Here is a 56,628-nt window from a genome sequence, read left to right as displayed (position 1 = left end):
GAGCCGTGGGGCCGGTTCCGGCCCGTGTTTCTCGTGCCGCACGAGTGAGGCGAGTGATACAGGGTGGCAGTCAGGATGTGTTCAGGTTCCCGGTGGCACAGTCGGGCGGTATGACTCATGAAACGTCCGGCCGAGTCGGGCCCCCACCGCCTCTCTCCGGCACTGCATGGGGGAGTGACGGGAGAGCCTCTGTCCGGCGGGGAGGGAAAGCCGCACGAGAGAGCGGCCGAGCCGAATTCACGCGCTCCGCAGGTTGAATTCCGGGACGAAGTTCCCTGAATTCCGGCCGACTCCGCCGGCCGGCGCTCGAATCGGCTCCGCGAATTCCTCAGGAGAGTCTCTCCTGCTCGGCGGCTCCCATGAGAGGCACCAGTGCCTTCCCGCCGCCTCCCTGCCGGGCTGAGCAGGCAGTAAGGCGTGTCCTGCAGCACGCAGGAACATCTCAAGATCCCGCCTGACAAGGGCTGCTGCCCCAGGGTCATCACAGGTCTACGCAATTCGTGGACAGGTACCGTTCCGCAGACGTGAGGGACGCCCCTCCGTACTGCCGCCCGTTCTATGCGAGGGTTACATGACAACTGCGACGACGCCTGAAAGTCTTCGGGCGCCTGCCAGGCACATGCTGAACAAGGTTCCCGAGGTCACGATCTGGTTCTGGATCATCAAGATCCTGTGCACCACGGTCGGTGAGAGCTTCGCCGACTGGATCAACATGAACCTCGGCGTCGGCCTGATCAACACCGCATTGATCTTCACCGTCGTTCTGGCGGGCGTCCTGGGCTGGCAGCTCAGCGCCAAGCGCTACATCCCGTTCGTGTACTGGCTCACCGTCGTGGTGGTGAGTGTGACCGGTACCCTCTACACCGACATCCTCACCGACAGCCAGGGCGTTCCCCTCGCGCTGAGCAGCAGTGTGTTCGCCGTCGTCCTGGCCGTTGTCTTCGGGATCTGGTACGCCCGCGAGCGGACCCTGTCGGTCCACACCATCACCACCCGTCCGCGTGAACTGTTCTACTGGCTCGCGGTCCTGGTCACGTTCGCCCTCGGCACCGCGACCGGCGACTGGACCCTGGACCTGACCGGCTGGACCCCGGGCGTCTCCGTGCTCCTGCCGCTCGGGCTGATCGTCTCGATCGTCCTGGCCTGGCGCGTCGGCGCCAACGCGGTGCTCTCCTTCTGGCTGGCCTACATCCTCACCCGCCCGCTCGGCGCCAACCTCGGCGACTGGCTCGGCTCGCCCAGCGGCGACGGCGGCCTGGGCCTCGGCACCGCGATGACCAGCGTGATCTTCCTGGCCGCGATCCTCGCAACGGTCGTGTACCTCACGCTCAGCCGCAGCGATGTCATCGAGACCCATGACCTGACCCACACCCCGCGGACGCCGAACCCGGCGCGCGAGCGGATCATGCTCGGTTACTACGCCGTCGTAGCGGTCGCCACCGCGGCGCTTCTCGTCTGGGCACACCACCAGCCCCACGCGGCCGCGGCCAGCGAGTCCGACACCCCCGCACCTGTGACCGCGCACCTCACCCCGAAGCAGGCGACGTCGCCGTTCCCTCCGGCTGAGATCGCGAAGTTCCGCACGATCGCGGCCGACACCCTCGCAAAGGTCAACTCGGGCAAGCAGTCCGCCGCGACCACCCGCGTGACCGACCTCGAGACCGCTTGGGACGACGACCAGACCACCCTTGAGCCCAAGAGTGAGCAGTCCTGGCACTTCCTCGACAACGAGATCGACCACGTCCTGAAGGCGCTGCGCGCCCCGAGCCCCGACAAGGCCACCGAGGTCAAGGCACTCAACACCCTCCTCACCTCGCTCGGCTGACCCATCACGCCGACGGACTGCCCCGACGCACCTCCTGCGCCGGGGCAGTCGGCGTGCCTAGGGCCGAGGCGGCCCTGGCCGCCGGGCCGAGTCCTTGGCGAGCGCGGAGGCGGGTGCGGGTCGGCTAGGGTCGCCTCGTGACGGGCGAAGAGGCTCCGTCGCCGTGAAATTGATCGGCCTGCGGTGCATCGCGGCTGTAGAGCAGTCGATCGGTGTCTCCACAGTGTTCCCCGATGTGCCCTCGTGAGGGATGATCGGGGTAAAGGTGCAGGTCGGAGCGATGCCATGGGGGCATAGTGCGATTGAGAGTGGAGTTCACGACCGAGCCCTTCGACCTGGACGAGGCGCCCGCGCACGCGCTGGCGGCCCGCGAGGTGATCGAGGCCGCGGAGCTGGACGCGGTGGACGTCGGTCCGTTCGGCAACACGGCGGAGGGTGGCGCCGGCGCGGTGCTGTCCGCCGTGGACGCGCTGCTGCGCAAGTCCCTGGAAGCCGGTGCCACCCGGATCTCGCTGCAGGTCAACGTGATCGGAGCGGGGGAATGACCGGCGCCGGCGACGAGCCCTTCATCACGGCCGTGAAACCGCTGGTCGACGCCATGGGCGGGGAGATGATCCCGCCCGACGAGGCCGGCCCCGAGGACGTCGTCCTCGCCTGGGAGGGCGTCGACGTCGTCGCCGTGCGCCTGCCCCAGCTCGCGGACTCCCTGGACCACATCCTGGCCGCCATGGAGCGCAAGGAGGGCCGCCCGCTGGCCGACCTGGACCGCAAGGCGAAACAGGAGGTCGTCCGGATACTGGAGGCGCGCGGCGCCTTCGCCGTCCGGCACGGCGTGGAAACCGTGGCCGGAGCGCTCGGGGTGAGCCGCTTCACGGTCTACAACTACCTCAACCGGGAGAAGGGTGCCTGAGCCGGCGCCACGGGTTCCGTGGCGTTGCGGCCGAATTTTCAACAAAGTGTTGACGTCGTGTTTCGGAGGGCGTTAGCTGTTCGCAGCCCGTTCAGCACGAAGGCCGAATCCGGCCACGGAGGCTCCCGTGACTTCGACTTCCACGCCCCCGGGCCTGGCCCGGTTCAACGACCTGGAGGAGCGCGCGGCCCTCGCCGCCCTCCACGAGGCGTGTGCCTCCACCGCGTGGGCCCGGCGACTGCTCGCCGCCCGCCCCTACGCCACCCCCGAGGCGCTCTACGCCGCCAGTGACGCCGCCATGGCCGAGCTCGGCACCGCGGACCTGGAGGAGGCGATGGCCGGGCACCCGCCCATCGGGCGCCCCAGGCCCGGGGACCCGACCTCCGCACGGGAACAGGCCGGCATGGCCGGCGCCGCCGAGGAGCTCAGGGCGGAGATGCTCGAACTCAACCTGGCCTACCAGGAGAAGTTCGGCCATGTGTTCCTGATCTGCGCCACCGGCCGCACCGGTGAGCAGATGCGCGACGCGGTCAAGGAGCGGATCGGGAACTCGCCGGAGCAGGAGCGGGAGATCGTCCGCACCGAGCTGGGCAAGATCAACCGCATCCGACTGGCCCGACTCGTCGAAGAGGACGCCTGACACCATGAGCACCAGCACCACCGCCTCCGTGTCCACCCACATCCTGGACACCTCGATCGGCCGCCCCGCCGAGGGCGTCGCCGTCCGGCTCTCCGCCCGCTCCGGGCAGGGAGGGGACTGGCAGGCGCTCGGCGGCAGCGCGACCGATGCCGACGGCCGGTGCAAGGACCTGCCGGCACTGCCGGAGGGGACCACCCACGTACGGCTCGACTTCGCCGTCGAACCGTATTTCGAGAAAAAGCAAGCCGATGCGCAGCAGGACGCCCCCGCGAATCGGGACAGCGGTGTCGTGTTCTTCCCCGAGGTGGCGATCACTTTCGCCGTGAAGCCCGGGGAGCACTACCACGTACCGCTGCTGCTCAACCCGTTCGGCTACTCCGTTTACCGAGGGAGCTAGCAGAAACATGCCCACGATCCTGGGACAGAACCAGTACGGCAAGGCCGAGAACCGAGTCGTAAAGATCACGCGGGACGGCGCCACCCACCACATCAAGGACCTCAACGTCTCCGTCGCGCTGAGCGGCGACATGGACGAGGTCCACTACTCCGGCTCCAACGCCAACGTCCTGCCGACCGACACCACCAAGAACACGGTGTACGCGAAGGCCAAGGAGCACGGCATCGAGTCCGCCGAGCAGTTCGGCATCCACCTCGCCCGCCACTTCGTCACCTCGCAGGAGCCGATCCACCGCGCCCGGATCCGGATCGAGGAGTACGCCTGGGAGCGGATCGAGACCTCCGACGCCAACTCCAGGTTCATCGGCGCGGACGAGGTCAAGCACTCCTTCGTCCGCAAGGGCCAGGAGATCCGCGTCACCCAGGTCACCTACGACGGTGAGAAGTGGGAGGTCGTCTCCGGCCTGAAGGACCTGGTCGTGATGAACTCGACGAACTCGGAGTTCTGGGGTTACGTCAAGGACAAGTACACCACCCTGCAGGAGGCGTACGACCGCATCCTGGCGACCCAGGTCTCCGGCCGCTGGCGGTTCAACTGGACCGACGACGAGCAGAAGATGCCCAACTGGGAGAAGTCCTACGAGCAGGTCAAGAAGCACATGCTCCAGGCCTTCGCCGAGACCTACTCCCTCTCCCTGCAGCAGACGCTGTACCAGATGGGTGCGCGCATCATCAACAACCGCAGCGAGATCGACGAGGTCCGCTTCTCGCTGCCGAACAAGCACCACTTCCTGGTCGACCTGGAGCCCTTCGGGCTCAAGAACGACAACGAGGTCTACTTCGCCGCCGACCGGCCCTACGGCCTGATCGAGGCGACCATCCTCCGGGACGGCTGTGAGCCGCGGATCCCGGTGGACCTCACCAACCTCTGACGCGGGACGCGTGTCCCCGGACCCGCCCACCGGGCCGGGGGCACGCCACACCGGAGGGAACACCATGGCACAGCCTGCGAAGGGGTCGGCCCACACCCCTTGTTCCACCCCGCCGGTGCACACCGAGGACACCGCCACGTCCGTGCACCCGGTGGACGAGAAGCTCCGCCCCGCGCGGCTCGTCCCCGCCGCGCTCCAGCACATCGCCGCCATGTACGCAGGCGTCGTCACTCCTCCGCTCATCATCGGCCAGGCCTGCGGACTCGACATGGCGGCCCGCACCCGGCTGATCGCCGCGAGCCTGATCGTCGCGGGCGTCGCCACCCTCCTGCAGACCATCGGCGTCAGGGGTCTCGTCGGCAACCGGCTGCCCTTCGTCAACGCCGCCTCCTCCACCGGCATCGCCCCGATCCTCGCGATCGCCGAGACCAACGGCAGGGGCCACCAACTCCCCGCGATCTACGGCGCGGTGCTGGTCGCCGGCATCATCCCGCTGGCCGCGCCGGCCTTCTACGCCGGCTTCCCCGCCTGGGCGCGGACCGTGCTCGGCTCCGGGATCAGCGCCGGCGCGCTCGTCGCGGTCCTGCTCAACCTGTTCTTCCATCACCTCGGCACCCGGAGCCGCCTACCGGCTCCGGCACTCAAATCCTCCTAGGGTCCTGCCGTGCCCTCCCGTGGACACTCCCCCTCCACGGGCCGCCACCGATAGACAAGGAAGCACGATGGCACCATCGGCAGCCCAGCGCATCGTCATCGAGAACTGCGCGATCGCGACCGTGGACGCGGGCGACACCGAGTACGCCTCCGGACACCTCGTCCTCGCCGGCAACCGCATCGAGTCCGTCGGCGCGGGCCGGGCCCCCGAGGGCCTTCAGAACGTGGTGCGCCGGATCGACGCGAGCGGCCATCTGGCCACGCCCGGTCTGGTCAACACCCACCACCACTTCTACCAGTGGATCACCCGGGGCCTGGCCACCGACCACAACCTGTTCAACTGGCTCGTCGCGCTCTACCCCACCTGGGCGCGCATCGACGAAGAGATGACCTACACGGCCGCGCAGGGCTCCCTCGCCATGATGGCCCGCGGCGGTGTCACCACCGCCATGGACCACCACTACGTCTTCCCGCACGGCTCCGGCGACCTGTCCGGCTCGATCATCCGGGCCGCCGCCGAGATGGGCGTCCGCTTCACGCTGGCCCGTGGCTCGATGGACCGCAGCGAGAAGGACGGCGGCCTGCCGCCGGACTTCGCCGTGGAGACGCTGGAGGGCGCGCTCGCGGCGACCGAGGAGACGGTGCGGAAGCATCACGACACCTCCTTCGACGCCATGACCCAGGTGGCCGTGGCCCCCTGCTCCCCGTTCTCGGTGTCGACCGAACTGCTCAAGCAGGGAGCGCAGTTGGCGCGCCGGCTGGGCGTACGGCTGCACACCCACGGCTCGGAGACCGTGGAGGAGGAGAAGTTCTGCCACGAGCTGTTCGGCATGGGCCCGACCGACTACTTCGAGTCGACCGGCTGGCTCGGCGAGGACGTGTGGATGGCGCACTGCGTCCACATGAACGACTCCGACATCGCCGCGTTCGCCCGGACGAGGACCGGTGTGGCCCACTGCCCGTCCTCCAACGCGCGCCTCGCCGCCGGTATCGCCCGCGTCCCCGACATGCTGAAGGCCGGCGTCCCGGTCGGCCTCGGCGTCGACGGCACCGCCTCCAACGAGTCCGGCGAACTCCACACCGAGCTGCGCAACGCCCTGCTGATCAACCGGCTCGGCGCCCACCGCGAGGCCGCGCTGAACGCCCGTCAGGCGCTGCGGCTCGGCACCTACGGCGGCGCGCAGGTCCTCGGCCGGGACGGCCAGATCGGCTCGCTGGAGCCGGGCAAGCTGGCCGACGTGGTGCTGTGGAGGATGGACACCCTCGCCCACGCCTCCATCGCCGACCCGGTGACCGCGCTGGTCTTCGGCGCGGCGGCCCCGGTCACCGCGTCCTTCGTCAACGGCGAGCAGATCGTCGACAACGGCCGCCTGACCACCGTCGACGAGGACGCCATCGCCCGCACCACCCGCGAGGAGGCCCAGCGCCTCGCCCGGATCAGCGCCCAGGCCTGATCCCCACGCATACGCCGGTGGGCCGGCCCTGCCTGCGCCCGGCCCACCGGACACTTCGGCGAAGCCGCGGGACACGCCGAAGCGTCCGGCGACCGCCACCAGCGGCCGGCCGGCAAACCTGGCGGTCGCCCCGCACGGGCGGTTCGCCGGAGACCTCGGCAAGTGGCCCTGTGGCCCGCTTGCCAGGAGCCTCGGTGGTCGCCCCACAAGGGTCCGTCGCCGGAGCATCGGGCGAGCCGGATCACGCGGCCGGCCTGCCGGACAACTCGGCGGTCACCTCGCGGGTGGCGCGCCGGAAGGTGTGGCGGTCGCCTTGTGCGGGCGTTCGCCGGAGGAGTTGGCAAGTGGCCCTGTGGCCCGCTTGCCAGGAGCCTCGGTGGTCGCCCCACAAGGGTCCGTCGCCGGAGCATCGGGCGAGCCGGATCACGCGGCCGGCCTGCCGGACAACTCGGCGGTCACCTCGCGGGTGGCGCGCCGGAAGGTGTGGCGGTCGCCTTGTGCGGGCGTTCGCCGGAGGAGTTGGCAAGTGGCCCTGTGGCCCGCTTGCCAGGAGCCTCGGTGGTCGCCCCACAAGGGTCCGTCGCCGGAGCATCGGGCGAGCCGGGCCACGCGGCCGGTCTGCCGGACAACTCGGCGGTCGTCCCTCGCGGGTGGCGGGCCGCAGGACTTGGCGGTCGTCCCGTAAGGGTGCCCGTCGGAGGTTTTGGCAGGCCGGATCATGCGGCCGGCTTGCCGGAGGACGTGGCGGTCGCCCCTCGTGGGTGACTCGTCAGGAGACTTGGCAGGCCGCCCCGTACGGGCGGCGTGCCGCAGGACGCGGTGGTCGCCCGGTGCGGGCGTTCGCCGGAGGTCTCGGCAGGATGGCCCGGACGGGCCGCCTGCCGGAACGCTCCGGCCGGGAGGGACGGCTCCCGGCCGGGGTCCGTGGACCCGAGCGGGGTCCACGGCAGCCGTCTCCGGGGCGCGTGTGCACGCACGCGCCCCGGAACGGTCACCGCTCGACCCGCTCGAGCAGCGCCCCCGTCCCGGTCCCGCACGACCACACGCACCACCTCCATGAAACCCACGTCGACCCACGTCGACGGCGACGTGTCACCCGACCGGAGGAGCCGCCGTGGCCGCCCACCCTGTTGACGAAAAACTCCCCGCCCTCAAAATGGCGACCAGCGGCCTGCAGCACGTGGCCGCCATGTACGCGGGAGTCGTCGCCCCGCCCCTGATCGTCGGCGCGGCCGTAGGCCTGTCCGGCAAAGAGCTCACCTTCCTCACCGGAGCCTGTCTGTTCACCGCCGGGCTCGCCACCTTCCTGCAGACCCTCGGCTTCTGGAAGATCGGCGCCCGCCTGCCCTTCGTCAACGGCGTGACCTTCGCCGGAGTCGCCCCCATGACGGCGATCGCGGCGTCCGCCAAGGACAAGTCCGACGCCCTGCCGATGATCTTCGGCGCGGTCATCGTCGCCGGCCTCCTCGGCTTCATAGCGGCCCCCTTCTTCAGCAGGGCGGTCCGCTTCTTCCCGCCGGTCGTCACCGGCTCGGTCATCACCCTGATCGGTGTCTCCCTGCTCCCGGTCGCCTTCGGCTGGGCCCAGGGACCGAACCCCGCCGCGCACGACTACGGCTCGACGACCAACCTCACCCTGGCCGCCGTCACCCTCCTGATCGTCCTGCTGCTGCGCCGGTTCACCCGCGGCTTCGTCAAGCAGATCGCGGTCCTGCTCGGCCTGGTCATCGGCACGCTCCTCGCGATCCCCTTCGGCGTCACCGACTTCAGCCCCGTCGCGCACTCCGCCGTCGTCGGCTTCCCGACCCCCTTCCACTTCGGCGCCCCCACCTTCCACATCGCGGCGATCCTGTCGATGTGCGTGGTGATGGTCGTCTCCATGACGGAGTCCACCGCCGACATGCTGGCGCTCGGCGAGATCGTCGAACGCCCCGCGGACGAGAGGACCATCGCGGCCGGCCTGCGCGCCGACACCCTCGGCTCCGCCCTCAGCCCGCTGTTCAACGGCTTCATGTGCAGCGCCTTCGCCCAGAACATCGGCCTCGTCGCCATGACGAGGATCCGCAGCCGCTTCGTCGTCGCGGTCGGCGGCGGCTTCCTCGTGCTGATGGGCCTGTGCCCGATGGCCGCCTCCCTCATCGCGGTCGTCCCGCGCCCGGTCCTCGGCGGCGCCGGTGTCGTCCTGTTCGGCTCGGTCGCCGCGAGCGGCATCCAGACCCTGGTCCGGGCCGGCCTGGAGAAGGACAACAACGTCCTGATCGTCGCCGTCTCCCTCGCGGTCGGCATCATCCCGATCACCGTGCCGGGCTTCTACCACGCCTTCCCCGAGACGGCGAGGATCGTCCTGGACTCCGGCATCTCCACCGGCTGTGTCGCGGCCGTCGTCCTCAACCTCCTCTTCAACCACATCGGCAGGGGCAGGGAGGCCGAGGACGTCACGCACCCGATGGAGGCGGGGCAGGAACTCACACCCGCCCACTGAACACCCGCTGAACACCCGCGCGGGGCACGGCGATCGCCGTGCCCCGCGCGGGCGCGTACGGCAGTCTTGGGCCATGAACGAGTCCGGCCGTGTCGAGGCCTTCAGCGACGGGGTGTTCGCCATCGCCATCACCCTGCTCGTCCTGGACATCAAGGTGCCGAGGACGGGTGACCACGGCGGCCTGTGGCACGCGATCGGCGCGCAGTGGCCGTCGTACGCCGCCTATGTGGTCAGCTTCCTGGTCATCGGCATCATGTGGGTCAACCATCACCAGCTGTTCAGCTATGTCGCCCGCGTCGACCGGCCGCTGATGTTCCTGAACCTGCTGGTGCTGATGGTCGTGGCCGCCGTGCCCTGGCCGACCGCCATGCTCGCCGAGTACCTGCGCGAGGGCGCCGCCTCGCACGTGGCGGCCGCGGTCTACAGCCTGGTCATGGTCGCCATGGCCCTCACCTTCCAGGCCCTGTGGTGGCACCTCACCCGCACCGGCCACCTCTTCGACGCGCGCGTGGACACCGCGGCGGCCCGGGCGACCCGGGCCCGCTTCGCCCTGGGTTCCCTCGGCTATCCGGTCACGGTGGGCCTGGCCTTCGTCTCGGCCCCGCTCACCCTGGCCGCGCACGGCCTGCTCGCCCTCTACTATGGCTTCAACCAGGTACCGGTGCCGCTCCGCCGGGACCGGGCAACGCCATGAGGTTCGCCAGCAGCTCCGCCTGCTCGATGGCGTCGTCCAGGGCGTGGTGCGTGTGCCGGCGCCGGGAGAGGAGGTGCCGGGGCATCGTGCCCTTGGCCACCGCCCGCAGCGGCAGCCCGGCCTTGGTGGCGTACAGCGTCTTCATGTCCAGGCAGCCGGAGTGCCCGAAGGGACTCTCTCCGGTGAACCTGATCAGATACCAGTACAGGAACGTCCAGTCGTACGACGCCGGATATCCGCACATCACCGGCTGCGCGCCCGCGCTCACCTCCCGCACCCAGGCGCCGAACTCTGCCAGCGCGACGGCCGGTTCGGCGCCCTCCACCGCGAGCCGCTGCCGGTCCAGGCCGCTGACCGCCAGCGCCTCGGGGACGAACTCCTCGGAGATCGGCCGCAGTTCGCGGTAGAAGGTCTGCTCCTCCGGGTCCGCCGGGGTGAAGCCGTCGGCGTCCTGCGTGCCGGCCACGGCCGCGCCGATGCTCAGCATGGAGTACGGCCCCGGGATCGGCCCGTCGGCCTCGATGTCGACGGAGATGCAGCGGCTGGGCCTGACGCGTCGTGCGGGCATGGGTCCGCAGCATGGCAGCGACATGCGGTGCCGCGCATCCGAATTCCGTTCAGGCGCGTGGGCCCGCCTGGCAGGGCGTGACCGCGGGCAGCCGGCCGGTGAGGTACGACCTGGGCGGGACGCCCATCAGAGCGCGGAAGTCGGACGTCATGTGCGACTGGTCGAAGTAGCCGGTGGCCGCGGCGAGTTCGGACCAGCGGGCGCTTCCGGCCCGGGTGACGACCGTGCGGACGCGGTCGATGCGGGCGTAGTGCTTGGGGGAGACCCCGACGCCCTCGGCGAACAGGTTCCGCAACTGACGCTCGCTGACGGCCAGTTCCCGGGCCACCTCCCGGACCTGCGCGGGCGCCCGGTCCAGCCGTACCGACAACGCCGCCACGCCCGCCCGCAGCAGCGCCGTGCGGGCCGGATCCGCGGCGTCGGACAGCAGCCCGGGCAGCACCTCGGCGAGCCGGGGCAGCGCCTCCCCAGGATCCAGCCGGCGCAACTCGCGCGCGAGCCGGTGCGCCGCCCCGCCCGGCAGCTCGTCCAGCGACGCGACCCGGCCGACCAGCCCGGCGGCCGGAACTCCCAGCAGGGGCCGGGCCGTACCGGGTGCGAGGCGCAGCTCCACACACGAGAGGTGCGATTTCCCCTCGTGGTACGTCGCCCGCACCCGCGGCCCGACCGCGAGGACGTCCCGCCGCCCGTCCGCCGTCATCCGCAGCACCACCTTGGTCACCGCGTCGGGCAGATGGACGAACGCCTCCTCGGGCGGCTCGGCGAAGGACACGGTCCGCACCCCGGCGAGCCACGGGCGCAGAACCCCGGGCGTGCTGTGGACCTGCCAGGCGGTGGTGTGCGGCACGGCGGTGGTCTCGGGTGCGGCGGCTGTGTTCGGCACCTCTCCACCGTAAGCGCCCGGCGCCGCCGTCCGGGCGGGCCGTCCGTGCCGGAATTTCCAAGAGCCGAGCGCGCCGGCCGGTCCACGGTGGACCTCATGATTCTGGTGACGGGTGCCACGGGCACCATCGGACGTGACGTCGTACGACAGCTGGCAGCGCGCGGTGAGAAGGTGCGCGCCCTCACTCGCGACCCGGCGAAGGCACGGGTGCCCGCCGGGGTGGAGGTGGTGCGCGGGGACTTCCGCGAGCCGGCGTCCCTGGAGGCCGCGCTGGCGGGTGTGACGGCCGCCTTCCTGCTCCGTCCGCCCGGCCCCGACGAGGGCCAGGACGCGACGCTGGTCGCGGCGGCCGGAGCGGCGGGCGTACGACGGCTGGTGAAGCTCTCCGCCATCGGCACCGGCGATGCCGCGGTCGGCCCCTCCGGGGTCTGGCACCTGGACGGCGAGCGTGCCGTGCGCGACAGCGGCGCCGAGTGGACGGTGCTGCGGCCGTCGTCGTTCGCCTCCAACACGCTGAGCTGGGCGGAGCCGCTCCGGGCGGGAGAGCCGGTGCCCAACATGACCGGCGACGGGGCGTCGGGCGTCGTCGATCCGCGTGATGTGGCCGCGGTCGCGGTCGCGGCGCTGGTCGGGCCCGGGCACGGGGGGCGGACGTACACGCTGACCGGGCCCGAGGCCGTCACCGTACCCGGCCAGGCCGCCGTGCTCGCCGGGATCCTGGGCCGCCCGGTTCCGGTCCGGAACCTGTCGCCGGACCGGACCCGCGACTTCCTCCGCACCGTCTGGGGCTTCGACGGGGTCCGGGCGGACGGCGTCCTGACCGGCATCGCGTTCGTCCGTGACGGCGGCAACGCGGTGGTCACCGAGGACGTGCCGGAGGTGCTGGGCCGGCCGGCCCGGACCTTCCGGGAGTGGGCCGAGGACCACAAGGAGGCTTTCGGCGCGGGCTGATCCGCCCGGAACCGGAGCGCTGCATCGAGGGCATCAGCCGCCGGACGGTCACCCGCACCCTGCAGAGGCTGGGCCTACAGGCCGAACAGGGCCAGGTCCGTCGTCAGCTCCTTGAACACCTCGCGCGGGTCGGCGACCAGCTTGCGCTCCTTCAGATCCAGCAGGCCGCCCACCCCGCTGACCCCGGCCGCCAGGGTGCCGTCGGTCTTGCGTATCTCCTGCACGATCCGGAAGGTCTTGCCGCCGCCCCACTCGAACTCACAGGTCACATCGACCTCGTCGCCGGCGAGCAGCTCGTGCAGGAAGCGGATCGTCGTCTCCAGCGCCACCGGGCCCACGCCCCGGCCCACCAGCCGGGCCTGGCTGATGCCGGCCGCCTGGAGCAGCGACCAGCGGGCGTGCTCCGCGTAGTTGAGGTACACGGACTGGTTCAGGTGTCCCTGGGTGTCGGTCTCGTAGCCGCGGACGGTCACACGGACGGAAAACGGTTCGGCCACTGCTTGCCCCTCTCGCATGCGGATATCCGGTCGGTCGATCCTGGCACGCCGCTCACACCCGGCGCGGCGATGCCAGCAGATAGCGCGCCCTCGTGCGCGGCTCGGTGTACTCGCCCGCCTGCCAGCCCGCGCGCTCCAGCGTGGCCGCGCAGGCCGCCAGGCTCTCCGCGTCCGGCGCGTACACGGCGACCGCCTCCGGCTGCGGGGTCGCCCGCACCCGGTAACCGTCCGCGCTCCCGCTCGCCGGACGGTGCCCGGCCGCCTCCAGGGCCAGCGCCGCCGCCCGCACCAGATGCGCGCGCTCCCAGCCGCACGGCCGGTCCACCGCGCCGTCGGGGTTGGTCATCCGGCGCAGCTCCAGCAGCCCCTGCCAGGCGCCGTGCACCTCACGCAGCCGCGCCGGACCGTCCGCGGGCGGCTCCTGCTCATCCCCGGCCCGTGCCGCGAACACCCCCGCGTCCGCCGCGGGCCGGGCCGGTTCCGCCGCGGGCACCGCCTCCCGTATGCGATGTCCGGCCGGGGTCAGGAAGTGCTCGTGCGGCGGCCGCGGGTGCCGGAAGGCGAGTCCCCGCTGCACCAGTGCCGCCAGTTGCGCCTCCGTGCCGCGCAGCCGTCCGGTGACCGGATCGGCGGCCTCGATCACCCGCCGCTGCGCGGCGGTCGGCGCTCGGCTCACAGCGCGCTCCTTCCGGTGCCGTCCCCTGTCCCGGGCCGCCCGTCACACGGCCCGTTTCGCAGAGTACGACCCGGGTCCGACAACCCGCCCCGCCGCCCGCACCCAGCTCCGTGCCCGGGGCCTACTCCCGCGGCCGGATGTTCCACCCCGCGACCACCGGCCGCTCGTGCTCCGTGCCCAGCCGGCACAGGGTTCCCGTCGCCAGCTGGAACAGCGCCCCGTGCTGCGGCGGGAGGCCGAGGCGACGGGCGGTGAGGACGCGGAGGAAGTGGCCGTGGGCGATCAGGACGACCACGCCCTCGGTGTCGGCGAGGGCGGCGTCGACCTTGCCCAGCATCCGGTCGGCGCGCTCGCCGACCTGCTCCGGGCTCTCGCCCGGATGCTCCGGCGGCCCCGGCGCGACCCCGTCCGTGAACAGGAACCAGCCCGGCCGGCTCCGCTGGATCTCGACGGTGGTCACGCCCTCGTACCCGCCGTAGTCCCACTCGCGCAGGTCGGCGTCGACCCGGGCGTCCGGGATCCCGATGAGCTCGGCGGTCTCCCGGGCCCGCTGCAGGGGGCTGACGAACGCGGCCCCGATCCGGTGCGAGCGGATCAGCGGCACCAGCCGGCGCGCCTCCTCCCGCCCGTGCTCGGTGAGGGGCAGGTCGGTCCAGCCGGTGTGCCGTCCGGACCGCGACCACTCGGTCTCACCGTGCCGGACGAGAAAGAGGTCACCCACGTCAGCGCCCTTCCCGCTCGCCTGTCAGCACCGTGTCACAAAGAGGCGGCAGCCCGCAGGACGGACTCGGCCAGACGGCCGTTCTCCGGGGCGGCGCCCACTCCGGAGGGGAATCCGAAGCGGCGCCGGGTGTAGGCGTACGCGATGCCGTTCGCCGGGTCGGCGAAGCCCAGCGAGCCGGCCGCGCCGCTGTGCCCGAAGGTGCCGGCGTCGAGGAACGGGTAGAGCGCGGGAGTGTGCTCGAAGCCGCGCGCGAAGTGGTCCTCGCTGCCGGTGACCAGGTCCGGCCCGCCCGGGGTGCGCAGTTCGCCGAACAGGGCCGCCGTCGCGGGCGTGAACAGCGGCGGCCTGCCGTCCACGGTGCTGATGGCGGCCGCGTACATCCCGGCGACGCCGCGCCCGTTGCCGACCCCGCCCGAGGACGCCGGACCGAGCGCCCTGCCCCCGGGGGTGGGTGCCGAAGACCACGATGTCGGTCGGCTCCGGCGTGTGCGCGTTGAAGGCGATGGCCCGCACGCTGTCCGGGGCCGCCGCCCGCTCCTTCGGCAGGGCGGCCTCCTCCGGGGTCGGCACGAGCGGCTGCACGTCCACCCAGCGCGACTCCGCCTCCGCCGGCAGGCCCAGGGCCAACTCCTCGACGGTGAAGCCCTCTTCCGCGTCACCCACGAGTCCGGTCGCCGACTTCACGGTCCAGGTCGAGCACCCCGTCCTGCACCAGCAGGGCGACGACGAGGTGCGCGGCCCCCTTGGCGGGTCAGTGCCCCTGCGGCGCGCGCCGCGGCGGCGCCAGCGACACGGTGTCCCCGCAGGCGTCGATCGCGGTGGCCTTCCGGTGCGCGTCCGTGACCGGTACGACGGCCGCGCGGGAGTCGTGCGGTGCCCGGACCACCGCCTCGCGCTGCCGCACGCACCAGTCGCCGGCGCCGTTCGTGCCGCCGGGCGTGTACCGGAGGTCCACGGTGACCGCCGCCTTCGCGGGCAGGGCGACGGCGGCCGGGTGCCCGTGCCCGCTGCCCTCGATGCTCTCCGCCTTGCCGTTGTGGATCTCCAGCCCCGGGTAGCCGTCGAACACACAGGTTCCCGGGCCCTTGTTGACGGCGGTCAGCCGTGCCTGGGCCCGGCCGGTGCCCCGCTCCGTGCCGAGCTCCGTCAGCGTCCAGGCCAGCGAGGCGGTACGGCACGGCGGCGCGGCCGTGCCCTCGGCGGTGGTCGTGGTCGTCGTGCCGCAGGCCGCCAGGGCCAGGCCGGTGGCGAGGACGGCGAGGCCGGTGGTCAGCCGGGTCGTCGCGGGCATCGTTCCCCCTGAGTCGTCGCGCCGGTCAGGTGCCCGGCGGAACCAGCGTGTTCTCGGTGCCGAGGGCATTGGCGCCGGTGTCGGCGTACAGCGAGGTCTCGCCGTCGGACCAGCGCACGACGAGGTCGTTGCCGGTGTGGTCGGCGGTGAGGTCGCCCGAGGCCATGACCTGGGCATGCTGCCAGGTGCCGTTCGGGCCGAGCAGCCGTGAGCGGGTGCCGGGCCCGGCGGCCGAGACACCGGAGTAGCTGTCGAGCGAGCCGTCGGACCAGCGCACGAGGAGGTCCGCGCCCGCCGTCCCGCTGAGGGCACCGCCGCTCAGCAGCGTGGCCTTGGTCCAGGTGCCGTTCGCCGCGAGGATCCGCCTGCCGGTGCCGAAGGAGCCGGTGCGGATCCCGGAGTACAGGACCAGGCTGCCGTCGGACCGGCGCACCAGAAGATCGGTCGCGCCCTTCGCGCCGTGGAACTGCCCGGCGGTGAGCTGTACGGCGTTCTTCCAGTCCGACTCTGGCTTCGCCATCTGCACCTCCCGGCCCACTCCCGAGGCGTCGAGGTCCGGGTACAGGCTGACCTCGCCGTCGGACCAGCGCACCAGCAGGCCGGGCCGGGTGCCGCCGAAGGTCCCGCCGGCGATGCTCCGGGCGTGCGTCCAGGTGGAGTTGGCCGTCAGCAGCCGCTTCTCGGGCCCGAACCCGCCCTGTCCGTCCCCGGGGTACAGCGTGACCCCGCCGTCGGACCAGACGACGAGCAGGTCGCCGAGATGGTCGCCGGTGTAGTCGGCCGAGGCCATCAGCGTGGCCTTCTGCCAGCGGGCCGCACCACCGGGCAGCTGCAGCCCCGTGTAGGGCGGCAGGCCGGCGGGCGGGTCCTGGTTCGCCACCGCGTCGGCGAGGAGGTTCGCGGCGTCGTCGCCGAACGCCGGGGCGTAGCTGATGTAGTCGACGTTCGCGTCGTTGCCGCCGCCGTTGTACCCGCCGAGGTTGCCTATGACGTGCCCGGTGTGTGCGTCGTCCTGGTAGTCGGTGATCCACGGGCTGCCGGACACGCCGCCGTAGTAGCCGCCGCAGGTCATCGACATCTGCCGGTAGCCGGGGAGCTGACCGGTCGGCACGGTGCACTGGATGGCGCGCCCGGCGCTGTTGTGCCCGTAGGCGGGGTAGCCGACGACGGTCACGTTCTTGTGCGTGTAGCCGTTCGCGCGGGTGAAGGTCAGTCCGCCGCCGACCGCGTCCTGGAGGCTCTGGCCGCGCTGGTTGGCCGAGACCGTGGCGAACGCGGTGTCCAGGTCGGACGCGGGCGTCTTCGTGGTCGACGACCCCTTGTCGGGCATGTACCGGTGGTCGATGAAGGTCCGCTGGACGGGGAAGATGCCGTACGGCTGCTGGTCGGGTCCGGCGCCCTGCACGAACTTCGGGACGAAGACATAGTCGCCCTTCATGCTCAGGGCGCAGTGGGCCGCGGTGAGGACGATGTTCCGCGCCGGGGTGTCGATCACACTGCCGGTGCAGTGCCAGGTGGTACCGCCCGGCCCGTCGGACCCGAAGAAGGTTCCGATCAGCGGGTTCCCGCCGAACATCGTGGCCTGGGGCCGGCCGGCCGCCGCGACCGACTGCCCCGGCCCGCTCGGCGCCACCCGTGCCGCGTCCAGCGGGCGGGCGTCCGCCATGCGTTGCGCGGTCCAGAACCGCGCGGCCTGCCGGGCATCCTGCCCGGCGGCCGGGCCCGGCGGCGAGGGCGACGCCGCCTGCGCGGCGGGCGTCGCGAGCCCGGCCGCCGCCCCGCACATCATGGCCACGGCCACGGCCGTCCAACGTATTCGGTACCTCGACAACGCAGTTCCCCCTGGTCATCCTCATCAGGTCTGGTCACTTGGAACCGACCAGGGAGAAACAGCGGCGCGACGCCGGTCGTGGGCGCACCGACGGCCGGTGTGCCCGTCCCCCCGTGCCGGTCCCCCCTGATCATGCGGGGCGATCTTCGCACAGAGGCCACCGGACGGGCTAATGCTGCCGGTACCCGCCGAGGAACCGGCCGATGCGGCCGATCGCCGCCTCCAGGTCCTCCGCGTGCGGCAGGGTGAGGATGCGGAAGTGGTCGGGGGAGGGCCAGTTGAAGCCGGTGCCCTGGACGACCTGGATCTTCTCGCGGAGGAGGAGGTCCAGCACGAACTTCTCGTCGTCGTGGATCCGGTGCACCTTCGGGTCGATGCGCGGGAACGCGTACAGCGCGCCCTTGGGCTTCACGCAGGACACCCCGGGGATCTCGTTGAGCCGCTCCCAGGCCACGTTGCGCTGCTCGTACAACCGGCCGCCGGGCAGCGTCAGTTCGCGGATGGACTGGCGGCCGCCGAGCGCGGCCTGGATGGCGTACTGGGCGGGCGCGTTGGCGCACAGGCGCATGGAGGCCAGCATGGTCAGGCCCTCCAGATAGTCCTTGGCGTGCTGCCGGGGGCCCGTCACCACCAGCCAGCCGGAGCGGAAGCCCGCCACCCGGTAGGTCTTCGACAGGCCGCAGAAGGTGAGGACGACGAGGTCGGGGGCGAGTGCTGCGGCCGAGTGGTGGACGGCGTCGTCGTACAGGATCTGGTCGTAGATCTCGTCGGCGAACACCATCAGGCCGTGCCGGCGGGCCAGGTCCAGGATGCCCTCGACGACCTCCTTGGGATACACCGCGCCCGTGGGGTTGTTCGGGTTGATGATGACCACGGCCTTCGTGCGGTCCGTGATCTTCGACGCCATGTCGGCCAGATCCGGGTTCCAGTCGGCCTGCTCGTCGCACAGGTAGTGGACCGCCTTGCCGCCGGCGAGGGTGGTCGCGGCCGTCCACAGCGGGAAGTCCGGTGCGGGGATGAGGATTTCGTCACCGTCCTCGACCAGCGCCTGTACGGCCATGGAGACCAGCTCCGAGACGCCGTTGCCGAGGTAGACGTCGTCGACCCCGACCTCCAGGCCCAGGGTCTGATAGCGCTGGGCGACCGCGCGGCGGGCGGAGAGGACGCCCCGGGAGTCGGTGTAGCCGTGCGCCTGCGGCAGCATCCGGATCATGTCCTGGAGGATCTCCTCCGGCGCCTCGAAGCCGAAGGCCGCGGGGTTGCCGGTATTCAGGCGCAGCACGCTGTGCCCCGCCTCCTCCAGCGCGTTGGCGTGCTCGATCACCGGGCCGCGGATCTCGTAACAGACCTCGCTGAGCTTGTTCGACTGCCGGAACTCCATGCGCCCCTCCGGAAACTGGTGTTACTTGGTTTTACCAAGTGGACGCTTGGAAAGTCCAACATCTTGTCTAGACTGCGTCGCATGCCACCTCGCCGAAGCTACGACCAGTACTGCTCCGCAGCCCGCGCCCTCGACCTCGTCGGCGACCGCTGGACCCTGCTGATCGTCAGGGAGCTGCTGGCCGGCCCCCGCCGCTACACGGACCTGCACGCGGACCTGCCCGGCGTGAGCACGGACGTACTCGCCTCCCGGCTGAAGGACATGGAGCGCGACGGCCTCACGACCCGCCGCAGGCTGCCCCCGCCCGGCGCGGCCTACGTGTACGAACTCACCGATCGCGGGCGCGCGTTGCTGCCGGTGCTCCAGGCGCTCGGGCGGTGGGGCGAGGCCGAGCTGAAAGAGCGACGGCCGACCGACGCGGTCCGCGCCCACTGGTTCGCCCTGCCGCTGCTGCGGGCTCTGGAAGGGGAGGGCCTGGTCGAAGTCCGGCTGGAGGAAGGGGACTTCCATCTGCGGGTCGGTGCGGAGGGGGGCCCGGTGTACGGCGACGGGCCGGCACCGGGCGAGCCCGACGCCCGCCTCACCATGGACGCCGCGACCTGCGAGGCGGTAGCCCGGGGTGAGCTGGGCCTGAGGGACGCCGTACGGGACGGGCGGGTGACGGTGACCGGCGACGGCCCGCCGGCCAAGGCGCTGCGGGAGTGAGAACGGAACAGCGAAGGCCCGCCGGAGGCGGGCCTTCGAGCACGTCGGGTCACACGTCGGCCGGCACCCGCGTGGGCCGACCGGACCCCCGCGTCAGCGCATAGCCGCCGATACCGGCGACAGCCGCGAGCACGCCCCCGATCGCCGTCCACACCCACCGGTCGGTCCACCACCCGGAGGACCAGCCGTCGTCGGAGCCGAAGCTGGACAGCACCGCCGGCTTCGAACCGCCGCCGCTCCGCTCCGACTTGACGGCGATGCCGGGAACCAGCGGCTTGCCCAGCGAGCCGTCCACCGCCGCCGCGCCGCCGATGTCCTCGGCGTCGGCGCGGACCTCGACGCCGACCGGCTTGCCCAGGTCGGCGGAGCCGAGGTCCACGACCGTCAGCCGGATGTAGTACGTGCCCGGCAGCGGGTCGTTGCCCCAGGGCTCCGACCAGCCGCGCACCGTCCGCAGGACGCAGGCCAGTTCGAGGGAGGACGCCCCCTGCTCGGCCGTGCCGGTCGCCGCGCCGTACTGGCAGGCCTGGCGGCGCCGCAGACCGTCGTACACGTCGATCTGCCAGGTCTGTGCCCCGTGCGTGGCGGGAAGCTTCACCGTCGCCTTGACGGTGGGCCGCTGCCCGGTGTCCGCGGGGAACGACCAGTACAGGTAGTCACCGGTGGAGCCGGACGCGGTGGCCTGATCCCCCTGCCGGATCTCCGTCGCCGTACGGAAGGAGGTGCCCGCCCGCGTGGGCGCCGAGCCGTCGGATGAGGCGCTCGGCGAGGGGGAGGAGTCGGCCGCGGCCGGTCCGGCCGCGATCCCGAGCGCCAGCAGCGCGGCGCCCAGTACACGTGTGATCCGCATCAGTTCGTCCTCCAGACCGCGACCCGCCAGCGCGACAGCCAGCCCCACAGCAGACCCCCCAGGAAGCCGGTCAGCACCAGCGCGCCCAGCAGCCACCAGCCGCGCCCGAGGCCGAAGGAGGCCACGTCGTGATGCCCGGACGGCCCGTCCACGACGTCGACGGTCAGCTCCAGCGGCAGACCCGGCGTGGTCTTCACACCCGACGCGGCCGAGAAGGAGCTGGTGACCTGCAGACACACCGTCTCCGCGGGCGCGTTGTCGTCGTCGCTCTCCGGCTTCGGGTAGCGCAGACCCGTCGAGATGACGTCCGTACGGCCGGTCCCCGCGGCCTCGCCGCGCACGATCTCCCGTCCGTGCAGGGTCACCGCCCGCAGCAGCACGCCGTAGTCCGGGTTCACGGCACGGTCGTCGGCCACGCTCACCGAGGCGCGCAGCTCCTTGCCCGGTTCGACGTCGACCTTGTACCAGCGCTGCTGCCCGAACTCCTCACGGTCCGTGTACAGCCCGGACTTCAGGGTCGGCGCCGCCTCGCACCGGGCGGCGCCCTGGGTGGCCACCGGCGTCACCACCGGATCGGCCGCCCGGTCCACCAACTGCCCGACACGGCTGGACAGTTCCTGCCTGTGCCGTACGTCGGTGTAGGTGCCGCCGGTCGCGTCCGCGATGCAGCTGAGCTGGTCGCGGGTCCTGGCGTCCGGCACCAGGCCGAGGGTGTCGATGGTCAGGCCGATGCCCTTGGCCGCTATCTCGCGGGCCACCTCGCACGGGTCGAGCGGCTGGCAGGTGTCCTCGCCGTCGCTGATCAGCACGATTCGGTGGGTACCGGTACCGCCGCTCAGGTCGTCCGCCGCCTTCAGCAGCGCGGGCCCGATCGGCGTCCAGCCGGTCGGCTGCAGCGTGGCCACCGCCGTCTTCGCGTCGGTCCGGTTCAGCGGGCCGACCGGGTAGAGCTGCGCGGTGTCCTTGCAGCCCTCCTTGCGGTCGTTGCCGCGGTAGTTGGCGCCCAGCGTGCGGATGCCGAGCTGGACCTCCTGCGGGGTCGCGTCCAGTACCTCGTTGAACGCCTGCTTCGCCGCTGCCATCCGGGAGTCCCCGTCGATGTCCCGCGTCCGCATCGAACCGCTGACGTCCAGCACGAGTTCGACCTTCGGGGCGGTCGCCTGCGTCTCGTCGGCGACGGCCCCGCCGGGGAACGCGATCCCGGCCGCCAGGGCGGCGAGCAGAGCACAGACGCCCGCCGCCAGCCGTTGTCTTGTGATCATCGCCGGATCTTATGGAGCAGACGGGTCGTGCTCCAAAACGAGCGGGTTCGGCAGCGACGTCCACCGGTCACCCGGGGCCTGAGGGGACAGCCGCATCAGGGTCAACGCCTTGGCGGGCAGGGGGCCTTCGCGCAGGGCGCGCAGGTCGGGGGTGTCCGGCAGGTCCGCTACGGCGGACGCCAGCGCCGTTCCCAGTGCGGGGCCCGAACCCGCCGTACCGGCCAGGGCGCCCGCCACCAGGGAGCCGAACAGCTTGCGGCGCAGGGCGGTTTCGTCATCGGTGATCAGACGGCCGGTCAGCGGCGGCGGGGCGATGCCGTGCCGGGTCAGGCGGGCCGGGCTGATCCTGATGTCGGCCAGGTCGCGGTAGACCAGCCGCAGCGGGGTGCCGTCGGACGACAGGATCACCAGCAGGTTCTGGCCGTGCGCCTCCAGGGCCACGCCGAGGTCGAGAAGGCGCAGTCCCACGGTCAGCGCCAGCCGGGTGAACGCGGCCAGCCAGGCGGGGGAGCCGGGCAGGCCGGTCGTGGCGAGCGCGGCCACGGGGACGACCCGCTCGCCCGGACCGGCGTACCCCTCGGGCGACTCCCGCAGCAGCGCGGCCAGGTCGGGGGAGTGGGCCGAGACCGCGCCCAGCGTGCGGGTGACGTGCAGCAGGCCCTCGGTGCGCGCCGCCAGCTCCTCGCCGAGGGCGGACAGGGGCGCGGCGGCCGCGACCGAGTACGGGGAGATGTCGCGCACCGACGACGTCAGCCGGGCGCTGAGCGCGGTCTTCACATGCGGGCCGTCGGGCAGCGCGAGGGTGCGCAGGGAGAGCAGCGGGTGGGCCGGGCGCCAGGGTGTGTACGGCCGCTTCAGGACGTGGTCCGCCTGCCACGGGTGCACCGGCAGCAGCAGCCGTTCGCCGTCCCGGAGTTCCCGCGGCCACTCGCCGGTGACCAGGCATTCGTCCGCCGGCACCGGCACGGTCCCCAGCTCCACCACCGGCCGGTGCTCCGGGCCGTACGCCAGCTGGTCCGCCACCGAGAAACCGGGCCGGGAACGGCAGCCCGGGTGGTACGGATGCCCGTCGGTCACCCGCTGCTCCCACTCCCAGTCCCGCCCCCCGCCTTCGGCCGGGGGGACCCCCACCGGCCACTCCTTCGGGTGATCCGCGTCGGCCCGCGACAACGCCAACGAGGCCACGCTGTCGGCCAGTTCGGCCGCGAACGCGGCGCCGTGCGGCACCCCGAGCGCGGTCATCAGCCCGGCCGGATCCACCTGGCGCTCCCGGTCCAGGCGGACCCCGGTGACGTACGCGCTCGTGGCGTACGGGTCCGCGTGCGGCCCGTACAGCGTCCGGCCGTCGGCGAGCCGCAGCGCCAGGCTGTGCGCGCCCTGCCGGCGGCCGGTGACCCACGGCAGCGGCTCATGGGCCAGCGCCCGCCACAGACGGGTCAGCACCGCGGCGCGCGCACCCGGCAGCTCGGCCGCGTACCGGGGCAGCAGCCCGGGCCGGACGGCGGCCAGCTCCTCGGCGACCTGGGCTTCGGCGGCGGGGGGACGGTGCACGGTCGGCTCCTCGGGTACACGGCGCACGAAGGACGATTGTCGGTGACGACAGACATACTGATCGCGACCACCCCGGACGAAACGAATGGATCGCGTGGACTCCTCACCCTCCTCCGGAGCGCCTTCCACCGGAGCCGTCGACGGCCGCGCCGACGCCTACGCGGCCGCGCCCCTGCTGAACTGCCTGCTGCGCGAGGTGGCCGAGCCGCTCGGGCACCCCGGCGACCTTCGGGTCCACCGGCTGCCGAGCGGGCGGCTGCTGCGCGTGCGGGCCGGCCGGCGCCCCGCAGATCCCGAGGTGTGCGCGGCCGGGACCTGGCGCCGCGTCGGCCACTCCGAACTGGTCAAACTGGTCGCCGAGGAGCTGCGCCGGCACACCGGGCTGGCCGGCGGCGACCTGCCCGCCGAGATGCTCGACAGCCGGGACGCGGTCGCGGCCCTGCTCACCGCCCGCGCCGGGGCGACAGCGCCCGCGGACCCGTATCTGCGGTCCGAGCAGTCCCTGATCGGCGGCCACCCGCACCACCCCGCGCCCAAGGCGCGCGGCGGCGGCCCGGTCGCCTCCTGGCTGCCGTACGCGCCCGAGGCACACGCCCGCTTCCCGCTGGTGCTGCTCGGCGTCCGCGAGGACCAGGTGGCCGAGGAGGGCGACACCCGCGCACTGGACGCGCTCGGCGCTGCCCCGCCCGGCTACCGGCTGCTGCCCGCCCACCCCTGGCAGCTGGAACTGGTGGGCGGCGAACTGGCGGAGGCCTTCGCCGACGGCCGCCTGCTGCGCCTCGGCACCACCGCCTTCGACACCTGGCCGACGGCGGCGATCCGCACGGTGTACGAGCCCCGGCGCGACCTGTTCCTGAAGTTCAGCCTGGACGTCCGCATCACCAACGACATCCGCCGCCTGTGGCGCCACGACCTGCGCAGGCTGCGCCGTACCGACACGGCCGTCCGGCACGCCTTCGCGGCGATGGGCCCGCCCGCGGCCTGGCTGAGCGACCGCGGCTACCGCACGGCCGCCTTCGCCTTCGAGGAGCTCGCCGTCCTGGTCCGCGACGGCCTGCGCGGCCACCTGCTGCCGGGTGCCACCCCGCTGCTCGCCGCCGGCCTCGTCGAGGGCTTCGACGGCAGTCCGCTGGCCGCTGCGGCCGACCCGGAGGCCTGGTGGGAGGCCTATCTGCGCCAGGTCGTGCCGCCCGCCCTGACGGCGTTCGACGGCCACGGCGTCGTCCTGGAGGCCCATCTGCAGAACACCCTCGTCGCCGTGGACGCGGCCGGCACGCCCGTCCAGGTGCTGTACCGGGACGCCGAGGGCGCCAAGCTGATGCCGGACGTGACCCGGGCGGCGGGCTGGGAGCGGCTGGTGTACTGCCTGGTCGTCAACCACCTCACCGAGATCGCCGCCGCCCTCGCCGAACACCGTCCCGGACTCGACCCCTGGCCCGCCGCCCGCCGCGAGCTCGCCCGGCACGACCTCCCCGAGATCCCCGCCCTGCTCACCTCGCCCACGCTGCCCGGCAAGACCAACCTGCTGCTGCGCTGGACCGGAGCCGACGGCGCGGACGCCCGCTACCTGCCGCTGCCGAACCCCTTGGCGGGCGGCTGACCCGCGCTCAGCGGGCGGCGCCGAAGTCCTGGGTCCAGTAGCTGCCCGGCTGCGCGAGACCGACGCCGATCTCCTGGAACGAGCAGTCGAGGATGTTGGCCCGGTGTCCGGGGCTGTTCATCCAGCCCGTCATGACCTGGTCCGCGGTGGCGTACCCGTAGGCGACGTTCTCGCCGTAGGCGCTCCAGCTGTAGCCGGCCCGCGTGATGCGGTCGCCCGGGGACGACCCGTCGGACCCGGTGTGCGACATGTTCTGGTGGGCCGCCATGTCCGCGCTGTGCGCCTGCGCAGCCTTGGTCAGCTCCGCGTTCACGGTCAGGGGACGGCAGCCCACCTTGGCGCGCTCGGCGTTCACGAGCTGTACGACGCGCGCGGTGACACCGGACGCCGTGGCCGAGGGCGTGGGCGTGGGCGTGGCCGTGCTGGGAGCGGCGGTCGGCCGGGGCGTGGGGGCCGCGGCCTTCGTGCTGGTGCTCGGGTGTGCGGTGGGCCGGTGCGTAGGGGACGCGGTGGCCTGCGGCGTGCCCGCATGGCGGTGGTCGTTGCGGTGGTGATGGTGCTGGTGCCGGTGACCGTGGTGCTCCGGCTGCCGGGGTGTGCCCGTCGCGGCGACGTCGGCCCGGTCCTTGCCGCCGTACGGCCAGTCGGAACAGGCCAGCGCGACGGACGGCACGCCCACGGTTCCGATGGCGACGGCGGCGACGACTATGCGCCGGTACTGCTGCGACTTGCGGTGCTTGGCCATTCGTCAACCTCGTTCGGTGATCGCCGGGCGCTCATTTTCGGGAGGGCTTCACAAGGAGCGCAAAGGGCAGCTTCCACTACCGCGCCTAGTAGGCCCGGAGGGCTCTTGTCAGCCGAGCGAAGAGCTGTCGCATTCGCTGCCGCGACGTTTGCTGACGCCTGGCGGCCCGTCAGGGAAGGGATGTGCCCGGCGAATACGGGAAGGCGCCGAGCGGGCGTCGTGCCGTGGCCCGAGGAGCGGTTCATGCCGATGGCAAGCCGGACAAATCCCCTATGTCATCGGAGCCGTGTCTACTATGCAGGACGCCTAGTCGCCGAGTCCGCTGTGATGGATATCACTCTGCCGGCCTGCTCCGGCGGGCGGTGGCCCGCCGGAGGCGCGGTGGTCAGCAGTCGGGGATGACGGTGCCGCTGTTGTCCTTGGCCTCGTCGTTGCCCCAGCGGGTGAGGTAGTAGGCGGAGACGTACTGGCCCGCCGGTCCGGTGTCGGGGTCGGTCTTGAGCCACCAGTGGTTGTAGGTCGTGGTGTCACCGATCTGACGGCCCCACACCTTGCAGTACACGTAGTTGGTGCCCGCGTTCAGGGTGCCGGTCCGGGTGGTGCTGGTGGGCGAGGCGTACACGGGGGGGTTGGCGAAGGTGTCCACCCAGTACTTGGTGGACGGCGGGGGAGCACTGCCTCCGCCGTCGACGTCGAGGTAGTCGCCGTCGATGTCGACGGTGACACCGCCCCAGGTCTCGTCGGAGCCACCGGAGTACTGGTGGATGCGCTGGTGGTCGGCCCAGTCCGCGGCGGGCACATACGTGCCGGCGTCGGTGTCGGCGACGCCGTTCCACCAGGCGTACCAGATGTGGTCCGGGAGGGTGTAGGCGCCGGTGGTGTACTGCGCCGCGAGGTCACGCATGCCGGAGCCGGCGCTGGAGTAGACACCGGAGCGGTAGCCGCGCGCGTGCAGTTCGCCGGTCCAGGCGGAGAGGTAGTTCAGGACGCCGGTGCCGCAGGAGGAGTTGGTGTTGTCGTAGCCCTCCATGTCGTCGTAGAGGACGCTGCCGGCCGGGAGTCCGAGCGCCTGTGCCTGGGAGACGGCGTCGTCGGCCTCCGCGGTGCCCTGGCTGCGGGCGGTGGCCGGATCGGTGGAGACCGTGTGGCCGAAGGAGGTGCAGGGCGCCTGGGAGCCGACGTACGTCGGGATCAGGTGCCAGCCGTTGCCGGTCACGGTGCTCACCCAGGACGAGGTGAGATCGGGCTGGGCACAGGCGCGGCTGTTGCCGCCGATGTAGACACCCACGGCCCGGTAGGGCGACGCACCCCAGGCGTTCATCGTGGCGGTGCTCGGGGCGGCACACGCGTCGAAGCCCTTGCCGGTGTAGGCGCCGGGCTGTGCGGCGACGTCCAGGGCGGCGGAGGCGGCCGCCTTCCGGGTACGGCTCGCGCCGGGCCGGGCCTGGCCGTCGAGCCGCCCGGTGCGCAGGATCCGCTCGGCCGGCGCCCTGCCGGTGCCGTACGTGGCGGTGGCGATGACCCCGGCGGAGGGCACGGCCAGCCGGATCTCGCCGGTCTCGGCCGCGGTGGCAGGCCCGGGTGCGTAGGTCGCGGTTCTTTTCGCCGCGACGAGCGTGCCGCGGTCGACCGTCGCGGTGCCGGTGCCGTCCAGGGGCTCGACGAGCAGGGCCTCGGTGCGTCCCACGAGGTGGGTGGGGCAGTGCTCCTGACCTGCGGGGTGGCCGAGGTAGACGGCGTGCCGGTCGAAGCGCACGCAGGTGTCCGGCTCGGTGGCCAGATCGATGACCGGCCAGTCGGCGGGGACACGGAGGTGGTAGCCGTGGTAGGCCACCTCCTGGGTGGCAGTGGTCGCGGCCTGCGCGCTGTGCGCGGTCAGCGCCGCGGATGCCGTGGTGAGCAGCAGGGCCAGGGCAGTGCGGGCCGTGCGTCTGGCGCGGCTGGAGCTAGTCATGTACATGACCCCTCTCGGCTTACGTGATCATGACAAGGGAGCGTGCGGGTCCGTGAGCGCTGTGTCTGTGTCAGATGCCTTGCCCGAAGGCCGTGTTCGCGGTACCGGCCCACACCCTAGCGTCTGTGATATCGATTTCAAGAGCTATGCGGCGGGAACACGCGAGATGTGGCACGGGCGGCCGAGCGCGTGCTCAGAAGGTGTCGCCGACCGTGACATCGCGGTAGTCGGCCGCGGTGTCCTCGGTGACCAGACCGGGCTGCCCGTTGAGCAGTACCGGGAAGGACGCGCCGCCGAAGGTGCGCTGCTGAGCCTGGGCGCCGTCGAGGAAGAACGTGTAACCGGCGCCCGCCTTCGCCACCTTGAGCGTGTGGTACTGGGCCGGATCGAACCCGGTCGGCAGGGCCGAGTTCTGCCAGGGCTGCTCGACGCCCTGCACCACGGCGTGGGTGGCGAGCACCCCGTACGTGCGGTCGATGAAGACCTCGACGTGGTTGTCCTTGTCGGCGTACGAGGCGTAGATGCCGTACTTGGGGTACGACGAGGTGGTGCCGGTGGCGCTCCAGCGCACGTCGGCCGAGACCGTGTAGTTCTCGTAGTTCGGGTTGGAGGCGTAGAAGAGCTGTGACCACCGGACTCCGTCCAGCGAGGTCACGCTCGCGGTGCGGGGGTCCGTGACGGTCCAGGTGCCGGCCTTCCGGCCGCTGGTGCCGTCGCCCTCGGCCGCGTCGCCGAACGCGTCGCCCCAGCCCGAGGCGTACGGGTCGGCGGAGGGCGCCGAACCGGGCTCCCCGGAGGGCACGTCGAGCGGCACTCCGTCGTCGACGGGGTATCCCGGCAGGGGCGAGCCGTCGCGGGCGTCCCAGTACAGCCGCTGGGCGCGAAGCTCGCGACCGGCGTCGCAGCCCTGGGTGTTGGAGTGCGCCAGGAACCAGTCCTCGTTGCCGTCCGGCGAGGTGACGGCCTCGAACGAGGCGGATCCGGCGACATTGCCGTGGTACTTGAGGATCGGGCCGGTCTTGGCCCAGGACGAGGGGCTGAGCAGATTGCCGTCCGTGTTGGTCAGCAGCCCGACCGCGTAACTGCGGGTGCCGCAGAAGCCGGCGGAGAAGGTGAGGTAGGTCCTGCCCGCGTGCTGGAAGGCCTCGGGTCCCTCGTTGACCGGGAAGTACCCGACCGTGCCGCTGCTGGGGCCGTCCGGGAGATCCACGGTCTCCCACGGCCGGGTGGGCGCCGAGATCTGCACCCGGCTGCCGCTGATGTGGAGCGGGTCGCTCATCGTCGCCAGGTAGATGTTCTGCTGATGGGCGTTGGCGGTGGGCCACCCGGACCAGGCGATGTACAGCGTGCCGTCGCTGCCGGCGAACACGGTCGGATCGATCGCCCACAGGTCGGTCGACTCGTGGAGCTGTCCGTGGGCATAGCCGGTGTCGGCCTCGGTGTACGGGCCTGCCGGGTCGCCACCGGCCGCCTGCAGGACGAAGAGCCGGTGGCCGGACCCGTCGCCCGCCGAGGTCGCGGTGTAGTGGATGTAGAAACGGCCCTGCACGTAATGGATTTCAGGCGCCCACACCTCGGCCGAGTTCGACTGTCCGGCGGGAATGTGAACACGTCGTGCTTTTCGGCCGTGGCGAGCCCGGTGATGGTGGCCGACTTCCACACGCACAGGTAGCCGGCGTCGCAGCCGTCCGTGCTGGTCATGTAGTAGGAACCGCCGTACCGGATGACGTACGGGTCGCTGACGTGCTGCCGGATCGGGTTGGTGAAGGTCGCGGCACCGACTGCCGCCGTGCGCGTCGTCTCCCGGTCGGCCCGGTCCGCGTGGGCGGCGGTCGGCAGGAGCGCGGGGACGAGGGTGACCAGTGCCGCGAGAGTGCGCAGAAGCGGCCTTCGCCGCTGTCCGAGCAGGTCCACCATGGTGGGCTCCGTAGGGGGAGAGGAAGCCGTCGATCGACAGCCATGAAATCGATTTCCGCAGTGTAGGAACGGGTTGAGTGGTCGTCAATGGGCTGGAACCCGCGCGGGAAAGGACTCCTCGGCCGTCACGCCTGGTCACTATGCTCGGTTCATGCCGGAGGATCGCACCGCGTCCGAGACGGCCGTGGAATGTAAGCCGAACAACCGTGGGGGCCTTGGAAAATGCTCAGAGAGGTCACCGCAACCCGCTACGTCACACCCCTGCGCTCCGGCGGCTCCGTCCCCGGGGTCGTAGAGGCAGACGACGACGGCACCTACGTCGTGAAGTTCACCGCTTCGGCGCAGGGCCACAAGGCGCTGGTCGCCGAGGTGATCGTCGGCGAGCTCGCCCGGGCGCTCGGCCTGCGCTTCCCCGAGCTGGTCCTCGTCCACTTCGACCCCGCGATCGCCGCCGGCGAGCCGCACCAGGAGGTGCGTGAGCTGCACGGCGCGAGCGCGGGCGTGAACCTCGGCATGGACTTTCTGCCGGGCGCCCGGGACTTCACCCCGGAGATCGCGAGGAGCTTCCTCGTGGAGCCGCTGGAGGCGGGCCGGATCGTCTGGCTGGACGCGCTGACCGTCAACGTCGACCGTACGGTGCACAGCTCCAACCTCATGGTCTGGCCCACGCTCGGCACCGTTCCGCCCCGCCTGTGGCTCATCGACCACGGCGCCGCCCTGGTCTTCCACCACCGCTGGGACACCACGGCACCGGGCAAGAAGTACGACTTCCGCCATCACGCCCTCGGCCACTACGGCCCCGACGTCCGCGCCGCCGACGCGGAACTGGCTCCCCGGGTGACCGAGGAGCTGCTGCGCGGAATCGTCGCGCAGGTGCCGGACGCCTGGCTCGCCGAGGACGCCGGGTTCGCGACGCCGGACGACGTCCGGGACGCCTACGTCGACTACCTTCTCGCACGCCTACGGCTCTCGCCCGAGTGGCTGCCCGGCGACTTCCCGAGCCGGGAGGAACTCGCGGCCGAGGAGGCCGCCCGCGCGCGGAGGACACAGGCGGGCCGCCCGGACTGGCTCAGGCGCGTGCCCGACCTGCACGGCAAGCCGGCGGCGGAACAGGACTGGTCGGTGCACCTGGGCTGAGGCACATCCGATGAGCCATCGCGCACGGATCGAGTACTGCACACGGTGCCGCCGGCTGCCCCGTGCCGCCTGGCCGGCGCGGGAACCGCGCACCACCTTGGTCAAGCGCCTCGTACGCGACCGAGTGGCCCCGGGAAAGCCCCTGGGCCACTCGGACAGGACCGCGTAGGCGTCAGCCCTCGAGCTGCTCGTACGCCGGCAGGGTGAGGAAGTCGGCGTAGTTCTCGTCCAGGGCGACCTTCAGCAGCAGGTCGTGGGCCTCCTGCCAGTGGCCGGCGGCGAAGGCCTGCTCGCCGATCTCCTGGCGGATGTCGGACAGTTCCTCGGCGGCGACCTTGCGGGCCAGCTCGGGCGTGGCCCTGTCGCCGTTCTCGAACTCGACGCCCGCGTTGATCCACTGCCAGATCTGGGAGCGGGAGATCTCGGCGGTGGCCGCGTCCTCCATCAGGTTGAAGATGGCGACCGCGCCGAGCCCGCGCAGCCAGGCCTCGATGTACCGGATGCCGACCTGGACGGCGTTGACGAGACCGTTGTACGTCGGCTTCGCGTGCAGCGAGTCGATCGCGATCAGGTCGGCCGCCTCGACGTGGACGTCCTCGCGCAGCCGGTCCTTCTGGTTCGGCTTGTCGCCGAGGACCCTGTCGAAGGACTCCATGGCGATCGGGACGAGGTCGGGGTGGGCGACCCAGGAGCCGTCGAAACCGTCGTTCGCCTCGCGGTCCTTGTCGGCGCGGACCTTCTCGAAGGCGACCTTGTTGACCTCGGCGTCCCGGCGGGACGGGATGAACGCCGCCATGCCGCCGATCGCGTGCGCGCCGCGCTTGTGGCAGGTGCGGACGAGGAGTTCGGTGTACGCCCGCATGAACGGGGCCGTCATAGTGACCGCGTTGCGGTCCGGCAGGACGAACCGGGCGCCGCCGTCACGGAAGTTCTTCACGATGGAGAACAGGTAGTCCCAGCGGCCCGCGTTCAACCCCGAGGCGTGGTCGCGGAGTTCGTAGAGGATCTCCTCCATCTCGTACGCCGCCGTGATCGTCTCGATCAGGACGGTGGCGCGGATGGTGCCCCGCGGGATGCCGACGTAGTCCTGCGCGAAGACGAACACGTCGTTCCAAAGGCGCGCCTCCAGGTGCGACTCGGTCTTCGGCAGGTAGAAGTACGGGCCCTTGCCGAGGTCCAGCAGCCGCTGCGCGTTGTGGAAGAAGTACAGGCCGAAGTCGACGAACGCGCCCGGGACCGGCGTACCGTCGGCGTCGGCCAGGTGCCGCTCGTTCAGGTGCCAGCCGCGCGGGCGCATGACGACCGTCGCCAGCTCCTCGTCCGGCCGCAGGGCGTACGACTTGCCGGACTTCGGGTCCGTGAAGTCGATGTTCCGGGTGTAGGCGTCGATCAGGTTGAGCTGGCCGAGGACCACGTTCTCCCAGGTGGGCGCGGAGGCGTCCTCGAAGTCGGCGAGCCAGACCTTCGCGCCCGAGTTGAGCGCGTTGATGGTCATCTTGCGGTCGGTGGGACCGGTGATCTCGACGCGCCGGTCGTTCAGCGTGGCCGGGGCCGGGGCGACCTTCCAGGAGTCGTCCGCGCGGATCGCGGCCGTCTCGGGGAGGAAGTCGAGCGTGGAGGTGCGGGCGATCTCGGCGCGGCGCTCGGCCCGGCGGGCGAGGAGTTCGTCACGGCGCGGGGTGAACCGCCGGTGCAGCTCCGCCACGAAGGCGAGCGCCGCGTCCGTGAGGACCTCTTCCTGCCGGGGCAGGGGCTCGGCGTCGACGATGGCCAGCGGGGACGGCGCTGGTGCGGACATGAGCTGTCACTTCCTTCAGCGGTGGCACCGGGTGCCTAGTGGCACGAATAGGGCGAACAGCGCCCGCTGTGCGGTCAGGCGCTTCTGAACAGTGGATAGTAGTTTCCTCATTGTGGAACTTCAATGGTTTGTTGATGTCGAGATTCTCTGAGTCGAGGCAAGGTGGCGCTCAGTGCCACCGTCTTCACTCAAGGTGGCGCAGGTCGGCCTCGGTGTCGATGTCGTACGGCTCGGCCACGTCCGCGCACTCCACGAGCCGGATCTGAGCCGCGTGGTCCTTCAGATAGGCGCGAGCGCCACGATCCCCGGTCGCGGTCGCCGCGATGCCCGGCCAGTGGGCCGCGCCGAACAGCACCGGATGACCCCGGGTGCCGTCGTAGGCGGCCGAGACCAGCGATTTCTCGTTCTCGTAGGCGCCGAGCACCCGTGCCACGGCCGCCGGCCCGATGCCCGGCTGGTCGACGAGGCTCACCAGGGCGGCGCGCACCCCCGTACCTCCCAGCGAGGCGAGGCCGGTGCGCAGCGAGGAGCCCATGCCCTCGGCCCAGTCGGGGTTGTCCACGAGTACGCAGCCGCTCAGATCGGCCCGCGCCCGCACGTCCTCGGCGCGCGCGCCCAGTACGACGTGCACCCGCGCGCATCCGGCCGCGCGCAGCACCCCGACCGCGTGCTCGACCAGGGGGCGCCCCCGGTGCTCCAGCAGAGCCTTGGGCCGCCCGCCGAGCCGTCTGCCCCCGCCCGCGGCGAGCAGCAGCCCGGCGACCTCCTCGCGATGGTTGTCGGTCATGCGTCCTGCATACCTGACGGGGGACGCGGCGGCCGCTTTCCTTGGGCTGAATTTCGGTCCGCCCTGTGGCGCTCCCGGACGCCGTGGCGTTTACTGGCCCGCGCACGACGGAGTGTGAGGGGGAGGGCTGTGTTGCGGAGCTTGGGGCAGAGGTCAGTGACCGGCAGCGACGAGGACCCGAGAGTGTCGGAACTGCGGACCGCGGTGTCCCGGCTGCGACGCGAACTCGCCGCGCTCCCGTCCGACTTCCCCGACCGGGGCATAGCCGAGGACGAACTGGCGACGCTGGCGGCGATGGCCTCCGGCGGTTCACCGGAGATCCCGCGTCTGCGCAACTCCCTTTTACTGATCGCCGGTGCCATCGGCTCCGTGAGTGCCCTGGCCAGGGGTCTGAGGGGCGTCCGGGAGGCGGTGGATCTCTTCGGCGAACCGACGCAGAGGGGCTAGCTGTGCCTGCCTGGAGGCGCGGGGCCGCATGTCCTGTGCGGCTCCAGCGCGTGGGCGCGTCAAGCCGCAACACACCCGCACTCCCACCCGCACCCGCGCCCGCCCGCGGCGCAGGCTCCCCGGGCTCTCAGGCGCCCGAACTCGCCAAAGCCTGAGACAGCTCCAGGGCGATCTGCTGCAACACCGGCACGATCTTCTCGGTGGCCTCTTCGGTGACCCGCCCCGCCGGCCCCGAGATGGAGATCGCCGCCGCCGTCGGAGACTCCGGCACGGACACCGCGAGGCACCGCACCCCTATCTCCTGCTCGTTGTCGTCCACGGCGTACCCCAGCCGCCGTACGTCCTCCAGCGCGGCGAGGAAACCCTCGGGTGTGGTGATCGTCTTCTCCGTCGCGGCCGGCATCCCCGTACGGGACAGCAGGGCGCGCACCTCGTCGTCCGGCACGCCGGCCAGCAGCGCCTTGCCCACGCCGGTGGAGTGCGGGAGCACCCGTCGGCCCACTTCGGTGAACATCCGCATCGAGTGCTTCGACGGCACCTGGGCCACGTACACGATCTCGTCGCCGTCGAGCAGCGCCATGTTCGCAGTCTCGCCGGTCTCCTCGACCAGCCGCGCGAGATACGGCCGCGCCCATGTGCCGAGCAGCCGGGACGCGGACTCGCCGAGCCGGATGAGCCGGGGGCCGAGCGCATAGCGCCGGTTGGGCTGCTGACGGACGTACCCGCAGGCGACCAGCGTGCGCATCAGCCGGTGGATGGTCGGCAGCGGCAGCCCGCTGGTCGCGGACAACTCGCTCAGGCCGACCTCGCCACCCGCGTCCGCCATCCGCTCGAGGAGGTCGAAGGCGCGCTCGAGGGACTGGACCCCGCCCGCGGCGGAGGGCTTGGCGGAGTCGTTGGTGCTGGCGCTGGACGTCGGCACGGCGCGTTCCTTTCGGGACTGGCAAGAGGTGAGAAGCCTACCCGGCAGCCGGTTGACTCCCGGCTTGTGCGTAGCTACGTTCTGCTTGCTGGAATTCTAATTCCGCTTTGTGGAAACGTCCAGAGTGGGTGCCCGTCGGGCGTCGCCCGGAAGTGTGCCCCTTGACGGCGGGGAGGCGGGAGTGAAGACTCCTTCAACAGAACGTTGAATTCCGTTACGTGCGTGTAAATCCCCTTTCCGGGGGCGTAAAACGGCGGTACAGAGAGGGGTTCGGGTGTCCGACGCTGAACTGGTCCTGCGCTCGACGCGCGTCATCACTCCGGAAGGGACGCGGGCCGCCACGGTCACCGTGTCCGCCGGGAGGATCACGGCCGTCCTGCCCTACGACGCCCAGGTCCCGGCCGGCGCGCGGCTGGAGGACTTCGGCGACCACGTCCTGCTGCCCGGCCTGGTCGACACCCACGTGCACGTCAACGACCCGGGCCGCACCGAGTGGGAGGGCTTCTGGACCGCCACCCGCGCGGCGGCGGCCGGCGGCATCACCACGCTGGTCGACATGCCGCTCAACTCCCTCCCGCCGACCACGACCGTCGACCACCTGCGCGTGAAGCAGGCGGTGGCCGCGGACAAGGCGCACATCGACGTCGGCTTCTGGGGCGGCGCCCTGCCCGGCAACGTCAAGGACCTGCGCCCGCTGCACGACGCCGGTGTCTTCGGCTTCAAGGCGTTCCTGTCCCCGTCCGGTGTGGACGAGTTCCCGCATCTCGACCAGGACCAGCTCGCACAGTCCATGGCGGAGATCGCCGGCTTCGACGGCCTGCTGATCGTGCACGCCGAGGACCCGCACCACCTCGCCGCCGCCCCGCAGCACGGCGGCCCCAGGTACGCCGACTTCCTCGCCTCCCGCCCGCGCGACGCCGAGGACACGGCCATCGCGGGCCTCGTCGCGCAGGCCCGCCGCCTCCTCGCGCGCGTGCACGTGCTGCACCTGTCCTCCAGCGACGCGCTGCCGCTGATCCGCGCCGCCCGCGCCGAGGGTGTCCGGATCACCGTGGAGACCTGCCCGCACTACCTCACCCTGACCGCCGAGGAAGTCCCGGACGGCGCCAGCGAGTTCAAGTGCTGCCCGCCCATCCGGGAGGCCGCCAACCAGGACCTGCTGTGGGAGGCGCTGGCCGACGGCACCATCGACTGCGTGGTCACCGACCACTCGCCCTCCACCGCCGACCTGAAGACCGACGACTTCGCCACCGCCTGGGGCGGCATCTCCGGCCTCCAGCTCAGCCTCTCCGCTGTGTGGACGGAGGCACGCGCGCGTGGTCACGGCCTGGAGGACGTCGTGCGCTGGATGTCCGCGAAGACCGCCGCCCTGGTCGGCCTCGACGCCTGCAAGGGCGCCATCGCCCCCGGCCGCGACGCCGACTTCGCCGTCCTCGCCCCCGAAGAGACCTTCACCGTCGACCCGGCCGGCCTCCAGCACCGCAACCGGGTCACCGCGTACGCGGGCAAGACCCTGTACGGCGTCGTGAAGTCCACCTGGCTGCGCGGCGAACGCATCGTCGCGGACGGCGAGTTCACCGAGCCGAAGGGCGCGCTGCTCGCCCGCCCCCGGTAAGCCACCCTCCGCATCCGCACCGGCCGACTCCCGAAAGGAACCCCTGATCACCGTGACGGCGCTGCATCAATCTTCTCTGGCTCGCTTCACCGGCGACGCGAACCCCTACGGAGGCGGCGACCCGTACGCGGACTACCGCACCGCCGACTTCCCCTTCACCCAGTACGCCAACCTCGCCGACCGGCAGCTCGGCGCCGGTGTCATCGCCGCCAACGACGAGTTCTTCGCCCAGCGGGAGAACCTGCTGGTGCCCGAGCCGGCCGAGTTCGACCCCGAGCACTTCGGGCACAAGGGCAAGGTCATGGACGGCTGGGAGACCCGCCGCCGGCGCGGCGCCCGTGCCGAACACCCCTGGCCGACGGCCGAGGACCACGACTGGGCGCTGGTCCGCCTCGGCGCGCCCGGCGTGATCCGCGGGATCGTCGTCGACACCGCCCACTTCCGCGGCAACTACCCGCAGGCGGTCTCCGTCGAGGGCACGTCCGTACCCGGCTCGCCGTCCCCGGAGGAGCTGCTGGGCGAGGACGTGAAGTGGACGACCGTCGTCCCCCGCACCGCCGTCGGCGGCCACGCGGCGAACGGTTTCGCCGTCTCCGTCGAGCAGCGCTTCACCCACCTGCGCGTCAACCAGCACCCCGACGGCGGCATCGCGCGCCTGCGCGTGTACGGCGAGGTCGTCCCGGACCCCGAGTGGCTGGCCGTCCTCGGCACCTTCGACGTCGTCGCCCTGGAGAACGGCGGCCGGGTCGAGGACGCCTCCAACCTCTTCTACTCCCCGGCCACCAACACCATCCAGCCGGGCCGCTCCCGCAAGATGGACGACGGCTGGGAGACCCGCCGCCGCCGCGACCAGGGCAACGACTGGATCCGCTACCAGCTGGCCGCCCAGTCGCAGATCCGCGCGATCGAGATCGACACGGCCTATCTGAAGGGCAACAGCGCCGGCTGGGCGTCGGTGTCCGTGAAGGACGGCGAGCACGGCGACTGGACGGAGATCCTCCCGCGCACCCGCCTCCAGCCCGACACCAACCACCGGTTCGTGCTCCCCAAGCCCGCGGTCGGCACGCACGCGCGGATCGACATCTTCCCCGACGGCGGCATCTCCCGCCTGCGCCTGTACGGCTCCCTGACCGAGCAAGGCGCGGCCGGCCTCGCCGCCCGGCACCAGGAACTGGGCGGCTGACCCACCTCCTGCCCGCGGGGGGCGCCCCGGCCCGGACAGCACCGGGGCGCCCCGCGCGTCACCCACACGGATCCGTTTCCCGGCCCCCTGGAACTTACGGGTCCGTCTCCCGCGTTCTTCCCGCGTGACCCTTCAGCAAGAGATCGTCGGCAACGCCATGCAGATGGCGGTCGTCAACCTGCAGCCCGGCCAGACCGTGTACTGCGAGGCCGGAAAGTTCCTGTTCAAGACGACGAACGTAACCATGGAGACGCGGCTGTCCAGCCCGTCCGGAAACGGCGGGCAGCAGGGACAGGGCGGCGGCATGGGCGGCCTGCTGCGCCAGGCCATGGGCACCGCCATGCAGGTCGGCCAGCGCATGCTCGCGGGCGAGTCGCTGGCGTTCCAGTACTTCACCTCCCAGGGCGGTGAGGGCACGGTCGGCTTCGCGGGCGTGCTCCCGGGCGAGATGCGGGCCCTGGAACTCGATGGCACGCGCGCCTGGTTCGCCGAGAAGGACGCCTTCGTGGCCGCCGAGTCCACCGTCGACTTCGGCATCGCCTTCGCGGGCGCCCGCACCGGCATGAGCGGCGGCGAGGGCTTCATCCTGGAGAAGTTCACCGGGTACGGCACGGTGATCATCGCCGGCGCGGGCAACTTCATCGACCTCAACCCGGCGGACTTCGGCGGCCGCATCGAGGTCGACACCGGCTGTGTGGTCGCCTTCGAGGAGGGCATCCAGTACGGCGTCCAGCGCGTCGGCGGCCTCAACCGCCAGGGGATCATGAACGCCGTGTTCGGCGGCGAGGGCCTGTCCCTGGCCACCCTGGAGGGCAACGGCCGGGTGATCCTGCAGTCCCTCACCATCGAGAGCCTCGCCAACGCCCTGAAGAAGGCCCAGGGCGGCGACAAGCAGGGCCCGACCGGCGGACTGTTCTCCACCCACGCCGGCTGAGCCACCGAGGTGGCGCACGGGGACCGATGAGTTGCGGGCGCGTGCGGGGTCTGACCTGATGACCGAAAGACCCCGCACCCGGAAGAAGGCACCGCCATGGGCAAGCTCGTCTCCACCGTCTTCGTCACCCTCGACGGCGTGTACCAGGCGCCCGGCGGCCCCCAGGAGGACACCAGCGGCGGCTTCGCCCAGGGCGGCTGGAGCTTTCCGTACGGCGACGACGACTTCGGCCGGTTCATCGCCGAGGTCTTCGACCGCGCCGGCGCCTTCCTGCTCGGCCGCCGTACCTACGACATCTTCGCCTCCTACTGGCCGAAGGTGACCGACCCCGCCGACCCGATCGCGTCCCGCCTCAACAGGCTCCCGAAGTACGTCGTCTCCTCCACCCTCCAGGCCCCCCAGTGGTCCGGCACCACCGTGCTCGGCGGCGACCTCGCCAAGGAGGCGCAGGCCCTGAAGGAGCGCACGGACGGCGAACTGCAGATCCACGGCAGCGGCGCCCTGGTCCGCTCCCTGATCGACCTCCGGCTCCTCGACACCCTCCACCTGCTGACCTTCCCGGTGGTCCTCGGCGCCGGCCGCCGCCTGTTCGCCGAGGGCGCGGTCCCCACCGGCTTCCGCCACACCGACGGCCGCGTCACCGGCGCGGGCGTGTCCATCCAGTCGTACGACCTGGCGGGCGACCCGCAGTACGGGTCGTACGAACTCCCGGAAGGCGCGTGAGGCGCGGCGAGAAGGGACGCCCGAGGCGCTGCTGAAGGCGCCCGGGACGCGCGCACAAACCCCTGGCCGAAGATCGTCTCCGCCGGTACGGTGATCGCGCCCGTGCGAGCCGCCGACGTCTCCGCACCCCCTTTCGGAGACCGGGAGAGCCGCCCCATGTCGTCGATCGCCGTACCGGCTGCCACCGTCGCGCCCCGCCGTGCCTGGCACACCGACCTGCCCGTCCTGCTCGTCGCCGTCTGCTGGGGCGGCAGTTATCTCGCGGCCAAGGACATCACCACCGCCCGCACGGTCCTCGCCGTGCTCGTGCTGCGGTTCGCGCCGGCCGTGCCGGTACTGGCCGTCTCCGGACGCCGGGCCCTGCGGGCGCTCACCGGCGCCCAGTGGCGCGGCGCGGCCCTGCTCGGGCTGATCCTCAGCGGGATCTTCCTGCTGGAGACGTACGGCGTGGTGCAGACCTCGGCGACCAACGCCGGTCTGATCATCAGCCTCACCATGGTCTTCACCCCGCTCGCCGAGGCCGCCGTCACCCGCACCCGGCCCACCCCGGCCTTCCTCGGCGCGGCGCTGCTGTCGGTGCTCGGCGTCGTCCTGCTCACCCAGGGCGGCGGCTTCACCCGGCCGAGCACCGGCGACCTGCTGATGCTGCTCGCCGCGCTCGCCCGCACCCTGCACGTCCTCGCCATGTCCCGGCTCAGGGCCGTCCAGGGCGCCGGCGCGCTGCCGCTCACCACGGTCCAACTCGGCGCGTCCGTCGCCGTCTTCGCCCTGCTGTCGGCCGCCTCGGGTGGTCCGGCGCCCTGGTCGGTCGCGGCCGGGTTCGGGGCCCGGGACTGGGCGGGGCTGCTGTTCCTGACCGCGCTGTGCACGGTGTTCGCCTTCTTCGTGCAGATGTGGGCGGTCCGCCGTACCTCCCCGTCCCGGGTGGGGCTGCTGCTCGGCACCGAGCCGTTGTGGGCCGCCGCGGCGGGTATCGCCCTCGGTGGGGAACGGCTCGGCGCGCTCGCTGTCGCGGGCGGTGCGCTGGTGCTTGTGGGGACCGCGTGGGGGCGCAGGGCGGCAGGTTAACTTCCCGAAAACTCCTCGGACTTCATGGGAAAATCTTCAACCTTGTCGTTGACATGCCAACGTCTACGCGCGTCATCATGAAGACATGAGATTCCCCCCACACCCCACTCGCATCGGCGCCGCAGCCGCGCTCCTGTCCGCCCTACTCGTGGGCGGCACCGTCTCGGCCACCACGGCGGACGCCGCAGCCTCGTCGGTCGGCAGCATCTGTTACGGCGCCCTGCCGTCGCAGGCCCACGACACCCTGGACCTGATCGCCCAGGGCGGCCCGTACCCGTACTCGCAGGACGGCACCGTCTTCACCAACCGTGAGGGCGTCCTGCCCAGCGAGTCCTCCGGCTACTACCACGAGTACACGGTGATCACACCCGGCTCCCCCACGCGTGGTGCCCGGCGCATCGTCACCGGCGAGCAGTCCCAGGAGGACTACTACACCTCCGACCACTACGCCACGTTCAACCTGATCGACTTCGGCTGCTGAGCCGGACGACGACAGGACTCCAGGGAACAGCGCCACAGGTCCCACGCACGCACGAGCGGGCCGCCGGGGATGCCCCGGCGGCCCGCTGCCGTCCGGTGTCCGGTCAGGCGGTGACGCTCGGCACGGCTCACCCGGTGGGGCCGCCGAAAGTCGACGAGCCCGCGACTTTGGTAGCCGATCAACCCCTGCCGGGCGGCCGGCACCCCCGCGCCCTGCATAGATTTGTCGACCGTGACAGAGAACGAGCTCGACCACACCGTGGCGCGCGGAGCGTGGCCCCGCCGGTGGATGCTGCCCTCCGCCCTGCTGCACGGGCTCGACCCGGACTCCGCCCCGGCAGACCGGCGGCCCCGGCGCACCGCACGGGACTGGGCCGTCGACACCTGCTGCTTCCTGCTGGCCGTGTTCCTCTTCCTGGCGTCCGCCGTCACCCTTCGCCAGGAGGACGTGCCCGGTGGCCTGGCCGTCGCCGACGTGGTGCTGGGCGCCCTGTCCTGCGGTGCCGTCTGGCTGCGCCGCCGCTGGCCGGTCGGTCTCGCCGTCGCGATGGTCGTCGTCGGTTTCGTGTCCTCCACGGCGGGCGGGGCCGGCGCGGTCGCCCTGTTCACGCTGGCCGTGCACCGGCCCTTCCGTTACGTCGCCTGGATCGGCGGCGCCGACCTCGCCCTCGTACCCGTCTACTACTGGCTGCGCCCGGACCCCGATGTGCCCTTCGCGGCTTCCGTCGTGTTCGTCGTGCTGCTCGGCGTCTCCGTCATCGGCTGGGGCATGTTCGTGCGCTCCAAGCGGCTGCTGCTGCTCAGCCTGCGCGAGCGGGCCCGGCGCGCGGAGACCGAGGCGCGGCTGCGCGCCGAGCAGGCGCAGCGGCTCGCCCGCGAGGCCATCGCCCGCGAGATGCACGACGTCCTCGCCCACCGGCTCACCCTGCTCAGCGTGCACGCGGGCGCGCTGGAGTTCCGGCCGGACGCGCCCCGCGAGGAGGTCGCCCGGGCCGCCGGAGTGATCCGGGAGAGCGCGCACGAGGCGCTCCAGGACCTGCGGGAGATCATCGGCGTGCTGCGGGCCGGCGAGTCCGACGACGCGGCCGGGGAACGGCGCCAGCCGACGCTGGCCGCGCTGGACGCCCTCGTCGCCGAGTGCCGCGAGGCCGGCATGAAGGTCACGTTGGACCACCACGTCGCCGACCCGGCCGCCGTACCCGCCTCCGTCGGCCGCACCGCCTACCGCATCGCCCAGGAGGCCCTGACCAACGCCCGCAAACACGCCCCCGGCGCCGAGGTCACCCTGAGCCTCACCGGCACCCCGGGCGAGGGCCTGACCGTCACGGTCACCAACCCGCCGCCCACCACCGAGCCCACGCCCGTCCCCGGCTCCGGGCAGGGCCTGATCGGCCTCACCGAGCGCGCGACCCTGGCCGGCGGCCGGCTGGAGCACGGCAGCACGGCCGACGGCGGGTTCGAGGTACGGGCCTGGCTGCCCTGGGGCCGCACCGGGCCCACAGCCTGAGGCCCCCCTGGGCCGGCCGGCCGTGGATCCCGGCGGGCCGAGGGGGGCAACACGGGCAGCGCAACCGTGATTACGTAAGCCCCATGACGCCGATCAGACTCCTCCTCGTCGACGACGACCCGCTCGTACGGGCCGGACTGGCCCTGATGATCGGCGGGGCCGAGGACATCGAGATCGTCGGGGAGGCCGCGGACGGCGCCCAGGCCGAGGAACTCGTCTCGCGCACCCGGCCGGACGTCGTCCTCATGGACATCCGGATGCCGTCGGTGGACGGGCTCACCGCGACCGAGCGGCTGCGCGCGCGGACCGACGCCCCGCAGGTCGTGGTGCTCACCACCTTCCACGCCGACGAGCAGGTGCTGCACGCCCTGCGCGCGGGCGCCGCCGGATTCGTGCTGAAGGACACCCCGCCCGCCGAGATCGTCGACGCCGTGCGCCGGGTCGCGGCCGGCGACCCCGTGCTGTCGCCCGCCGTCACCCGGCAGTTGATGCGGCACGCGGCCGGCGGCGCCGCCGACGCGCGCCAGGCACGCGCGCGTGAACGGCTCGCCGTCCTCAACGACCGCGAGCGCGAGGTCGCCGTCGCCGTCGGCCGCGGCCTCGCCAACGCGGCGATCGCCACCGAGCTGTTCATGAGCGTGGCCACCGTCAAGACGCACGTCTCCCGCGTCCTCGCCAAGCTCGGCCTCGGCAACCGGGTCCAGATCGCGTTGCTGGCGTACGACGCCGGACTCCTCGAGGAGGACGGGCACTAAGCGCCTGCGCCGCGCGTTGTCCTGGTGCCGGGGATGCCCGGTGTGCCTCGGGGGAGTCCGGAAGGGGAGCGATGGGCAGGCAAGACGTGGTTGATCTGGGGGAGTTCGGGGACGCGCTGCGCACGGATCCGCATCCGGTGTACGCCCGGCTGCGCGAGCAGGGCCCCGTGCACCGCGTCCGGCTGCCGGGCTGGGAGGACGAGGCCTGGCTGGTCGTCGGGTACGAGGAGGCGCGGGCGGCCCTCGCCGACAACCGGCTGGCCAAGGACACGGCCAAGATCGGCGTGACCGTCATGGACCAGGAGATGATCGGCAAGCATCTGCTGGCCACCGATCCGCCCCAGCACACCCGCCTGCGCGGCCTCGTCACCCGCGCGTTCACGATGCGCCGGGTGGAGCAGCTGCGCCCGCGGATCCAGCAGATCACCGACGAACTGCTGGACGAGATGCTCCCGGCCGGCCGCGCCGACCTCATCGCCTCCCTCGCCTACCCGCTGCCGATCACCGTCATCTGCGAACTCCTCGGCGTGCCGGGCATGGACCGCGAGGAGTTCCGCGCGATGTCCACGGAGGTGGTCGCGCCGACCAGCGAACAGACGGGGTACGACGCGATCGTCCGCCTCGGCCAGTACCTCACCGAGCTGATCGAGGACAAGCGCTCCTCGGGTCCGACGGACGACCTGCTGAGCGATCTGATCCGCACCACCGCAGAGGACGGCGACCGGCTCTCCGCGCAGGAACTGCGCGGCATGGCCTTCCTGCTGCTGGTCGCCGGCCACGAGACCACCGTCAACCTCATCGGCAACGGCGTCCACGCCCTCCTGACCCACCCCGGCCAACTCGCGGCTCTCCGCGCCGACATGAGCCTCCTGGACGGCGCCGTCGAGGAGATGCTGCGCTACGAGGGCCCGGTGCAGAGCGCCACCTACCGGTTCGCCGCCGAGCCCCTGGAGATCGCCGGCGCCGCCATCGAGAAGGGCACCCATGTGGTGATCAGCCTCACCGCCGCCCAGCGCGACGGCGAGCGCTACGACGAACCGCACCGGTTCGACATCCGCCGCGACACCCGCGGCCACCTCGCCTTCGGCCACGGCATCCACTACTGCCTCGGCGCACCCCTGGCGCGCCTGGAGGGCCGCACGGCCATCGGCGCCCTCCTGGAGCGCGCCCCCGGCCTCGCGCTCGACGGCACGTCGGGCGAGTGGCTGCCCGGCCTGCTGATGAGAGGGATGCGCACCCTTCCGGTGCGCTGGTGAACGGCCTCTGAGACCAGCCCTGCGCGAGCCGCGGCCACGTTCGCAGGCGTAGCCCGCGGCGCGGCAGGTGTTGGCGGAGTCGGCGGCAATGGTCGTGCGCGGCGCGGGTGACTTCGGTTGCGCGTGGCGCCCGCAGTAACGGTCCTAGGCGGAGCCGGCGGCTACGGTCGTGCGCGGCGTGGGCTGCAACGCCCGTGCGTGGCCCGCCGTATCGCTCGTGCGAGGCCCGGGGTCTCGGTCGTACGCGGCCCCGGCGTCACCCTCGCGACAGCTGTGCCCGGTCCGGGATTTCCGTGAGGGACACCGGGCGTCGCTCGCGGCGGGAGACCTCGCAGGCCTCGGCCACCCGCAGGGCCTGCAGGGCCTCGTGGCCGTCGCACGGGTTGGGGCGCTCGCCGCGCACCACCTCCACGAAGGCGTTCAGCTCGGCCTCGTACGCGGGCCCGAACCGCTCCAGGAAGCCCGGCCACGGCTTGTCCGCGGGCGGCGGCCCGGTCGGCTCGGTGGACGCGAGCGGCGTACGGTCGTCCAGGCCGACCACGACCGTGTCCGCCTCCCCGGCCAGCTCCATGCGCACGTCGTACCCGGCGCCGTTCAGCCGGGTCGCCGTGGCCGTGGCGAGCGTGCCGTCGTCCAGCGTGAGCAGCGCCGCGCCCGTGCCGACGTCGTCGGCCTCGCGGAACATCGCGGGCCCGGCGTCGGACCCGGTGGCGTAGACGTCGGCCACCTCACGGCCCGTCACCCATCGCAGCACGTCGAAGTCGTGGATCAGCGTGTCCCGGAACAGCCCGCCGGACAGCGGGAGCCAGTCGGCCGGGGGAGGGGACTGGTCGCAGGTCATCGCGCGCACGGTGTGCAGCCGGCCGAGGCGTCCCGAGCGCACGGCCTCTCGGGCGCCGGCGTATCCCGCGTCGAAGCGCCGCTGGAACCCCATCTGCAGGATCGTGCCCGCCGTCTCCACCTCGGCGAGCGCCTGCACCGTGCCCGGCAGGTCGAGCGCGATCGGCTTCTCGCAGAAGACCGGCAGGCCCGAGCGGGCTGCCCGACCGATCAGTTCGGCGTGCGCCGACGTCGCCGTGGTGATCACCACCGCGTCCACGCCCCACTTGAAGATCTCGTCCACACCCGGCGCCGCCGTCTCGCCCAGCCGGTGTGCCAGTCCCTGTGCCCGGGCTGGATCCGTGTCCGTCAGGATCAGCGACCCGACGTCGCGGTGACGGCTCAGCGTTCTGGCGTGAAGGGTGCCGATGCGGCCCGTACCGATGACCCCGATGCGCATGGAAACAAAGTGAGGGCGGAGCCCGTACGCTGTCAATGCGTATGTCCGGACAATCGGACTACACAACTTCCCGTCAACCGACCACAGGGCTACGCTCGGGCCCGTGCCGAAACCAGATGTGGACCCCACCGTGTCGCTCGACCTCCACGTGGACCGTAGCTCCCCGGTGCCGTTGTACTTCCAGCTCTCCCAGCAGCTCGAAGCCGCCATCGAGCACGGCAGCCTCACCCCGGGCAGCCTGCTGGGCAACGAGATCGAGCTGGCCGCGCGGCTCGGTCTGTCCCGGCCGACCGTCCGCCAGGCCATCCAGTCCCTCGTCGACAAGGGGCTCCTCGTGCGCCGCCGCGGCGTCGGTACGCAGGTGGTGCACAGCCAGGTCAAGCGCCCGCTGGAGCTGAGCAGTCTGTACGACGACCTGGAGGCGGCCGGCCAGCGCCCCGCGACCAAGGTGCTGGTCAACACCGTCGTACCGGCCTCCGCCGAGGTCGCCGCCGCGCTCGGCGTCCCCGAGGGCAGCGATGTGCACCGCATCGAGCGGCTGCGCCTCGCGCACGGCGAGCCGATGGCGTACCTGATCAACCATCTCCCGCCCGGCCTGCTCGACCTGGAAACCGGCCAGCTGGAGGCCACCGGCCTGTACCGGCTGATGCGCTCGGCCGGGATCACCCTGCACAGCGCCCGTCAGTCCATCGGCGCCCGCGGTGCGACGGAGGCCGAGGCCGAGCGGCTCGCCGAGGCCGAGGGCGCGCCGTTGCTCACCATGCAGCGCACCACCTTCGACGACACCGGCCGCGCGGTCGAGTTCGGCGACCACACCTACCGGCCGACCCGCTACTCCTTCGAGTTCCAGCTGCTCGTCCGGCCCTGACCGGGACCCGCGTTCGTCGCAATGTCCGGACAATCGGCCGGGCCGGTGCTCCCCGGCTGTGTCATGAGTGTCACCCGTGTTCGATACTGGAGCGTTTGGGGCCGCTGAGCTGATCACCGGCCCCTTCCGTACGTACGAACACAGCAAGAAGGGGCACTGCCTCGTGGCACGGTTCAGGACCTGGGCGGTCATTGCGCTGACAGGGGCACTTTCGCTGTCCCTCGCGGCGTGCAGCAGCACCGGAGGCAAGCGGGCCGAGGACGCCCGCAGGGTCGCCGCGGCCCAGGGGAGAGCGGCGGTGAACACGCCGCGCTGGACCTTCGCGATGATCACCCACTCGGGAGACGGCGACACCTTCTGGGACATCGTGCAGAGCGGCGCCAGGCAGGCCGCCGTCAAGGACAACATCAACTTCCTGTACTCGCACGACGACCAGGCCCAGCAGCAGGCGCAGCTCGTGGACGCGGCGGTCGACAAGAAGGTCGACGGCATCATCGTCACCCTCGCCAAGCCCGACGCCATGAAGGCTGCCCTGGCCCGCGCCGAGAAGGCCGGCATCCCGGTCATCACGGTGAACTCCGGCTCCGAGGAGTCCAAGACCTTCGGCGCCCTCACCCACATCGGCCAGGACGAGACCATCGCCGGCGAGGCCGTCGGAGACGAGCTGAACAGGCGCGGGAAGAAAAGGGCCCTGTGCGTGCTGCACGAGCAGGGCAACGTCGGGCACGAACAGCGCTGCGACGGCGTCGCCAGGACCTTCCACGGCACCCTGCAGAAGCTCTACGTCAACGGCACCGACATGCCCGACGTCCAGTCCGGCATCGAGGCCAAGCTCCAGGCCGACAGGTCCATCGACTCCGTCGTCACCCTCGGCGCGCCGTACGCCGACACCGCCGTGAAGGCGAAGAGCGACGCGGGCAGCAGGGCCGAGATCGACACCTTCGACCTCAACGCCCAGGTCGCCGCCGAGCTGAAGAACGGCACCCTCGGCTTCGCCGTGGACCAGCAGCCGTATCTCCAGGGCTACGAGGCGGTCGACCTGCTGTGGGCCTACAAGTACAACGGCGACGTCCTCGGCGGCGGCAAGCCGGTGCTCACCGGCCCGCAGATCATCACCAGGGACCAGGCCTCCGCGCTGGCCGCGTACACCCAGCGGGGCACCCGATGAGCGCGGCCGCTGATGAAAGGATTCTGCAGGGCTCGCCGCTGAAGAAACTGCTCGCCCGGCCGGAACTGGGCTCGGTGGTCGGCGCGCTCGCCGTTTTCGCCTTCTTCGCCTTCGCCGCCGACGGCTTCCTCAACGCCTCCAGCCTCAGCACGGTCCTGTACGCCTCCTCGACCATCGGCATCATGGCCGTACCGGTGGCGCTGCTGATGATCGGCGGCGAGTTCGATCTGTCGGCCGGTGTCCTGGTGACGTCCTCGGCGCTGGTGTCCTCGATGTTCAGCTACCAGATGACGGCGAACACCTGGGTCGGCGTCGGCGTGTCCCTGCTGGTCACCCTCGCCGTCGGCGCCTTCAACGGCTTCCTGCTCACCCGCACCAGGCTGCCCAGCTTCATCGTCACGCTGGGTACCTTCCTGATGCTGACGGGCATGAACCTGGGCTTCACCAAGCTGATCGACGGCACGGTGTCGACGAAGACCGTCGGGGACATGGAGGGCTTCCGCTCCGCCCACGCACTCTTCGCCTCGACCCTCACCGTCGGCGGCGTCGACTTCAAGGTCACGATCCTGTGGTGGCTGGGCCTGGTCGCCCTCGCCTCCTGGATCCTGCTGCGCACCCGCGCCGGCAACTGGATCTTCGCCGTCGGCGGCAACCAGGACGCGGCCCGCGCGGTCGGCGTCCCGGTCGCCAGGACCAAGATCGGCCTCTACATGGGCGTGGCGTTCGGCGCCTGGATCTCCGGCCAGCACCTGCTCTTCTCCTTCGACGCCGTCCAGTCCGGCGAGGGCGTCGGCAACGAGCTGATCTACATCATCGCGGCCGTGATCGGCGGCTGCCTGATCACCGGCGGCTACGGCAGCGCGATCGGCTCCGCCGTGGGCGCCCTCCTCTTCGGCATGACGAGCAAGGGCATCGTCTTCGCCGAGTGGAACCCCGACTGGTTCAAGTTCTTCCTCGGAGCGATGCTGCTCCTCGCGACCCTGCTCAACGCCTGGGTCAAGAAGCGCGCGGAGGCCAACAAGTGACTCTCGTCGAGCTGACCGGCGTCAGCAAGCACTACGGCACCGTCCGCGCCCTCGAGGGTGTCTCGCTGGAGGTCCACCCCGGCGAGATCACCTGCGTCCTCGGCGACAACGGAGCCGGCAAGTCCACCCTGATCAAGATCGTCGCGGGTCTGCACCGGCACGACGGCGGCACCCTGAGCATCGAGGGCGAGGAGACGACTTTCTCCTCCCCGAGGCAGGCCCTGGACCGCGGCATCGCCACGGTCCACCAGGACCTGGCGGTGGTCCCCCTCATGCCGGTCTGGCGCAACTTCTTCCTCGGCTCCGAGCCCCGCAAGGGCAAGGGCCCCTTCAAGCGCCTGGACACCGACCTCATGCGCCGCACCACCCGCGAGGCGTTGCTCCGCATGGGCATCGACCTCCGGGACGTCGACCAGCCCATCGGCACCCTCTCCGGCGGCGAACGCCAGTGCGTGGCGATCGCCCGCGCCGTCCACTTCGGGGCGAAGGTCCTGGTCCTGGACGAGCCGACGGCGGCACTGGGTGTGAAGCAGTCCGGTGTGGTCCTGAAATATGTGGCCGCGGCACGCGACGAGGGCCTGGGCGTTGTTCTGATCACCCACAACCCGCACCACGCATACCTGGTGGGGGACAGGTTCGTGCTGTTGCGGAGGGGCACGATGGTGGGGAATCACACACGGGACGAGATCACGCTGGACGAGCTGACCCGGCAGATGGCGGGAGGATCCGACCTGGACGCCCTGCGCCATGAACTGCAGCGTGGCTGAGGGGCGCGGGGCCGCATCGATCAGCGGCTCCGCCGCGGGGCGCGACAAGCCACGACGCACCCGCGGTCGGCGACGCTCGCGCACCCCCCTCTCCCGTCCCGTACGCGACCCACACCCGTGGTGAGGCAGAATCGACAGACGATGAGCACCTACCGCGACCTCACCGCCCCCATCGGCTCCCGCAGGGCCCCCGTGCTCCGTACGGTCGGCACCAGGGAACGCCGCTCCCACCTGACAGCACCCCGCGTGCCCACGGTGGGGATCGACATCGGCGGCACCAAGGTCATGGCGGGCGTCGTGGACGCCGACGGCAACATCCTGGAGAAGCTCCGCGCCGAGACCCCGGACAAGTCCAAGAGCCCCAAGGTCGTCGAGGACACCATCGTCGAACTGGTCCTGGACCTGTCCGACCGGCACGACGTGCACGCGGTCGGCATCGGTGCGGCCGGCTGGGTCGACGCCGACCGCAACCGCGTCCTGTTCGCCCCCCACCTGTCCTGGCGCAACGAACCGCTGCGCGACCGCCTGAGCGGTCGCCTGTCCGTGCCGGTCCTCGTGGACAACGACGCCAACACCGCAGCCTGGGCGGAGTGGCGCTTCGGAGCGGGGCGTGGCGAGGACCACCTCGTCATGATCACGCTCGGCACCGGCATCGGCGGCGCCATCCTGGAGGACGGCCAGGTCAAGCGCGGCAAGTACGGCGTCGCCGGCGAGTTCGGCCATATGCAGGTCGTGCCCGGCGGCCACCGCTGCCCGTGCGGCAACCGCGGCTGCTGGGAGCAGTACAGCTCAGGCAACGCGCTCGTCCGCGAGGCCAAGGAGCTGGCCGCCGCCGACTCCCCGGTGGCGTACGGGATCATCGAGCACGTCAAGGGCCAGATCGCCGACATCACCGGCCCGATGATCACCGAGCTGGCCCGCGAGGGCGACGCGATGTGCGTCGAGCTGCTCCAGGACATCGGCCAGTGGCTCGGCGTCGGCATTGCCAACCTCGCCGCCGCCCTCGACCCGTCCTGCTTCGTCATCGGCGGAGGGGTCTCGGCCGCCGACGACCTGCTCATCGGCCCCGCCCGGGACGCCTTCAAGCGCCACCTCACCGGCCGCGGCTACCGCCCCGAGGCACGCATCACCCGCGCCCAGCTCGGCCCGGAGGCCGGCATGGTGGGCGCAGCCGACCTGGCCCGGCTGGTCGCCCGCCGGTTCCGCCGGGCCAAGCGCCGCCGGGTGGAACGGTACGAGCGCTACGAGCGGTACACCCAGGCCCGACGCGACCGGGACACCGCATGACCGCCTCCCTGCCCCGCCAGGCCGCCCCGCCGGACGAGCCGCGCCGCCCCGCCGAGGCCCCCCGGCACAAGGCCAGGCGCCGCGCGCTCACCCTGCTCATCATCGGCCTGCTGATCGGCGTACCGGCCGGCTACCTGGTGATCTCCGCGAACCAGAGCCGCAACAGCGGCAAGGACAAGGAGGCGAAGTACTCGGCGACCGGCCTGACCCCGGGCGGGCCGTCGAAGGTGCAGAGCCGCCTCTACCAGGTGACGGCCCCGCACCCGGCCGACTCCATCGCCTCCTACGAGACGAACAACTGGAGGACCAGCCGGCTCTACGTGCAGTTCCGCACCAACCCCGCCGGCCTGGACAGCTTCCTGCAGACCATGGGCGCACGCCCGGACGAGCTGAAGAAGGGCGACATCGCCATCGGCGCCCGCGACCAGAGGGTCAGCGGCTGGCGCTTCACCGGCCCCGGCCCCTGGTGGGGACTGACCCACGAGCAGAAGAACCCGGCGCCGACCCAGGAGGTGGTCGTGAACATGACCGACCCGAAGAACCCGGTGGTCTACGTCGTCTCCCGCACGGTCCCCTAGCCGCAGGCCCCGGCCGGTCCCGGGGCCGATTGTCAGACCCCGCCCGTAGAGTCGAAGACATCTGATCCGACGCACGGGCGGGAGGTGGCAGGACGTATGAGCGCAGGCACGGCCGCGGTGGCCGAGCGCACGGCAGGCTCCGGGCGGGCCGGGGACCAGGTCCCGGTGCGCCTCGCGTCCGTGTACCTTCCGGCGCCCCTCCCACGCGAGGGCCGCATCGCCTTCTGGGACCCCGAGGGCGGATCCGTCGAGGGCGACACCGCCGAGATCACGGTCGTACGACGCCACGGTGCGGGCGTGCGCCGCAGGCAGGTGCCCGCGCTGACCCTGCCGCTCGCCGATGCCCTGCCGCTGCTGGCCCGGGCCCGCCGCGACCCGGCCGCCCATCCGGCCACGGCCTGCTGGGGCGCCGCCGCGCTGCACGCGCTGCGACTGGTCGCCCGCGGCCGCCTGCTGCCGGGCCTGACCCCGGCAGGCCATGACGCCTGGCGGGCGGGCCCGCTGGAGCCCGCCGACATCGCCCACCTGCGCGCGGTCGCCGCCGCCCTGCCCCCGGAGGGCCACGCCGTGCCGCTCCCGGACCCAGGGCCGCTCCGGCTGCCCGAGCCGGAGGCCCTGATCCGCTCCTTCCTGGACGCGGTCGCCGACACCCTGCCCCGCACCCCGGCCGCCCCGTACACCGCCGGCCGGCCCTTCGCCGCCCGGGAGCCCGTGGCGCTGCCCCAGGCCCACGAATGGGCGGCCGAGGTCGCCGCCGGCATGGACGCGGGCGTGCGGATCTCGCTCCGCCTGGACCTGTCCGCGTACGACGTCTTCGACACCGGCGCGAGCGCCCCGCAGCCGACCGGACCGAGGAACGCCGGCGCGGCCATCGTGCAGGTGCACAGCCTCGCCGACCCCACCCTGGTGGCCGACGCGGCGGCCCTGTGGGCGGGGGAGGCCGACACGGCGTTCGGGCCCCGCTCGCGGGTGGACGCCGCCCTCGCCGTGCGGCGCGCGGCCCGCGTGTGGCCGCCCCTGGACCGGCTCGCCGAACAGGACGTGCCCGATGTGCTGGCCCTGTCCGAGGAGGAGCTGGGCGAACTGCTCGGCGTGGCGGCCACCCGCCTGGCCGCCGCCGGGGTCGCCGTGCACTGGCCCCGCGACCTCGCCCGCGACCTCACGGCCGCGGCGGTGGTCCGCCCGGCGCCCGGCTCGGCGACCGACGGCACCGGCTTCTTCGAGAGCGAGGAACTGCTCCAGTTCCGCTGGCAGTTGGCGCTCGGCGGGGACCCGCTCAGCGAGGCCGAGATGGACGCTCTGGCCGAGGCCCACCGCCCGGTGGTACGGCTGCGGGACAGCTGGGTGCTGGTCGACCCGGCCCTCGTCCGCAAGGCCCGCAAGCGCGAACTGGGCCTGCTCGACCCGGTCGACGCGCTGTCCGTGGCGCTCACCGGCACCGCCGACATCGACGGCGAGAGTGTCGAGGCCGTGCCGGTCGGCACGCTGGCCGCCCTCCGCGACCGGCTCACGGCGGGCCTGCGCCCCGCCGACCCGCCCGCGGGCCTCGCCGCCACCCTCCGCGACTACCAGCTGCGCGGTCTGGCCTGGCTGGACCTCATGACCACCCTCGGCCTCGGCGGCTGCCTCGCCGACGACATGGGCCTCGGCAAGACGGTCACGCTCATCGCCCTGCACCTGAAACGCGCCCGCACCGAACCGACCCTCGTCGTCTGCCCGGCCTCCCTGCTCGGCAACTGGCAGCGCGAGATCACCCGCTTCGCACCCGGCGTCCCGGTCCGCCGCTTCCACGGCCCGGACCGCACCCTGGACGGCCTCGACGGCGGGTTCGTCCTCACCACGTACGGCACCATGCGCTCCACCGCCCCCCGCCTGGCCGAACAGCCCTGGGGCATGGTCGTGGCAGACGAGGCCCAGCACGTGAAGAACCCCTACTCGGCGACCGCCAAGGCGCTGCGCACCATCCCGGCCCCCGCGCGCGTGGCGCTGACCGGCACCCCCGTGGAGAACAACCTCTCCGAACTGTGGGCCCTGCTCGACTGGACCACCCCCGGACTCCTCGGCCCCCTGAAGTCCTTCCGCGCCCGGCACGCCCGCGCGGTGGAGAACGGCGAGGACCAGGAGGCCACGGACCGCCTCGCCCGCCTGGTCCGGCCGTTCCTGCTGCGCCGCAAGAAGTCCGACCCCGGCATCGTGCCCGAGCTTCCCCCCAAGACCGAGACCGACCACCCGGTGCCGCTCACCCGCGAGCAGGCCGCGCTGTACGAGGCGGTGGTGCGCGAGTCGATGCTGGCCATCGAGACCGCCGAGGGCATCGCCCGCCGGGGCCTGGTGCTGAAACTTCTGGGCGCCCTGAAGCAGATCTGCGACCACCCGGCGCTGTACCTGAAGGAGGAGGCGCACGCCGACCGGCTCGTGGCCCGTTCCGGCAAACTCGCCCTGCTGGACGAGCTGTTGGACACCCTCCTCGCCGAGGACGGCTCGGCGCTGGTCTTCACCCAGTACGTCGGCATGGCCCGCCTCATCGCCGCGCACCTGTCCGCCCGCGCGATCCCGGTGGACCTGCTGCACGGCGGCACCCCGGTCCCGGAACGCGAGCGCATGGTCGACCGCTTCCAGAGCGGCGAGACCCCGGTCCTGGTGCTCTCCCTGAAGGCCGCCGGCACCGGCCTGAACCTCACCCGCGCGGGCCATGTCATCCACTTCGACCGCTGGTGGAACCCGGCGGTCGAGGAACAGGCCACCGACCGCGCGTACCGCATCGGCCAGACCCAGCCGGTCCAGGTCCACCGCCTGGTCACCGAGGGCACGGTCGAGGACCGCATCGCCGAGATGCTCACCGCCAAGCGCGCCCTGGCCGACGCCATCCTCGGCTCCGGCGAGGCGGCGCTCACCGAACTGACGGACCGCGAGCTGTCCGACCTCGTCTCACTGCGGCGGCAGTCATGACGGACGGGGAACGCCGAGAACGCGGTGAGCAGCGCCCCGCCGACGCCGCCCGCCGAGCCCTACGGGAGGCCCGGCAGCGGGCGGAGACCGGACGGGCCGAACCCGAAGCTGCGGGAGCTGAGCGGGCTGGGGCCGAGTGGGCTGGGCGCGAACAGGCCGTGAGCGAACCAGCCGGGTGCGAACAAAACGGCGCCGAGCGGATGGGATGCGAACAGGCAGGCGCCGGGCCGGCCGGGTCCGGGAGGGCGGCAGCAGGGCGGGAGGAGACTCTGCCGCGGCAGGCGGTGTCCGGGCGCGGGGACGACCGGGCCGGCGCCGCGGAGCCGAGGCCCGCGGACGTCGCGCGGGCCGCCCTCCGGTCGGCCAGGTCGGCTCTGCCCGCCCGGTCGGGCACGGACGACACGACGGACGGGACCAGCGACTCCGCCGCACCGGCTGACGGCAGGACAACAGGCGCTCCGGCACGGTCTGCTGAAGGAGGAGTGCTCGGCGCCATGGCGCGCTCTGCCGACGAAGGCGGGCGCGGCGCCACGGGGCGGTCCGGCCGTGCGGGTGAGCGGGACGACTCCGCGGCTGCCCGTGCGGGTGACTGCGATGTGTCCGGGCCTACCGGGGCTGATGCCCGGGTCGTGTTCGGTGCTGCGGGTGCGGGTGCGGGTGCGGGTGCGGGTGCGGGTGCGGGTGCGGATGCGGGTGCGGATGCCCGGGGCGTGCCCAGGGCTGCCGGCGTGGATGCCCGGGATGTGCCCGGGGCCGCCCGTACAGACGCCAAGGATGTGTCCGGGGCTGCCCGTGCGGGGGATCGAGATGTGTCCGAGGCCGCCGGTGCGCAAGGGCCCGCGGGGCGTCCCGCCGATGTGGCCCGTGAGGCACTCCGGTCCGCCCGCCGGGAGGCGCTGCGTGCCGAGGCCGAGGCGGAGGAGGCTGCCGCGCGTGGCCGGCGGTCGCAGGAGGGCCGTACCCGACGCGGGCCGCGCGCGACCGGTGGCTCCGGCTCCCCGGCATCGCGTACCGCTGCCGTCCCCGGGCCGGACTCCCCGGCCGCCCGCATCAAGGCCGCCCAGGACATGCGGCGCTACCTGGCCGACGCCTTCCGGATGCCGGTGTGGTCCGACACCCCGGAGGACGAGACCCCGAGCACGGACACCAACGGTGGCGGCGACAGTACCGACGCCGACACCACCGAACCCCCCGGTGTCACCACTCCCGCCGAACCGGACCCCAACCCCGCCGAACCGGCCCCCGCTCCCGCCGGTCCGGGACCGGCGCGGGACGAGTCGGCGTACCCCCGCACACTCCCCGCCGCATCCGCTCCCATCACCTCCACCACCCCCGCCACCCGAGACGACACCGTCCCGCGCCGACCCGCCCCCGCAGTCGCGTCCCCCCACGTGCCCGCCACCATGGGTACCCCCCACCGCGACTCCGAACTGCGCCGTACCTTCCCCGAGTTCGCGCCCCGTGAGGCCACCCACGAGGGCGCGCCGTTCGCCGGGACCTGGTGGGGCAACGCCTGGGTGGCCGCGCTGGAGCAGGGCGCGCTGGACCCCAAGAGGGTGGCACGGGGCCGCGGTTATGCCGACCAGGGGCACGTCGACGCGATCACCGTGACCCCGGGGCTGGTCCTGGCGTACGTCCGCGGAAGCCGGCCCCGCCCGTACCGGGTGCAGGTGCGGGTCCGCACGCTGGAGGACACGGACTGGGCGCGCTTCCTGGACGCGGCCGCCGACCGGCCGGGGCACATCGCCGCGCTGCTCGACAAGGAACTGCCCCAGTCCCTCGCCGACTGCGGTGTGCCCCTGCTGCCCGGTCCCGGCGACCTCGTGCCGCGCTGCAGCTGCCCCGACTCCGGGCACCCCTGCAAGCACGCGGCGGCGCTCTGCTACCAGACGGCACGGCTGCTCGACGCCGACCCGTTCGTACTGCTCCTGCTGCGCGGCCGGGGCGAGCGGAGCCTGCTCGACGCGCTGTCCCGGCGCAGCGCCGCCCGCGCGGCCCGCGCCGCCCAGGAGCGGCAGCCGGAGTCCCTGCCGGGCGTACGCGCCGCCGACGCCCTCGTCCCGCGCGAACTCCCGCCGCTGCCTCCGCCGTTGCCGGTACCCCCGCATCCCGAGCAGCCCCCGGTCTATCCGGCGGCGCCCGGTGGCCCGGACCCCTTCGCGCTGGACCAGCTCGCGACCGACGCCGCCGCCCGCGCCCACGCGCTGCTCGGCACCGGACGCGACCCGGTGGGCGAGCTGACCCTGTGGCAGGACGCGGTGCGCCTGGCCGCCGCCCGCCCCGGCTCCGGCCTCACGGCCACCACCCGCACCCTGTACGCCACGCTCGCCACGGCCGTCGGCCGCACCTCGGGGGACCTCGCGCGGGCCGTCGCGGCCTGGCGCCAGGGCGGGGCCGCCGGGCTGGCCGTGCTGGAGGAGCCGTGGGACCCGCCGGCCGGCCGCTTCGACCGGGCCCGCCCGCTGCTGCTCGCCGCCGACCTCCCGGCGTTCCGCCCCTGGCGCAACCGCCTCACCCATCCGCGCGGCCACGTCCAGCTCCGGCTCGGTCGCGACGGCCTGTGGTACGCGTACGAGTCGGAGCCGGGTAAGGACGACTGGTGGCCCCGCGGTACACCCGACCTGGACCCGGTGGGCGCCCTGACCGGCCTCGGCACGCCTGACGACACCTGACCGTCCGGAGCGCGGGAAGGCCGGTGCCGGCAGCGGTGGTCGCTGCCGGC

At 72.4% G+C, this 56,628-nt stretch carries 52 protein-coding genes; 33 read left to right on the top strand and 19 right to left on the bottom strand.

The window, feature by feature from the left end; translation table 11 throughout:
- Positions 1-619 precede the first annotated feature (619 nt).
- From ACWDEN_RS29675 to ACWDEN_RS29630, 10 genes are all read left to right on the top strand, one after another.
- Positions 620-1,825 (top strand): COG4705 family protein, encoded by a 1,206-nt coding sequence (locus tag ACWDEN_RS29675; RefSeq protein ID WP_351612287.1) that lies wholly within the window; start codon positions 620-622, stop codon positions 1,823-1,825.
- A 296-nt stretch (positions 1,826-2,121) separates the two neighbouring features.
- Entirely contained in the window at positions 2,122-2,370 is a 249-nt protein-coding gene (locus ACWDEN_RS29670) for a hypothetical protein (protein WP_351612284.1), read from the top strand.
- Positions 2,367-2,735, top strand: a complete 369-nt coding sequence (locus tag ACWDEN_RS29665; protein WP_450860792.1) for a helix-turn-helix domain-containing protein — start codon at positions 2,367-2,369, stop codon at positions 2,733-2,735. The genes ACWDEN_RS29670 and ACWDEN_RS29665 overlap by 4 nt, the downstream gene beginning before the upstream one ends.
- Before the next feature lie 127 nt (positions 2,736-2,862).
- Entirely contained in the window at positions 2,863-3,375 is a 513-nt protein-coding gene (gene uraD / locus ACWDEN_RS29660; RefSeq protein WP_450860790.1) for a 2-oxo-4-hydroxy-4-carboxy-5-ureidoimidazoline decarboxylase, read from the top strand.
- 4 nt (positions 3,376-3,379) lie between these two features.
- The gene (gene uraH / locus ACWDEN_RS29655; RefSeq protein ID WP_351612275.1) at positions 3,380-3,772 is read left to right on the top strand and encodes a hydroxyisourate hydrolase; all 393 of its coding nucleotides are present in this window, start codon (positions 3,380-3,382) and stop codon (positions 3,770-3,772) included.
- A gap of 7 nt (positions 3,773-3,779) precedes the next feature.
- Positions 3,780-4,703: a factor-independent urate hydroxylase gene (gene pucL, locus ACWDEN_RS29650; protein ID WP_351612272.1), complete on the top strand. Its 924-nt coding sequence runs from the start codon at positions 3,780-3,782 to the stop codon at positions 4,701-4,703.
- A gap of 64 nt (positions 4,704-4,767) precedes the next feature.
- Entirely contained in the window at positions 4,768-5,358 is a 591-nt protein-coding gene (locus ACWDEN_RS29645; RefSeq protein WP_450860787.1) for a solute carrier family 23 protein, read from the top strand.
- Between the two features lie 67 nt (positions 5,359-5,425).
- Positions 5,426-6,811, top strand: coding sequence for an 8-oxoguanine deaminase (locus ACWDEN_RS29640; RefSeq protein ID WP_450860786.1), 1,386 nt, complete (start codon positions 5,426-5,428; stop codon positions 6,809-6,811).
- A gap of 1,114 nt (positions 6,812-7,925) precedes the next feature.
- The gene (locus ACWDEN_RS29635; protein WP_351612266.1) at positions 7,926-9,293 is read left to right on the top strand and encodes a nucleobase:cation symporter-2 family protein; all 1,368 of its coding nucleotides are present in this window, start codon (positions 7,926-7,928) and stop codon (positions 9,291-9,293) included.
- A gap of 73 nt (positions 9,294-9,366) precedes the next feature.
- Entirely contained in the window at positions 9,367-9,987 is a 621-nt protein-coding gene (locus ACWDEN_RS29630; RefSeq protein ID WP_351614450.1) for a TMEM175 family protein, read from the top strand.
- Here the strand turns inward: ACWDEN_RS29630 and ACWDEN_RS29625 are convergent.
- Together ACWDEN_RS29625 and ACWDEN_RS29620 are read right to left on the bottom strand one after the other, a co-directional pair.
- Positions 9,941-10,555, bottom strand: coding sequence for a 3'-5' exonuclease (locus ACWDEN_RS29625; RefSeq protein ID WP_450860783.1), 615 nt, complete (start codon positions 10,553-10,555; stop codon positions 9,941-9,943). The two genes, ACWDEN_RS29630 and ACWDEN_RS29625, sit on opposite strands and share 47 nt — an antisense overlap.
- 49 nt (positions 10,556-10,604) lie before the next feature.
- Entirely contained in the window at positions 10,605-11,402 is a 798-nt protein-coding gene (locus ACWDEN_RS29620) for a helix-turn-helix domain-containing protein (protein WP_450860881.1), read from the bottom strand.
- 123 nt (positions 11,403-11,525) lie between these two features.
- Here ACWDEN_RS29620 and ACWDEN_RS29615 point away from each other — a divergent pair, with 123 nt between their 5' ends.
- Complete coding sequence (locus ACWDEN_RS29615) at positions 11,526-12,389, top strand: NAD(P)H-binding protein (RefSeq protein WP_450860781.1); 864 nt, start codon at positions 11,526-11,528, stop codon at positions 12,387-12,389.
- A 74-nt stretch (positions 12,390-12,463) separates the two neighbouring features.
- Here ACWDEN_RS29615 and ACWDEN_RS29610 read toward each other — a convergent pair whose 3' ends face one another.
- The 7 genes from ACWDEN_RS29610 to ACWDEN_RS29580 form a co-directional block, all read right to left on the bottom strand.
- Entirely contained in the window at positions 12,464-12,886 is a 423-nt protein-coding gene (locus tag ACWDEN_RS29610) for an acyl-CoA thioesterase (RefSeq protein WP_351614459.1), read from the bottom strand.
- A 52-nt stretch (positions 12,887-12,938) separates the two neighbouring features.
- Positions 12,939-13,562 carry a hypothetical protein gene (locus ACWDEN_RS29605; RefSeq protein WP_351614462.1) on the bottom strand — a complete coding sequence of 208 codons (624 nt, stop codon included), beginning with the start codon at positions 13,560-13,562 and terminating at the stop codon, positions 12,939-12,941.
- 121 nt (positions 13,563-13,683) lie between these two features.
- Positions 13,684-14,283: a histidine phosphatase family protein gene (locus ACWDEN_RS29600; RefSeq protein WP_351614465.1), complete on the bottom strand. Its 600-nt coding sequence runs from the start codon at positions 14,281-14,283 to the stop codon at positions 13,684-13,686.
- Between the two features lie 35 nt (positions 14,284-14,318).
- Entirely contained in the window at positions 14,319-14,666 is a 348-nt protein-coding gene (locus tag ACWDEN_RS29595) for a hypothetical protein (RefSeq protein WP_450860778.1), read from the bottom strand.
- Positions 14,667-15,037: 371 nt separating this feature from the next.
- Positions 15,038-15,577, bottom strand: a complete 540-nt coding sequence (locus ACWDEN_RS29590) for a DUF4232 domain-containing protein (protein ID WP_450860777.1) — start codon at positions 15,575-15,577, stop codon at positions 15,038-15,040.
- Between the two features lie 25 nt (positions 15,578-15,602).
- Positions 15,603-17,378, bottom strand: coding sequence for a trypsin-like serine peptidase (locus ACWDEN_RS29585; protein ID WP_351614474.1), 1,776 nt, complete (start codon positions 17,376-17,378; stop codon positions 15,603-15,605).
- Between the two features lie 199 nt (positions 17,379-17,577).
- The gene (locus ACWDEN_RS29580) at positions 17,578-18,789 is read right to left on the bottom strand and encodes a pyridoxal phosphate-dependent aminotransferase (RefSeq protein ID WP_351614476.1); all 1,212 of its coding nucleotides are present in this window, start codon (positions 18,787-18,789) and stop codon (positions 17,578-17,580) included.
- Positions 18,790-18,870: 81 nt separating this feature from the next.
- Here ACWDEN_RS29580 and ACWDEN_RS29575 point away from each other — a divergent pair, with 81 nt between their 5' ends.
- Complete coding sequence (locus ACWDEN_RS29575) at positions 18,871-19,494, top strand: winged helix-turn-helix transcriptional regulator (RefSeq protein WP_351614478.1); 624 nt, start codon at positions 18,871-18,873, stop codon at positions 19,492-19,494.
- Positions 19,495-19,543: 49 nt separating this feature from the next.
- On the opposite strand, the gene ACWDEN_RS29570 is transcribed toward ACWDEN_RS29575, so the two are convergent.
- The 3 genes from ACWDEN_RS29570 to ACWDEN_RS29560 are packed head-to-tail and all read right to left on the bottom strand — an operon-like array spanning position 19,544 to position 23,157.
- Positions 19,544-20,344 (bottom strand): hypothetical protein, encoded by an 801-nt coding sequence (locus tag ACWDEN_RS29570; RefSeq protein ID WP_450860774.1) that lies wholly within the window; start codon positions 20,342-20,344, stop codon positions 19,544-19,546.
- Positions 20,344-21,606: a VWA domain-containing protein gene (locus tag ACWDEN_RS29565; RefSeq protein WP_351614482.1), complete on the bottom strand. Its 1,263-nt coding sequence runs from the start codon at positions 21,604-21,606 to the stop codon at positions 20,344-20,346. The genes ACWDEN_RS29570 and ACWDEN_RS29565 overlap by 1 nt, the downstream gene beginning before the upstream one ends.
- A 9-nt stretch (positions 21,607-21,615) precedes the next feature.
- Positions 21,616-23,157, bottom strand: a complete 1,542-nt coding sequence (locus tag ACWDEN_RS29560) for an IucA/IucC family protein (protein ID WP_450860772.1) — start codon at positions 23,155-23,157, stop codon at positions 21,616-21,618.
- Between the two features lie 85 nt (positions 23,158-23,242).
- Between ACWDEN_RS29560 and ACWDEN_RS29555 the strand changes: the two genes are divergently transcribed.
- A complete protein-coding gene (locus ACWDEN_RS29555) occupies positions 23,243-24,757 on the top strand; it encodes an IucA/IucC family protein (protein ID WP_450860770.1) in 1,515 nt (504 codons plus the stop codon).
- Between the two features lie 7 nt (positions 24,758-24,764).
- Here the strand turns inward: ACWDEN_RS29555 and ACWDEN_RS29550 are convergent, their stop codons facing one another.
- From ACWDEN_RS29550 to ACWDEN_RS29540, 3 genes are all read right to left on the bottom strand, one after another.
- Positions 24,765-25,502, bottom strand: a complete 738-nt coding sequence (locus ACWDEN_RS29550; protein ID WP_450860768.1) for a CAP domain-containing protein — start codon at positions 25,500-25,502, stop codon at positions 24,765-24,767.
- Between the two features lie 385 nt (positions 25,503-25,887).
- Positions 25,888-27,456: a DUF1906 domain-containing protein gene (locus tag ACWDEN_RS29545; protein ID WP_450860766.1), complete on the bottom strand. Its 1,569-nt coding sequence runs from the start codon at positions 27,454-27,456 to the stop codon at positions 25,888-25,890.
- A gap of 193 nt (positions 27,457-27,649) precedes the next feature.
- Positions 27,650-29,116, bottom strand: coding sequence for a family 43 glycosylhydrolase (locus ACWDEN_RS29540; protein ID WP_450860764.1), 1,467 nt, complete (start codon positions 29,114-29,116; stop codon positions 27,650-27,652).
- 479 nt (positions 29,117-29,595) lie between these two features.
- Between ACWDEN_RS29540 and ACWDEN_RS29535 the strand changes: the two genes are divergently transcribed.
- Entirely contained in the window at positions 29,596-30,510 is a 915-nt protein-coding gene (locus tag ACWDEN_RS29535) for a HipA family kinase (protein ID WP_351614496.1), read from the top strand.
- A 10-nt stretch (positions 30,511-30,520) separates the two neighbouring features.
- Positions 30,521-30,679, top strand: coding sequence for an Rdx family protein (locus ACWDEN_RS29530; protein ID WP_351614499.1), 159 nt, complete (start codon positions 30,521-30,523; stop codon positions 30,677-30,679).
- 3 nt (positions 30,680-30,682) lie between these two features.
- Here the strand turns inward: ACWDEN_RS29530 and aceB are convergent, their stop codons facing one another.
- Both aceB and ACWDEN_RS29520 read right to left on the bottom strand, forming a co-directional pair.
- Positions 30,683-32,308: a malate synthase A gene (gene aceB, locus ACWDEN_RS29525; RefSeq protein WP_450860762.1), complete on the bottom strand. Its 1,626-nt coding sequence runs from the start codon at positions 32,306-32,308 to the stop codon at positions 30,683-30,685.
- A 184-nt stretch (positions 32,309-32,492) separates the two neighbouring features.
- Positions 32,493-33,095, bottom strand: a complete 603-nt coding sequence (locus tag ACWDEN_RS29520; protein WP_450860760.1) for a nucleotidyltransferase family protein — start codon at positions 33,093-33,095, stop codon at positions 32,493-32,495.
- Positions 33,096-33,224: 129 nt separating this feature from the next.
- Here ACWDEN_RS29520 and ACWDEN_RS29515 point away from each other — a divergent pair, with 129 nt between their 5' ends.
- Positions 33,225-33,542: a DUF5955 family protein gene (locus ACWDEN_RS29515; protein ID WP_351614506.1), complete on the top strand. Its 318-nt coding sequence runs from the start codon at positions 33,225-33,227 to the stop codon at positions 33,540-33,542.
- 127 nt (positions 33,543-33,669) lie between these two features.
- Here ACWDEN_RS29515 and ACWDEN_RS29510 read toward each other — a convergent pair whose 3' ends face one another.
- Positions 33,670-34,464: an IclR family transcriptional regulator gene (locus ACWDEN_RS29510; protein ID WP_351614509.1), complete on the bottom strand. Its 795-nt coding sequence runs from the start codon at positions 34,462-34,464 to the stop codon at positions 33,670-33,672.
- Between the two features lie 274 nt (positions 34,465-34,738).
- Between ACWDEN_RS29510 and allB the strand changes: the two genes are divergently transcribed.
- From allB to ACWDEN_RS29465, 9 genes are all read left to right on the top strand, one after another.
- Positions 34,739-36,079: an allantoinase AllB gene (gene allB / locus ACWDEN_RS29505; protein WP_450860757.1), complete on the top strand. Its 1,341-nt coding sequence runs from the start codon at positions 34,739-34,741 to the stop codon at positions 36,077-36,079.
- A 43-nt stretch (positions 36,080-36,122) separates the two neighbouring features.
- Positions 36,123-37,262 carry an allantoicase gene (gene alc / locus ACWDEN_RS29500; protein ID WP_450860879.1) on the top strand — a complete coding sequence of 380 codons (1,140 nt, stop codon included), beginning with the start codon at positions 36,123-36,125 and terminating at the stop codon, positions 37,260-37,262.
- A 124-nt stretch (positions 37,263-37,386) separates the two neighbouring features.
- Positions 37,387-38,196, top strand: a complete 810-nt coding sequence (locus ACWDEN_RS29495; RefSeq protein WP_450860755.1) for an AIM24 family protein — start codon at positions 37,387-37,389, stop codon at positions 38,194-38,196.
- A gap of 96 nt (positions 38,197-38,292) precedes the next feature.
- Positions 38,293-38,919, top strand: coding sequence for a dihydrofolate reductase family protein (locus tag ACWDEN_RS29490; protein WP_351614520.1), 627 nt, complete (start codon positions 38,293-38,295; stop codon positions 38,917-38,919).
- A 156-nt stretch (positions 38,920-39,075) separates the two neighbouring features.
- Positions 39,076-39,987: a DMT family transporter gene (locus tag ACWDEN_RS29485; RefSeq protein WP_450860752.1), complete on the top strand. Its 912-nt coding sequence runs from the start codon at positions 39,076-39,078 to the stop codon at positions 39,985-39,987.
- Positions 39,988-40,072: 85 nt separating this feature from the next.
- The gene (locus ACWDEN_RS29480; RefSeq protein ID WP_351614524.1) at positions 40,073-40,468 is read left to right on the top strand and encodes a ribonuclease domain-containing protein; all 396 of its coding nucleotides are present in this window, start codon (positions 40,073-40,075) and stop codon (positions 40,466-40,468) included.
- 222 nt (positions 40,469-40,690) lie between these two features.
- Positions 40,691-41,974 carry a sensor histidine kinase gene (locus tag ACWDEN_RS29475; protein ID WP_450860751.1) on the top strand — a complete coding sequence of 428 codons (1,284 nt, stop codon included), beginning with the start codon at positions 40,691-40,693 and terminating at the stop codon, positions 41,972-41,974.
- Between the two features lie 83 nt (positions 41,975-42,057).
- Complete coding sequence (locus tag ACWDEN_RS29470; protein ID WP_351614526.1) at positions 42,058-42,729, top strand: response regulator transcription factor; 672 nt, start codon at positions 42,058-42,060, stop codon at positions 42,727-42,729.
- Positions 42,730-42,800: 71 nt separating this feature from the next.
- Entirely contained in the window at positions 42,801-43,985 is a 1,185-nt protein-coding gene (locus ACWDEN_RS29465) for a cytochrome P450 family protein (protein WP_351614529.1), read from the top strand.
- Between the two features lie 256 nt (positions 43,986-44,241).
- Here the strand turns inward: ACWDEN_RS29465 and ACWDEN_RS29460 are convergent, their stop codons facing one another.
- Positions 44,242-45,264: a Gfo/Idh/MocA family protein gene (locus ACWDEN_RS29460; RefSeq protein WP_351614532.1), complete on the bottom strand. Its 1,023-nt coding sequence runs from the start codon at positions 45,262-45,264 to the stop codon at positions 44,242-44,244.
- Positions 45,265-45,394: 130 nt separating this feature from the next.
- Between ACWDEN_RS29460 and ACWDEN_RS29455 the strand changes: the two genes are divergently transcribed.
- The 8 genes from ACWDEN_RS29455 (at position 45,395) to ACWDEN_RS29420 (ending at position 56,578) form a co-directional block, all read left to right on the top strand.
- Positions 45,395-46,132, top strand: coding sequence for a GntR family transcriptional regulator (locus tag ACWDEN_RS29455; protein ID WP_351614557.1), 738 nt, complete (start codon positions 45,395-45,397; stop codon positions 46,130-46,132).
- Between the two features lie 163 nt (positions 46,133-46,295).
- The gene (locus ACWDEN_RS29450) at positions 46,296-47,300 is read left to right on the top strand and encodes a sugar ABC transporter substrate-binding protein (RefSeq protein WP_450860748.1); all 1,005 of its coding nucleotides are present in this window, start codon (positions 46,296-46,298) and stop codon (positions 47,298-47,300) included.
- Positions 47,297-48,325, top strand: coding sequence for an ABC transporter permease (locus ACWDEN_RS29445; protein ID WP_450860746.1), 1,029 nt, complete (start codon positions 47,297-47,299; stop codon positions 48,323-48,325). The genes ACWDEN_RS29450 and ACWDEN_RS29445 overlap by 4 nt, the downstream gene beginning before the upstream one ends.
- Positions 48,322-49,092, top strand: coding sequence for an ATP-binding cassette domain-containing protein (locus tag ACWDEN_RS29440; protein WP_351614539.1), 771 nt, complete (start codon positions 48,322-48,324; stop codon positions 49,090-49,092). The genes ACWDEN_RS29445 and ACWDEN_RS29440 overlap by 4 nt, the downstream gene beginning before the upstream one ends.
- A gap of 141 nt (positions 49,093-49,233) precedes the next feature.
- A complete protein-coding gene (locus ACWDEN_RS29435; RefSeq protein ID WP_351614541.1) occupies positions 49,234-50,379 on the top strand; it encodes an ROK family glucokinase in 1,146 nt (381 codons plus the stop codon).
- Positions 50,376-50,957 (top strand): sugar kinase, encoded by a 582-nt coding sequence (locus tag ACWDEN_RS29430; RefSeq protein WP_450860743.1) that lies wholly within the window; start codon positions 50,376-50,378, stop codon positions 50,955-50,957. Before ACWDEN_RS29435 ends, ACWDEN_RS29430 begins: the two co-directional genes overlap by 4 nt.
- A 96-nt stretch (positions 50,958-51,053) precedes the next feature.
- Complete coding sequence (locus ACWDEN_RS29425; RefSeq protein ID WP_450860741.1) at positions 51,054-53,906, top strand: SNF2-related protein; 2,853 nt, start codon at positions 51,054-51,056, stop codon at positions 53,904-53,906.
- A gap of 809 nt (positions 53,907-54,715) precedes the next feature.
- Positions 54,716-56,578, top strand: coding sequence for an SWIM zinc finger family protein (locus ACWDEN_RS29420; RefSeq protein ID WP_450860739.1), 1,863 nt, complete (start codon positions 54,716-54,718; stop codon positions 56,576-56,578).
- The last annotated feature ends 50 nt before the right edge of the window (positions 56,579-56,628 follow it).

The sequence above is a fragment of the Streptomyces sp. NPDC001153 genome (assembly GCF_053598315.1).
This window is presented reverse-complemented; position numbering and strand designations above follow the sequence as displayed.

What these genes read in the sequence shown, in the direction of transcription:
- aceB (WP_450860762.1), bottom strand. Translation starts at nt 32,308, where the DNA reads ATGTCCGCACCAGCGCCGTCCCCGCTGGCCATCGTCGACGCCGAGCCC.
- ACWDEN_RS29425 (WP_450860741.1), top strand. Translation starts at nt 51,054, where the DNA reads ATGAGCGCAGGCACGGCCGCGGTGGCCGAGCGCACGGCAGGCTCCGGG.
- ACWDEN_RS29630 (WP_351614450.1), top strand. Translation starts at nt 9,367, where the DNA reads ATGAACGAGTCCGGCCGTGTCGAGGCCTTCAGCGACGGGGTGTTCGCC.
- ACWDEN_RS29575 (WP_351614478.1), top strand. Translation starts at nt 18,871, where the DNA reads ATGCCACCTCGCCGAAGCTACGACCAGTACTGCTCCGCAGCCCGCGCC.
- ACWDEN_RS29550 (WP_450860768.1), bottom strand. Translation starts at nt 25,502, where the DNA reads ATGGCCAAGCACCGCAAGTCGCAGCAGTACCGGCGCATAGTCGTCGCC.
- ACWDEN_RS29580 (WP_351614476.1), bottom strand. Translation starts at nt 18,789, where the DNA reads ATGGAGTTCCGGCAGTCGAACAAGCTCAGCGAGGTCTGTTACGAGATC.
- ACWDEN_RS29445 (WP_450860746.1), top strand. Translation starts at nt 47,297, where the DNA reads ATGAGCGCGGCCGCTGATGAAAGGATTCTGCAGGGCTCGCCGCTGAAG.
- ACWDEN_RS29590 (WP_450860777.1), bottom strand. Translation starts at nt 15,577, where the DNA reads ATGCCCGCGACGACCCGGCTGACCACCGGCCTCGCCGTCCTCGCCACC.
- ACWDEN_RS29555 (WP_450860770.1), top strand. Translation starts at nt 23,243, where the DNA reads ATGGATCGCGTGGACTCCTCACCCTCCTCCGGAGCGCCTTCCACCGGA.
- ACWDEN_RS29640 (WP_450860786.1), top strand. Translation starts at nt 5,426, where the DNA reads ATGGCACCATCGGCAGCCCAGCGCATCGTCATCGAGAACTGCGCGATC.
- ACWDEN_RS29570 (WP_450860774.1), bottom strand. Translation starts at nt 20,344, where the DNA reads ATGCGGATCACACGTGTACTGGGCGCCGCGCTGCTGGCGCTCGGGATC.
- ACWDEN_RS29460 (WP_351614532.1), bottom strand. Translation starts at nt 45,264, where the DNA reads ATGCGCATCGGGGTCATCGGTACGGGCCGCATCGGCACCCTTCACGCC.
- ACWDEN_RS29595 (WP_450860778.1), bottom strand. Translation starts at nt 14,666, where the DNA reads ATGTACGCGGCCGCCATCAGCACCGTGGACGGCAGGCCGCCGCTGTTC.
- ACWDEN_RS29675 (WP_351612287.1), top strand. Translation starts at nt 620, where the DNA reads ATGCTGAACAAGGTTCCCGAGGTCACGATCTGGTTCTGGATCATCAAG.
- ACWDEN_RS29530 (WP_351614499.1), top strand. Translation starts at nt 30,521, where the DNA reads ATGAGCCATCGCGCACGGATCGAGTACTGCACACGGTGCCGCCGGCTG.
- ACWDEN_RS29435 (WP_351614541.1), top strand. Translation starts at nt 49,234, where the DNA reads ATGAGCACCTACCGCGACCTCACCGCCCCCATCGGCTCCCGCAGGGCC.
- ACWDEN_RS29565 (WP_351614482.1), bottom strand. Translation starts at nt 21,606, where the DNA reads ATGATCACAAGACAACGGCTGGCGGCGGGCGTCTGTGCTCTGCTCGCC.
- uraH (WP_351612275.1), top strand. Translation starts at nt 3,380, where the DNA reads ATGAGCACCAGCACCACCGCCTCCGTGTCCACCCACATCCTGGACACC.
- ACWDEN_RS29520 (WP_450860760.1), bottom strand. Translation starts at nt 33,095, where the DNA reads ATGACCGACAACCATCGCGAGGAGGTCGCCGGGCTGCTGCTCGCCGCG.
- ACWDEN_RS29645 (WP_450860787.1), top strand. Translation starts at nt 4,768, where the DNA reads ATGGCACAGCCTGCGAAGGGGTCGGCCCACACCCCTTGTTCCACCCCG.
- ACWDEN_RS29545 (WP_450860766.1), bottom strand. Translation starts at nt 27,456, where the DNA reads ATGACTAGCTCCAGCCGCGCCAGACGCACGGCCCGCACTGCCCTGGCC.
- ACWDEN_RS29625 (WP_450860783.1), bottom strand. Translation starts at nt 10,555, where the DNA reads ATGCCCGCACGACGCGTCAGGCCCAGCCGCTGCATCTCCGTCGACATC.
- ACWDEN_RS29485 (WP_450860752.1), top strand. Translation starts at nt 39,076, where the DNA reads ATGTCGTCGATCGCCGTACCGGCTGCCACCGTCGCGCCCCGCCGTGCC.
- ACWDEN_RS29480 (WP_351614524.1), top strand. Translation starts at nt 40,073, where the DNA reads ATGAGATTCCCCCCACACCCCACTCGCATCGGCGCCGCAGCCGCGCTC.
- pucL (WP_351612272.1), top strand. Translation starts at nt 3,780, where the DNA reads ATGCCCACGATCCTGGGACAGAACCAGTACGGCAAGGCCGAGAACCGA.
- ACWDEN_RS29665 (WP_450860792.1), top strand. Translation starts at nt 2,367, where the DNA reads ATGACCGGCGCCGGCGACGAGCCCTTCATCACGGCCGTGAAACCGCTG.
- ACWDEN_RS29535 (WP_351614496.1), top strand. Translation starts at nt 29,596, where the DNA reads ATGCTCAGAGAGGTCACCGCAACCCGCTACGTCACACCCCTGCGCTCC.
- ACWDEN_RS29430 (WP_450860743.1), top strand. Translation starts at nt 50,376, where the DNA reads ATGACCGCCTCCCTGCCCCGCCAGGCCGCCCCGCCGGACGAGCCGCGC.
- ACWDEN_RS29470 (WP_351614526.1), top strand. Translation starts at nt 42,058, where the DNA reads ATGACGCCGATCAGACTCCTCCTCGTCGACGACGACCCGCTCGTACGG.
- ACWDEN_RS29465 (WP_351614529.1), top strand. Translation starts at nt 42,801, where the DNA reads ATGGGCAGGCAAGACGTGGTTGATCTGGGGGAGTTCGGGGACGCGCTG.
- ACWDEN_RS29490 (WP_351614520.1), top strand. Translation starts at nt 38,293, where the DNA reads ATGGGCAAGCTCGTCTCCACCGTCTTCGTCACCCTCGACGGCGTGTAC.